Below are 57,671 nucleotides of genomic sequence, written 5' to 3'. Positions count from 1 at the left end.
CGCCTTGTTTTAATTCTATAAAAAAGAGTTTATTGCCCAGCGAATTCACTTTTGCCTTGAGCGAATTTTCCGTTTTCGAAATTTCACTTAAAACCAATTGAGGATCGTATAGGGATATAATTTTAGCTTTAGAAGTTTTTAATTCTACTATTTCATTGACAGCATAATTTTCTTTTGACGGACTATTTTCTACCGAATCTCCTTTCCATTTAATGGTAATATCATAAAGGTTATTGTACGGAACTTCGATGCTTATTTTTGGATTTCCGATATTTTCCGGAACTGGTTTCCACAAAACTGATTTTCCGTTGACGATAATGCTTTCTACTGCTTCGTAAGACGAATTTAAAACCAGATTCAAATTCATTTTGGTCGAAAACTGATTCTTGATTTGATACTTTTCTTCTTTATTTTCTCTTTTAAAATCAATCGAAATATCCGGAATTGTTAAAGAAGCCTGATTCCATTTTTCAGGAAATCCGGGTTTGATGGTTAAAACTTCGGCCAAAGCATCGGGCTGAATTCCAAAAAGTCCTTCGACCAAAGTTCGCGAAGCCATACCAATCGGGTCAGCAAAATCGCGGTACAATTCGCCACGCATGGCATCCTGATACAAAAGCTGCTCGAAACCTCCTGGCGAAGCGCCTAAATACATACTTTCTACCAAAGCGCTTTCCCACATTGTAAAGGCTTTTTCTGATTGTCCGCCTTGCCAGAAAGCTAGTGAAGTATGCAATTGTTCGGCTAAAGCCACATTATTTGTCGACCATGTATAAGGCTGCCAATTAGTTGTACTAATCACATAAAGATCCTTTTTGTCTAATCCTTCTGCCGAAATTGGAATATGCGGAATCTGATTAGTAACATAATCCAGCATTTGATAACTCTCAAAAGGATTCGATAATTCTGAATCTATCGTGTGATAAATGCTCCATATTCCGGGTGTATCGTGCAATAATCGGTTTCCTAAAGCGTCTTTGTACTCGGCGAAAATCCCTTTATTTGGTACCCAAAGCTGGCTGTTTGTGGCTTTTAGAATTTTAGCAGCTTCCTTGGTAAACGGATTTTCATCTTGCTGAATTTTCTTTGCAATTTGAGCAACAGTTTTATTCGCATAATAATTATAGGCCGAAGAATGAATGACTCCACCTCCGCTATATTGCAAGGCATCACTGGCCCAAATTGACGCATAAGCATCGTACAATCCGTCTCCGTCGGGATCGAAATTTCTTTTTTCCCAATTTAAATGTCGCTGAATTGTTGGCCACATTTCTTTTATGAATGTTGTATCCCCCGTCCATTTAAAGTGTCGTAACATCTGATCTATAAAAACCAAATTCATATCATAATGATGCGCCACGTTATTCTTGTTTGGGCTTCGGCTAATATAGCCGCTGCTGAACATCGATGTTCCTATTTCTTCTTTCTGGCGCGCTAAATTTCTTTCTTCATCAAATACAATGGGGCCACTTTCAGGACTTGTTACCTGCGAATTGCTGTAACTGGTAAAATGCGTTTTTGCCCGATCGTGCCAACCCAAAGGATCTGCTGTATAAGCGCCGCGCCAGGCATTTAGATACATTCTCCACGCAATCGCGCCATGAAGATAAGCGGGACTTTCCCAGATTCCGTCAGCTGCTATCGAAAGTGCAGATCCCAATGTATTAATGTACGGATCGGGACTTGAAACCTTTACTCTATTGGCTAAGAGTTGCGTTTGCTGCACTGACTTTTCATACAATTGAGTGATGCTTTTTTGATTGTAATTTGTTTTTGAATCTTCTGCCAAAAACAACCAATAATCTCCTTTTTCTGATATCGTTTTTATTTTTCCTGTAAGGAGACTCAGCGATTCAGGATTTGAAGTATAAAGTTCTAATGGCTTATTTTGCGTTTTGGCATTGGCCAAACGGGTTACTGATTCCGGGAAAAATCCGGTTAGGTTTTTATTATTTCCTGTCTTTTGTTTGTTGCTTTCAGAGCCATATTCTAATAGAAATGATTGTTTTTTGATCGTGTATTTATTATTGATACAATAATCCGGCTGAAGGTAAAAAACCGATTCAGGATCAGCGCCGATATCGCCATCACGGCTAAACTTTTTTCCGGTTGCTCCGCCAAAAGCCCAAATTAAACTGGTGTTTTTTGATACGTTTTTACCGTACACTTTTACAATAAAACCTTCGCTTTCTTTTAAGGCTACAACATCTACAAATAATTTCCCGTTTCCTAAAATGGGATCTTCAATCGTATAATGCATCGTACCTAAAACGTAACGCGTATCAATTTTTGCTGTTTCGGTAATCCATTTGCTTTCATTTCCGTTTACAAGACCTAATTTAAAATTTCCTCCCATGCCCGGCATATACATTGCAAATTCAGGCAAATCGCCACTTTCTACTCGAAAGCCTGTATTAGAACCATATAATGCTCTGTTGAATTTTCTGGTTCCATTTTTTAAAACAAAACTATTTCCTTCCGGCGCGTAATGTATCTTGCGGGGAGTTTTATTTTCTTGTCCAAAAACGACGATAGAACACATTAAAAATAAAGCTGTCAGGGTTTGAATAGATTGTTTTTTAATTCTCATAGTGTTGTAAAAAATGAATTATCCTTAGATTCGGATGATATTAATTGCGTAATGCGGATGCAATTTCTTTGTTTTTTAGTGGTATAGTATCCTGTACCTACCTGATTTTTGCAATATAATAATTTATAATCCTATTGTATTTTAACATCATAGTACAGGATACTTTATAAAAACAGAACTGCTAGTTTTGAAATAACATCAAATTAACTATGTTACAATTTAACTATATGAAATCAATTAAATTACTTTCTTTTTTATCCCTGGCTTTTCTATTTTTCAATTTCACTTTAAAACAAGAAAATAAACCCACGCTTTTTATGGTAGGCGATTCGACTGTAAAAAATGGTAAAGGCGATGGTTCCGGCGGACTTTGGGGCTGGGGAGATTATATTGGACAGTTTTTAGATACAACAAAAATAAATATCGAAAATCACGCTTTAGGCGGTACAAGCAGCAGAACTTTTCAGGATAAAGGCTTGTGGATTGCTGTTTTAAATAAACTTAAAAAGGGAGATTATGTCCTGATTCAGTTTGGGCACAATGATGATGGCCCTTTAAATGATAGTCTTCGCGCACGCGGAACGATCAAAGGAATTGGAAACGAAACACAGGAAATTGATAATATACTGACTAAAAAACATGAAATCATTCACAGTTACGGCTGGTATATTCAGAAGGTAATTCGTGAAGCAAAATCAAAAGGAGCGATTCCTATTGTTTGTTCTCCCATTCCAAGAAACGACTGGAAAGAAGGAAAAGTGCCCCGCAATAACCAGTCGTATGGTTTATGGGCCAAACAAGTTGCCGATAAGGAGAAAGTGACTTTTATCGATTTGAATGATAAAATGGCCCTTGAAATGGAAAAACTGGGCGAGCAAAAGGTAACGGGAACTTACTTTTATAAAAAAGATCATACGCATACCTCGGCCAAGGGCGCTGTACTTTCTGCTTCTGTAATTATTAATCAATTAAAAGAAAGCAAAAATTCTTTAAAAAATTACATTTTAAAAGATCCCAAAATTGTGATTCCTGCCAAAAAGAAGGTTTATTTAATTGGCGATTCAACCATGGCCAACAATAACAGTGATCCAAATGCTGTAGGTTGGGGAGTCCCGTTTCCTGCGTATTGCGATACTACCAGAATTGAAGTCATTAATAAAGCCAGAGGCGGCAGAAGTACCAGAACTTTTGATCATGAAGGTCTTTGGGAGGAAGTTAAAAACAAGTTGCAACCGGGAGATTTTATACTAATTCAATTCGGGCATAACGATGCCGGAGCTATTGATAAAGAAAAATTTAGAGGCTCTCTCAAAGGAAGCGGCGATGAAACACAGGAAGTTATTCTTACAGATGGCTCTAAAGAAATCGTGCACACTTTTGGGTGGTACATGACTAAATTTATTCGCGAGGCTAAAGAAAAAGGCGCTATACCCATTGTTTTGAGCCAAACGCCACGAAATGAATGGCCAAATGATAAAGTAGAACGACGAAGCGATACATACGGAAAATGGTCTAAAGAGGCCGCCGATAAAGAAAAAGTGTTCTATATTGATTTAAATGAAGTTGTAGCCCTTAAATACGAGGCTTTGGGTAAGGAAAAGGTAAAAGCATTTTTCCCTAAAGATCACACGCATACTGGCGCAGAAGGTGCCAATTTTAATGCCTTATCAGTGGCGGAAAGCATTAAAAAATTAAAAGAATGCGGTCTTAAGGATTATATTGAGGTAAAATTATGAATTGTGAATCGTGAGATCTTCAAAATCTTTTTTTGTTGTAAACGATATTGCTTTAAATAAAAAAACCTCGTTTAATTGCTTAAACGAGGTTTTATTTTGAATAAAAATATTATTTTTTTGATTCTTCGATAGAAACTTTTCTAAACTCTTTTAAAAGTTTTTCAATTTCTAAAGTAGCTTTACGAGCTCTTGGTCCAGCAGCTTTAACACCTTTTTCTGTTAAAGATTCAGCTTCTGCTCTAAATGTGTCAATTTCGGCGTTGATTTTTACTAATAGATCTTTCATGCTTATAATTATTAAATTAAGCAGCAAAAATAAAAGTTTGATTGATAGTTACAACATATTTCACGTTAAAATTATCAGTGTTTTTCAGTCTTGGATTTAACATTAAATTTACCTCGCTTTTTTTCGTGAACCCCAGAAGAACCAAACAACTACTAATCAATCACTTATTTCTTCAACTATAAAAACAGCTGCTTATACAAGGTGCAAAAAACAGCTAAAAATAATTTGTCTTTTTTTGACTAAATCACAAAAAACGGTCTTAAATTTTAACTTTTCGCCGCTTATAAACCTGAGATTAACCGGGAATTTGAGGAAAAATTACTCAACCAACTGCTTATTCACGTAAACATCTGTAAAATTTACACCATTTATTATGCTTTTATCAATGCTTGTTTTTGTCGCCTGAATGTTTAAATTTTCAAATGAAAAATTAGATAAACGAACATTTGGATCATTTTCTACTCCATAAAAAGTATCACATTTTAAGTCTATATTTTTTAAAGTAATATGATCTCCATACGACAAGGGAACATCAGGACGTCCTTTTAAATCAAAAAATTGTTTCCAGGCAAAAACCGCCAGACACGTTTTGGCTTCTCCTTTAATATCTTCTACACGTATATATTCATATCGTTGTGGTGTATCAGGTCTCATTTTTAGCCATAATAATCGCGAAGCTCCATCAATTTTGCAATTGCGCATAATTACATTTCTATTGTGTATCGATTCGCTTCCGTTTGTTAGCGCCGAATGACAGAACCCAAAAGTGCAATCCTCTATAATAATATTGGCATTAGGACCGTTGTTTTTATCCTGATCTGCATACGGTCCTTTTCCACCTTTTAAAGCAATTGCATCATCATTAACCGAAAGGTAACAGCCTTTTACTAAAAAATTCGTGCAAATATCAATGTCGATTGCATCTGTACTTGGCGCTTTTGAAGTAAGATGAGGAGAAAAAATATACAGATCCAGCAATTTTACATTATTACATTTATAAAAATGGTTCGTCCAGAAACCTGAATTAATCAGTTTTACATCCTGAAGTTGCACATTATTTGATCCCCAAATAAAAACCAATCGAGGCCTTGATACTTCGAGATTTGTACATTTTGGATTTTCCTTGCGTCGCTCCCAGAAAGCATCCCAATACTTTTTCCCGTTTCCGTTAATGGTTCCTTTTCCTGAAATCGAAAAATTATCTACTCCGTACGCATTGACCAAAGCCGGAAAATAATCCAGATTTTGTCCTTCCATTCTGGATGGCATAATCGGGAAATCTGCAATATTATCAGATCCTTTCAGAACTCCGCCCTCTGAAAGGTATAAAGTCGTTTTGGGTTTAAAAAACAAAGCCCCGCTTAAAAAAACACCTTTGGGAATTATAATAACCCCTCCACCATTTGCTGCGGCTTTATCAATCACTTTCTGAATGGCGATGGTCTGAATTTTGGTACTATCCTTTGCTACTCCAAAATCTGTGATGGTGTATTTTTTGCCCAGATCTTTCAACTGAATCTTAGAATAATCCTTAAACCAGTTGGTAATTTCACTTCCGTCAGGAAATTTATCATTTGCATAATGCTGCGAAAAGGAAGTCTGCGAAAATCCAATGATACAGATTAAAATTCTAAAAATATTTTTCATTTTGGTTTTGTGTTAGTGTTAGTTATTTTTTTCAGGAGCTAGTCTCGTTTTCATAATAATCTTTTTGTGCAATCTTGTCAATCCTGACAAAGGAAGGACCACACTTGAAACGCCATAAAGAAAATCGTCAATCTTTGTCGAGTTTCAAGTGCGATCTCTCGTTTCTCAAGATGAAAAACTTTGCAGTTTACGCACCTTACTTCATCTCAACCTTAATCTTGGCTGAAAGCTGTTTCGCTAAAGTTGTTACGTAATTTGTAAAATAGGCTGAGTCTTTAAAATTCTTGTCTGCGCTTAATTCCCATCCGGCAATTGGGTAATAACTCACTTGCTGATTGTTTTTTGCAGAAATTTTTATCAAATATGAATCTGTTAATTTTCCTGTTTTAGGCGCTTCGATATATCCCTTATAAACATTTTTTGGTACAATCACAGCCGTTCCCAAAATCCATTGGCGTTCGTAGGTTAGTTTATCGTGTTGTATGAAACACACAAAATCTCCCGCATCAATAACTTGTAGCTGATTTTGGTTGTTTAGGTTCGAAAATGCTACAACCAGTGTTTCGTTTCCTTTTAAACCATTTACCCAAATCGTGTTTTTATAGCCATACATTCCTGGCCAAATTGAGCTCGTTTCCTGCGCCTGATATTTATTTCCTGATGCTTCCCAATTTTGATACGTATAACTTAAAACCGAATTTACAGGTCCTTCACTCACAATTTTGAATGTTGTTTTTTCAATATTATTTATCGTATCGCTGCCAATAATCCCAAGTCGGTTAATTTTATTATCGATCAATAAAGCAAAACCGCCAAGTCCGGCAGAATTCCCAACAGGAAAAATATCCCTTCCCCAATCATGCATCACATGGTAATTATCCTCAACGGCTCCTTTGCTATTAATACCCACATCTTCTGGTGTTATCGCAGGGATTCTTTTCCCGAAAACATCTTTTGAATTTCTTCCGTCCAGATAATGTCTAAAACCTACTTTGTCATTCTCCCAGCTTGGTCCGTCGGTTTGGTATTTTTGATAACCTAATTTTTTATGTACCTCATTGGCCATTAAAACTTCTTCTGTCGCCGGATGAACGGGCAGGTTTTTAGCTTCTCGTTTTCCGAATCTCGCGCTTGTTTTTAACGGAAATTTAGGATCCGTTTCAGACCATCTTAAGGTTGCTGTTTTTATTTCTTTAGCAGTAAAATCAGTTACCAGAAAAAGTTCGTCCCATTTTCCGTCTCCATCCAAATCATTTAGCTGCGCAGGAATTGTGTCGTTTTTATAAATTAAAACAGGATAAGTTCCTGTTTGATTATTTAAGGATAATTGATTTCTTTTTATCGAAATGGCTTTTTGGGGTACTTCTATATTTGTGGTGTTTTTTAAAACAATGGTACTTCCTGCCGATTTTTTCTGAGCATTACAACTCGCAAAAATTAATACTGACAATGCAATAGGCGCGTAATATTTTATAATATTTTTCATTCTTTTTTATTTTTATTTGAGGAACAATTTAGTCAATTAATCCAGATGAAAAACCTCTTTTAACACAATTGTTTTGGGCGAATTATCCGCATTGGTCTCCATTATATCTCCCATATAACTCCACCATTTTTTCACAATGGGATGATTCGGTAAAAAATTAGTATCAAAATCTTTACTCAGTTTTTGAACCGCAAAAAGAGTCAAAGTTTTTTCATCCAAAAAAATACTATAATCCTGTATTCCGCTTTCTGAAAGTAAGGTTTGCAATTCCGGCCAGATTGTATCGTGACGTAATTTATATTCGGCTTCAAAACCTGGTTTTAATTGCATTGTAAAAGCATTTCTTACTGTTGTATTATTTTCCATTTTTTCTAATGTTTTATGTTAGGCGTAATTTTTTAAACAAATAGATGCATCGGTTTTACATTATCTCCAAAGGTCTTTCAATTGTTTCAATTCATATAGCTTTACTACTTTGTTCCTCGGCACCTTTCAAACTATTTTAAAAATAAATGCTGAAGCAGTTTCGTATTTTCCTCCTTGCGAAGCGGTAAATAAATAAGTTGGTTTTCCGTTTTGAAACAATAACTGCGGACGCTCTACCCTACCGTAACGATTCAAATGTTTAGGTGCTTCAGGCTGGTTGATGTATTTATTTAAAGGCTGATAGGCAATTTGAGGATCACTCCAATGTTTCCCGTCATCAGAATCCATGTACAATCCGTAATCTATACCAAAAACGCCCATATCTCTGGCCAGCATTTTGAATTTCTTGTTTTCATACCATACAAAAGCGTCTTCGCATTGTTTATTATCTCCCAATTTAGAAAAATCAATTACCGGATTATCTTCGTATTTTATATAAGGGCCTTGAAGCGATTTGGCAATTGCCAGTCCGTATTTTCTATTTCCCTTAACGGGGAATTTTGGATGCTCGTAATTCTCTGTATCTAATGATTTATAATACAACCAATATTCACCATTTGGATGTTTGAGAAACGAAGGATTGGTTGTTAGAAGATCATCCCAGGCGCCTTCTTTTCCCGGAAGCAATAAGGGTTCATCCGGTCTTTTCCAGGGTCCGTAAAGAGAATCCGAAGTGGCCAAACCAATTCGTTTTGTATTCATTTTTCCGTTAGCATTTCCCATAAAAAACAGGGCATATTTTCCGTCTACAAAATGAATGCTGGGATTATGACAGGTTGTGGCGTCCCAAAATCCTGCTCCTCTCGGGGCTAAAATTGTGCTTACATATTCATACGGACCTTCCGGACTGTTGGCCACAGCATGCGCAATTTCAGAACTATTGATCCATCCGCTCATGCCTTTTGCTTTGGGCCATCGGGAGAAAAACACATGAATTTTCCCGTCCGGACCTTCAATCGGACTGTTGCACCAAACGTAATAATCTTCAAATTCTAAAGCGCGCCCAACTGGTCGAAGTCTTTTCTCGAAATCTGAAAGCTTAGGATCGTCTAATACATTTATGGCTTTCGCCGAAAATGGAAGACAAAGCGCCATAACAGCAAGAGAATTTCCGATTATAAATTGTCTTCTATTCATTTTAGTTTTTATTCAATTAAGATTTATTTTCAACATAGCTGCGTATTTTTTTTTTGCCACAGATTATAAAGAATAAAATTAATCTCGCAAAGTCGCTAAGAAGCAAATTTTAAATACATTATTGTCATTTCTACGCAGGAGAAATCTCCGAGAGAAGCTCGACAAACAAAATCGCCAATCTTTGAAGAATTACTTGTGTGATCTCTCGTTGCTCGAGATGACAAAATTGAGGCTAAAAAAATCACAACGCTTCAACTTACTTTTTATCTGTTTTAATTTCCCAATCATCTGTTCTAAAAGGTGAAGCGGGTAAATTTTCATTATTAAATAAATTAGGCTCCGGAATGGCTTTCCAGGCAAAACGAACGGCTATCGGATTTTTTACCTTTGAAGAAGAAATTACCACCGTTTTCCCTTCAATTTTGGCATCGGCAGGATAAAAAACCTGATCTTCTCCTGCTATTTCAAATTCTTTTAGACTTTCTCCATTTTTCTTTAATCCCGATTCGGCGTAATCAAAAAACAATTGTGCTTTTTGTTTTTTAATTTTCATTTCTTTAAAAATAGGTCCTGAATACACCAGTTTATTTTCTCCATAGCTTTTAGCGCGCGCAATCAAAGCCAGTCTGTAGCCTACTGTCTGCTTGTCTATTGGGTGAATATTATTGGCGTCTCCAACATCTGTCGTTACGGCCATTGCGCTATTTGGGATTGTTTTTAAAGACATTAATTGCGCTTCACGTATTTCAGGAGTTTGTCCTTTGTGAGGCGTAATTTGCACATAATAAAACGGAAAATCGCCTTGTTTCCATTCTTCTCTCCAGCTTTTTACCATTGCCGGAAATAATGATCGGTACAAATAGGCTTTTCCTGAATTGCTTTCGCCCTGATACCAAATCGCTCCTTTTATGGTATAATTTACTAGAGGATGAAGCATTGCATTGTATAAAACATACGAGGTTTTGTTGGCTTCTTTTTTAGGCTTTTTCAATTGCCCTTTCTCGGCATTTGCTGCAGCTGCAATTCGTTCGTTGGTAAGATTTAAATAGTACGTTTCCAGTTTTTCCTGATATAATTTTTCATTTTTGGCATCTTCCTGCAAAATGGGTAAAAAGACAACATCTTGTTCTAAAACACTTTGAGCAGTCCACGCTTCTGCTTTTGTTCCTCCCCATGAAGTCGAAATTAATCCAATGGGAACATTTAGTTTTTGATATAAATCCCTTCCAAAGAAATACGCCACAGCAGAAAAGTTCTGAATACTTTCCGGGGTACAAACCTTCCAGCTTCCTGTAACATCTTCAAGTGGAGTTTGCGAAGCATTTACAGCCACGGTGAATAATCTAATATTGGGAAATGAGGCATTTTTGACTTCTTCCTCGTAATTTTTAACTCCGGTTTTCCATGTTTTATCTTCTCTCCCCACAGGAAAAAACATATTCGACTGACCTGAACAAAGCCAGACTTCGCCAATTAAGACATTTTTTAATACAATTGTGTTGGATGCATTAAGGGTAATATCATACGTTTTTTCGCTCCCCAAAGGTGTTGTAACTGCTGTTTTCCAATTTCCATTGGCATCAGCAATAACTTCTGCCGGAAGACTGTTCCATCCTAAATGAATGGTTATTTTTTCGTTTGGCGCTGCCCATCCCCACAAATTAACTTTTGCATTTTGCTGTAAAACCATATTATCGGCTACTAACGAAGGCAATTTTACCTGCGCCGAAATGGAGTATTTTACACTAAAAACCAGTAGAAATAAAAGAAATCTTTTTAAGTACATCATCTGAATATTTTTTAATACTAAAACTTTAAATTTAAAACAGTTAAACGGTAAAGGTATCCTGTGCTTTCCTGTTTATTTTCAATTTTAAAACTAAAAAAAAGCTGCCTGAAAAGACAGCTTTTTTTCAAAAAACAAAAATAAAAAAGACTCCAATTATTAATCGTAACCCGGATTTTGATCGTAAAGTCCAGGAACGGCTAAGATTTCTGATAACGGAATTGGATATAACAACGAATTGTTTTCGATTGTTCTAATTTTCCCCTCGGTATCTTCTGCTGCTTTCCAGGCGTTCATAGTTGTTACTGCTTTTCCTGATCTGATCAGGTCAAACCATCTTGTTCCTTCAGAGAAAAATTCTTTTCTTCTTTCCGTAAACAAATCATCCAAAGTAATATTAGAAGCATTTGCCGGAACTCCTGCTCTTGTTCTAACTTTATTTACAATATCATCAACTTCTGCCTGCGAACCTCCACCACCGTGAAGTGTACACTCGGCCATAAGCATTAATACATCTGTGTAACGCGTTACCATAAAATCTACACCCCAGTCTTCACGACCGTTTCCGTATCTGGTAGCATCAATGTATTTTTTGAAAACAGGTAATGTATAACTTCCTTTATAAGTTCCTGTTGCTACTGTATAACTGGTTGCTATACCGTAAATTTTTCTTTTGTCTGTTTCTGCAAATAAATTCAAAAATCCTGTAGAAATTGGTTTTGCTTCAAGAGCTCCCTGTGCTGATAAATTTACTGAGGCAAAATAAGGTTCGTACCCTAACTCTACCATAAAATTACCCCCAACGGCAAGTGGTAAACTTTGAGTGTAGGGAATGGTCAATACGTTTTCTTTATTGGTAATTCCTTCTACTTTAAAAATAGGCTCGTAATCTGCTGCAAAAGCATATAAGCCACTTAATTTAATATCATTTAATTGCTGATAAGCTTTATCCCATTCATTTAATCCAAGTGTAGCACCATCAATATTATAGGTTGGGCTTGAACGCGTCATGTATACAAGACCTAATAATGCCTTTGCGCCGTATTTGGTAACTCTTCCGTAATTGGCCGCGTCGTATGAAGGAGCAAGATCCGGAATCGCTTGTTCAAGATCTGAAATAATTAATTTATAAACATCTACAACCGGAGTTCTTGGAATTTTTGCAGCTTCGGTCGCGGTCATTGTTTTTTCCATTAATGGAACTCTACCAAACCATCTTAATAAATCAAAATAGCAGAATGCTCTAAGAAAACGCGCTTCAGCAATCATTGAAGCTTTATCCGCAGGATTCGTAAAGATCTGATCTCCTTTTTCGGCGATTTTCTCTAATAACTGATTGGCTTTATTAATAGCATTATAATTACTCAGATAGGCTTCTTTCACGTAAGTGTTAGAACTTATCGAGGTATAAAAACTATTAATTCCTTCCCAATCTCTTGAAGCTTGTGTTGTTGCCAGCAAATTATCTGATCTTACTTCACTTAAATTTAAAACCCTGTTGGCATAACCGTATGTTCCCATTCCGTGAAAAGCAACAGAATACGTGGCATTTCTGGCCTGAACAAAATCACCCGACGTAGCATAGAAATTCTCGATTGTTCCCTGAGATAAAGGCAACTGATTCAATTCATCCGTGCAGGATGTCATTGCCAATACTACTGTTAGTAAATAAATATATTTTTTCATTTTATTTTAATTAAAATTAATGTTAAGTCCTATCACTAAAGATTTTGCCAAAGGAGCTCCTCCATAATCTACCGGTACAGAAAAATCGCTGTTTGAACTCGCTGAAGTATTTACCGCTTCCGGGTTAAAACCTACTTTATATTTGTTCCAGTAGAACCAGTTTTCTCCTGTTACATAAAGTCTCATATTATCGATTCTGCTTAAACCTTTAATGGCTTGTCTTAGGTTATAACCAATTGTGATGTTTCTAACACTCACATAATCTGACTTGTACAACCAATCTGAATTGGCCTGATATCCAAAAGAAGTTCTCCAGTTTCCTCTCACAGATGGATCTACATTAAGTGAATTCTCAACAGAACCCATTCCGGTACGGTCAATAGCTCTTCCGGTTAATCCGTAAACTGTTCCTCCGTTTTGTCCCTGAACTAAGATGTTTACGTCGATATCTTTATACTTGAAGGTATTGGTGATTCCCCAGGTATATTTTGGAGTTGGATTTCCTAAATCCACACGGTCATCTGAATTGATTTTTTTATCTCCGTTCTGATCAATATAGCGAGGATCTCCCAATACTAATTTGTTCCCTCCAATTGTAGTTCCCCCTGCATCGATATCAGCCTGAGTTACGACTCCGTTTTGCTGTAATCCAAATATGGTATACATTGGTTTTCCTACTTCTAATTTTACAAACGGAATTCCTCCGTCATACGCATTACTAATTTCAATTTTCGACTGACCCGGACCCAGAGCCAAAACTTTATTTTCATTGTGACTTAAGTTTGCCGATGTTCTCCACTCAAAATTAGGCGTCTTCACATTTAGAGAACTCAATTCAAATTCCCAACCTTGATTTTGTACTTCACCAACATTGGTAAGATAACTTGTAAATCCGGTTGCTCCAACGATAGGCACTCTTAATAACAATTCGCTGTTATTTTTTCTGTATACTTCAAATGTTCCTGAAAGTCTGTTTTTTAAGATTCCAAAATCTAACCCAAAATCAATACTTCTTGATTCTTCCCAATGCAATGAAGGGTTTGCAATTGATGATGCTCCCTGCCCTATGGCTGCTGCTCCGCCAATAGAATAATTGTAAGTGGCCAATGTTGCGTACGAAGCATAACTTCCAATATTGTTACTTCCGTTAAGTCCACCGCTTGCTCTTAGTTTTAAGTCGCTAAGCCAGTCTACTTTTTGTAAAAATTGTTCTTGTTTTACCCTCCATGCTAGTGATAGTGAAGGGAAAACGCCCCATTGTCTGTCTGATCCAAATTTTGAAGAACCATCTCGTCTCACACTGGCAGACAAAATGTATTTTTCTTTGTAATTGTACTGCAACCTTGCAAAATAAGACAGTAACGTACTTTTTTCAGCATTTGTAGATCCCAAAGATCCTGTTGGCAATGTTTCAACTGTTGAACTATTGTATAATGCTCCCGAAGATAAGTTTGACCTCATGATTTCGTATGAGCTGAAAGACTGTCCTAACAATATATTGAAATTATGATCGCCAAATGATTTGTCCCAGTTTAAGGTATTTTCATTGACTAAATTTTGTCTTCTGTAGGTATTATAAGCCCCTCTAATACTTGCCTGAACATCATTTGGCGTATAACTTTCTGTAGTATTATCTGAGTTATCAAAGTTTAATGTCGTTTTCCAGGTAAGTCCTTTTACAAACTGATAACTGGCATAAGTAGAAATCAAAGTTCTGTACATGGAGTTTTTTCCTGTTCTCGCCAATGCATTTAGCATATTGGTTGTACTGCTTCCCCAGGCGTATCTTGTTGTGTATTTTTCTCCTGCCGCATTAGAAGCGCTTTCAAAAACCGGTGTTGCTGTAAGGGCTTTAAATAACGTATTGTCTTTTCCTTCTACACCCGGATCGTTTCTGATCGAGTAGGATGGCGCAATGTTTATTCCGGTTTTAAAGTTTTCTGATAATTTAAAATCAACATTGGCTCTTGCCGAAAATAAAGTATAATCCGTTCCAATGATGTATCCTGTATTTTTTTGATAATTGGCAGATACGTAATAATTCACCACATCTGTAGCTCCCGAAGCCGATAATTGATAGTTGTTGAATTCTCCTGTACGGAAAACTTTATCCTGCCAGTCGATATAATCAAGTCCCGGATGTCCCGGAATGTCCCATCTTTCATCATACAAATAAGTATAATATCTTGTATTTGCTGTGTTAAGAGGTGCAGTTGGATTTTTAGCATTGTAAGCCGCAATTCTCTCTGCGTTGTTCTGACTTGCCGAAGCTCCTGCAATTCCTGATCCTACCCATTGCGAATCAATCATGGTTTTTGCCCTGTCGATCCATCCCTGTGCAGATAACATATCTACTCTGTTGGCTTCTTTATTTACACCGCCATACATATTAAACGTAAATTTTGTTTTCCCTTTTTTTCCTTTTTTAGTGGTAATTAAAACAACTCCATTTGAAGCTCTTGATCCGTAAATAGAAGCTGCTGCTGCATCTTTTAATACTTCAATCGATTCTACATCATTGGGGTTCATATTATCTAAAGGGCTTCCGCTTGAAAATCCACCATTACTGTTAGATCCTTCTGTATAAATAGGAAATCCGTCCACCACGTACAAAGGTTCGTTTCCTGCCGTAATTGATCCTGATCCCCTGATTTCGATACTAAATGGCTGACCTGGTAAACCCGTGGTTTGCTTGACACGAACACCGGCTACCTGCCCTATTAATCCCTGATCGATTCTTGAAATTGGTCGCTCTGTAAAATTTTCTGTTTTAATACCTGAAATGGCGCCCGTAGTTAATTTTTTCTTTTGGGTTCCGTACCCTATCACTACTACTTCATTTAAGTTTGAACTCTCTGCATCTAAAGAAACATTGTAAGTAGTTGAAGCTCCTATTTTTATTTCTTTTTTCAAAAATCCCACGAAAGAAAAAACCAGGGTTTCTCCTTCAGATACCTTTATGCTGAATTTTCCATCAAAGTCAGTACTAGCTCCTCTATTGGTTCCCTTCACAATTACATTGGCTCCCGGAATAGAGAGTTTCGACGGATCAGTAACTGTTCCTGTAACCGTTTTTTCTTGCCCATAAACCGATCCGTGCAACAAAGCAAAGAAGGCCATAATCAGCAAAAGATTAAGCTTGTTTTTCATAAAAGTTAAATTTTGGTTAGTTTAATAGTTTTTTCAAATTTATCCAGAACTTGTATTGGTGGCATCCTGTAGTATCCTGTTAGATTTCAGCGTCTTATAGGTTTTTTATATTTATTTTAAGACAAAAATCCCACAACTGACTGATTTACAATCTCTAAATAAATTGAAAGAATAATAAATATCATATCAAAAATTTAAATAAAATATTTTTTATCATTTGATATTTATTTTTATAAAAAAAGAAGAATTATAAAATAAGTAGGTACATTCATTAAGTATTTCATTTTTGGATATAATTGCCAAAAACAGGATGCTACAGGATAGCCTTTTGATACGATACTAATACTTTTACTTTTATTACTACTATAAAATTGTCCTGGCATAATTTTTTAATAATGTGAAGTGATTAATTTAGTAACCACTAAAACTTTTGAGTAAAATAATGAAAATAACCAAATCAAACCTCTTTATTACATTATTCTTTTCCTGCGCTCTCAGTACTTTCGCACAGGAAACCTCCGGTTCTCCCTGGCCAAAATCGACCAACATTAATCAGCCCTGGACGCGTTGGTGGTGGATGGGAAGTGCTGTCGATAAACCCAACCTGAAAAAGAGCCTTACCGACTTTTACAAAGCCGGAATTGGCGGTGTGGAGATCACTCCTATATATGGTGTAAAAGGAGAAGAAAACAATTTTATCGATTATCTCTCTCCAAAATGGATGGAAATGCTGGATTATACTATTCATATTGCTGATAGTCTGCACATGCAGGTCGATATGGTATTAGGAACAGGCTGGCCTTACGGAGGTTCTCATGTCACTTTGCCTCATGCCGCTTCAAAACTAATTGTAGAGAAATATCCTGTAAAGAAGAATGAGACTTTCAATAAAAATATTACGCTTAGCAACAGCAAAGAAAAAGTACCTGCTGACCTTTTGTATGTTGTAGCTTACGCAAGCGATGGCACTTATATCAACTTAACAGATCAGTTAAAGAAGAATAAAGTGAATGCCAAAGACAAAGGAATTGAGGGCAATCACGTTGCTTTGCCCGATATATCAGAACCCAATAAACTGAACTGGAAAGCGGGTAAAAAAGATTATACCATTTATGCCGTTTTTAGCGGAAAAACTGGACAGGAAGTAAAAAGGGCTGCACCGGGCGGAAAAGGATATACTTTAGATCATTATTCCAAGGAAGCTCTTAATGCTTATGTGGTTCCTTTTAATACCGCTTTTAAAGGCCGAGAAGGAAAAATCAGGGCAATTTTCAATGATAGTTTTGAAGTTTACGGAACTGATTTTACCCCGAATTTTTTCGAAGAATTTAAAGCCTTACGTGGTTATGACCTTAAAAAAGAACTGCCTCTTTTACTGAATGAAACTGATAATGAAATTAGTAACAGAATCAGAAGCGATTACAGGCAAACGATTGGCGATTTATTGCTAAATAAATTCGATCTGTCATGGACTGCCTGGGCGCATTCTAAAAACTTTAAAACCAAACTTCAGGCGCATGGTTCTCCTGGCAATCTCATCGATTTATATGCCTCGGCAGATATTCCCGAGTGCGAAACTTTTGGATCAATGCCTTTTGATATTCCGGGTTTCAGACGTGAAAAAGAAGATATCCGCGAAGGCGATGCTGATCCGGTAATGCTGAAATTCTCCTCATCGGCTGCTCATATATCGGGCAAAAATCTGGTTTCATCAGAGACTTTTACGTGGCTCAGAGAACATTTTAAAACGGCATTATCGCAATGCAAACCTGAGGTCGAAGATTTAATGCTCAACGGGGTTAATCATGTTTTCCTGCACGGATCTACTTATTCGCCAGAAAGAGCAGCATGGCCGGGATGGCAATTTTATGCTTCTGTAAATTTTAATGCCAATAATGCTATTTGGGAAGACGCTCCGGCTTTATTCTCTTACATTTCCAATTGCCAGTCTTTATTGCAACAAGGAAAACCGGATAATGAAATCCTGCTTTACTGGCCAATTTTTGATACATGGGACAAATATCAAAAGGGCAATTTGTTCTTTCAGTTCAAAATACATTCTTTATCAGAATGGTTATACGACACCTCTTTTTATGACACCACAAGAAGTTTAATAAAAAAAGGATATGGTGTAGACTTTATCTCTGACAACTTTATAGCCGATGCAAAAGTGGTGAATGGGAAAATAATGCTACCGGGCGGCAGCTTTAAATCGCTGATTATTCCGTCTTGCAAAAAAATGCCCCTTACTACTTTGCAAAAACTAATTGAACTTAAAAAAGCAGGAGGATCGATTATTTTTGAAGGATTACCGGAATCGGTTCCCGGATTTAATGATTATAAAAAACAGGAAGAAAAACTTCAAAATTTTTTAGCCACAAACAAAGACCTGATACAGCCTGCTTCGGATGTCTTTAAAGCTTTAGAAAATGCACACTTGTATCCTGAAACGCTTGTTGATACCGGTTTAAAATATACCCGAAGAGCTATCGATGGCGAAAAAATATATTATTTGGTCAACCATACTCCAAAAACGATAGATACTTTTATTCCGCTTCAGATTGGGAATAAAGAAGTGGTGATTTTCGATCCGTTAACCAGAGATTATGGCAATGCAGTTGTTACTAAAAATGCCACTACAACATTGGTTAAAATTAAAATAGCACCGGGACAATCTTATTTTCTAAAAACAGAAAATACAGCTTCGCAAAAAAAATGGAATTATTATGAGCCTTCTGCTGATGCCATTGCTTTGAAAGGAAACTGGAAAATAACTTTTGACAAAGGCGGTCCTGAGTTGCCTGCAAGCGCAACGGTATCGCATCTTGAATCCTGGACAAAATTAAGTCCCCAAGCCGGGGCATTTTCCGGAAGCGCAACTTACAGCTTAGAATTTGACAAACCAAATACTAAAGCAGATCAATGGAGTCTGAATTTAGGAGATGTTCGCGAAAGTGCCAAAGTCTGGCTTAATGATGAATTTATTGGTACAGCCTGGTCAGTTCCTTATCAATTGAATGTTACAAAACTTAAATCAGGGAAAAACAAACTCAAAATTCAGGTTACGAATCTCTCTGCCAACAGGATCAGGGATAAAGAACTAAAGGGCGAAGAATGGAAGATTTTTTACGAAATCAATATGGTCGATAAAGATTATAAAAAATTCGATGCCAAAAAATGGGAACCTATGCCATCGGGATTATTAGGTCCGGTTACGATTACCCCACTCAAAGAACAGAACTAATTATTAAAATAACGAATATTAAAAATGAAAAAATTACTTTTATTTTTCGCTATATGCTTTTCATATACTCATTCAGCCCACGCTCAACAGCCCTTTGATAAAAAATTGGTACTCAAACAAATGATGCTTGCCAATGATTATTTTATGCAAAAATGGCCGGAAACAGGAAAAACAATCATTACCAATAAAGAACGTCCCAGTAATATCTGGACGCGCGGGGTGTATTATGAAGGATTGATGGCCTTGCATGAAATTTATCCTAAAGAAGCTTATTATGATTATGCCTACGCCTGGTCTGAATTTCATAAATGGGGATTTAATGGCGGAAATACTACCCGAAATGCCGATAATTATTGTGCGGCCCAAACCTATATCGATTTGTATAATCTGGAGCCGGATCCTAAAAAACTAAAGAACACAAAAGCCAATATTAATATGCTTTTAAACACTCCTCAACTAGACGACTGGTCGTGGATTGATGCCATACAAATGGGAATGCCGGTTTTTGCCAAGCTGGGAGTTTTAGAAAAAGACAATCGTTATTTCGAAAAGATGTATCAGATGTATATGTACTCAAGGGATAAACACGGCGATCACGGGCTTTATAATCCTAAAGATGGTTTGTGGTGGCGTGATGCTGATTTTGATCCTCCCTACAAAGAACCGAATGGCGAAGATTGTTACTGGAGCCGTGGAAACGGCTGGGTAATTGGCGCGTTGGCAAAAGTTCTGACGATTATCCCTGAAAATGCACCACACAGGGCACAATATGTAAAAGATCTAAAAGCGATGGCTGCTGCTTTGGTTCCGATTCAGAGAGCGGATGGTTTCTGGAATGTAAGTCTGCATGACCCTACTAATTTTGGAGAAAAAGAAACTTCAGGTACGGCATTATTTGTTTATGGAATGGCTTACGGAATCAACAGTGGAATTTTGAAAAAAGAAATTTACCTGCCCGTTATTCAAAAAGCATGGAATGCTATGACAACCGAGAGTTTACATACGAATGGTTTTTTAGGCTATTTACAATCCACAGGAAAAGAACCTAAAGACGGTCAGCCTTTATCTTATGATAAAATTCCGGATTTTGAAGATTACGGATTAGGGTGTTTTTTACTTGCCGGTTCTGAAATTTATAAAATGAAATAATGCCCCTGGCACTGAAAGTAAAAAACAGCAAAGAGAATATCTATAGTTAAAAGCCTGCTCCATTTTTTTTTAAAAGGGCAGGCTTTTTTTGGTTTAACGTTTTTTTTTATTTCAATTAGTTAGTCGATCTGCTATTCCCAGCAGATAAATACAGCTGGGTTTATTTTTCTTAAAAGAAGCTTCGTATCTGATATACCCATATTGACTCAGTTCCCGAATATGTCTGTGATAAGTAGTGCGCGCTGATATTTTGGCCAGTGGCATGATCTGATAGCTATAGGCTTTTATGGGATTTACAAACCCGCAAATGCTGTAATAGCGCAACAGGGCTGCAAATAAACCAAGGTGAATACTCCCTATGCGCAAATCTTTTTCTGTGGCGGCAAAAAATACGCTCAGTGAATCTTCAATACTGTTCGCCTTAAAGGGAATTAGATCGTTTTTGTCGTCTCTTACTCCCTTCTGCTGGTACCTGATCTTCATTGCTCTGAGGGCGCTGGCTTTTTTTTATGCTCCCCTACCTGCTCATACACCACTTCAATTTGCCCTATGTCCTTGTAATGGCGGTTATCGAGTTTTTTTAGATCTTGATCGTAAATCCCAATGGTTTTAAATTGAGGATTGGCCTCTATAAAAAGCTTGGTTTCCTGAGTCCCATTTAAAAATGTAACCTGGTGTAAATTCCCTTTTCTAAGGGAGCGCAAAAGATCCTCTTTAAAGACATCATTGGTAAGCTCCTTAATAGGATATTTGCCAAGGGTAACCTCAAGGTCATAGCCATAATTTTGATGGTATTGCTTGAATTTAAAATTGTCATTTTCATCTGATTTAAAATCAATCTGAACCCAGGCGTTATAGCTATGTCCCTCTTTACTGGCCAACTCTTTGTTAACAGATCTCCCCATCATAAGGTTATAAGATTCTTTCATGGTAATATTGCCTGTCTTTCCCATATAAAAGGTTTGCTCCAGGACATCCGATATATTCTCTTTTTGAAGCTCCACCCTATAGGAGTTAAAAAAATAAAGATCCCCTTCCTTGGCCTTATTGAAATTCAGTGTGGCCCTGGCTACCCGATCCTCGTAATAAGTCTCATGGTACAAGGTAAAAGAAGGTTCTTGCTGATGGAGTTTCTGTTTTAACTCCATTTGCAATGCTTCACCAAATCCGGTGTATTTGAGCTGATCGCTCAAGTACTCAAAATTTTTCTCATTCATGATTTTTAAGTTTAAAAATTAGTGTTTCCTTACAAGGCGCTTAGTATTTCCAGATCCATTAGCTGATGATCTTTAATATCAAGTCCCAGTTGTCTCTGGCCGTTTTTCTCCAATAGTTCTATGGTAAGATATTTTCTCTCACCAATGGTAAACTTGGGCAATGCGCAAACCAGTGAAAGCTCAGAGCGCTCAGGGATTTTGATCAGCTCCGAGGTCATCAAAATGGGACTTATTTCAATTTCCTGGGATGCCGTTCGGGTAGATTTTCGCTGGTCACGGATAAAAAAACGCAGCTGGTCAATATCAAAATTAATTTTGGATTTGTTGCCCAATAAAAGCCGTAGGTAAATAACATCCTGATAAATGAATATCCCTGTAAGGCGAAGTCCGATATTAAACCTATTGTGACTCATTCCATTTAGCTTTTTCTTTTTTATCAGGGCCAGCTGGGCATACTGCAATATTTTTTTTTTGTTTTCATTATCAAGGGTAAAAACAATATCTGCGTTTAAGGCCGATGCGCTGTCTGCCAAAAAATTCATATCAGGACACTGCTCATCGTAATTCAAAACAAAGCCATAGAGTTTTCCCTCTGTGGTTACAACTGTTAGATTGGTCTGTGAGAAATTCTCTTTACCGGCTTTCACCAAAAGGATATTCTCCACCCCTTTTGCCTTTTGTATTAAAACCTCCGAACTTCCCTTATCTATGCTTTTAATGGGATAGGGGAAAACCAAACTGGTAGTTTTTAACTGGGCTATTTGCAGGTTTATAAATTCAGCCTGACTGCTGGATCTCTGTCCAAAGACTGCCATTGAGATCAAAGCCATAAAGGGCAAAAACCATAAATTTCTATTTTTCATCTCTTTTGATTTAATGTTCAATGGGAATTATTTTGCTTTTTGTCATATAAAAGAACCCGGTAGCCTGCCTTTACCATAACTTTAATAAGTTTTACTTTTTTGCTCATCAGGCTCTTGGCTGCTTCAATACCCATACCGGCCGCCTGCGCTCCCCAGGACTCACTAAGAGATGCTACCCCCAGTGTCTGGATAGAGCGATCTGCAGAGGCTTTGGCCACATCGCGGTTAATGGCCCCGGGTATATAAATCCCCTCAATCCCGTCCAGGTCATACACGGCGAGTTCAACGGGAAAAATGGAATTGCCATGCTTTATATTGGTAATCTTAATCTCTAATCGCTCTGCTTTTAAAAGTGCCGTTCCAAACAAAAAACTGTTTCTGGGAATCTCTACGCCTTGAATAAAAACCTCACTACAAAGACGTAGTTTCACTAACGAGCCGTTTACAATATTCTGGGTGAGATGTATCACCGCCTCAATGGCATTTTGCCCCTGATGTATTGTATCTATCTCCTGAAGGAAATAAAATGAATTGGATTCTACGGCAGTCTGCTCATTACGCCCATCATCGAGTGAAGTTAGATTGTGGCCATTTTTACGTACCACCCTGAGTGATTTTTCTTTTTTATTCTCAGCTGCCTTTTTTAACTTTTCCTCAATGCGAGCCGGATGTTGAATATCCAGAATGTTTTCAAGCATTCCCCCTAACTGCCTGAGCTCAGGATCCTCCCCCTGGGGCTGGCCCATAACCGAGATGAGTTGCTCAAGTTTTTTCATATCTTCAGATTCAGCCGAGACGCCATAATGTTCAAACTCCCGCATGTCATGGTCTTGATTGGCGCGCACATTGGGACTTTCAATGGCTTTTTGAAGTGCCTGGAGTTTTTGATATACCTTCCGCGCATTCTGATCCTGATATGAAGTGATGTTAAGTCCCATATTACCTTTTGTAACACTTCTCATGGCTGACTCTTCTAACCATCCAGCGATAGAATCATTTTTAAAAAAGTTATTGGAGTAGTTGGGATCTTTTTTAATTTGCTCGCTTCTTTTTAGCGAATCCATAGTAGCTTTCTGGTAATAGCTTAATTTGTCCAAGGGTATCTCTTCTTTGAACTCTGGGCCAGGAAGGATAGTATTAAATTTTCTTTTCTCTACTATCTCACCACTTAAAGCTTCCACTTTTCCCCCTCCCATGCTCCAGAATAAGAGCGTTATAAATGGCAGGGCCAATAAAGGAAGTACCAGCAGCATTTTTCGTTTTTTTAATTCTTTAATTGAAATTGTCTTTTTCTCCATGGCATTACTCTTTTACATTGGACTTATAATAATTTTCAATAAAAAACAGGCTGTCCAGAAATCCCGGGCGCCCAAGGATAATACTATCATATGTTTTTTTACCTTCCGCGCTTCCTTTTAGACTATCCAAATACTGCCGCGCGCCAGTGATGCTTTTATATTCCCTGGGTGAGATAAAAAAAGATTTACTTGCTCTTTTTATCCTCCTCTCATGGAGGTGTACCTGCACAGAGATGCGCTCCATCGACACAACAGGAGAAGTCCCCGATACGAGACCCCTGTAGAGAATCGACAAACTAATAGCGCTGCTAAAGCCTGTAAATACAAGCAAAAATGCAATGAGCTTTTCTCTGGATAACCCTGAGGTAATACGGTTCATTTCTCTGGCCCACCATTGCTTTACAAGCTCATAATACCTGTTAGTTCCTTTGGTGTTGATTCGTTTTTTAAACCAAGGTTTCATCACTTTTTATTTTCGAGTTTCAATACTGAGATCTTTATTCTCCACTGTAGTGAGGTGCTCTATTAAAAAGCCATGCGGATTATTATCACTCCTGGATACATTTCTTAAATTTCCCTCTGTGGTAAGACTCCGGTTTACAACACTGGTGGATCGGATGATTTTCTGTCTTGCATAACATTTAAAGAAGTAAGGATACTGTTTTAAATCAATCTGAATACTATCAATTGTAACGTTCTGGCTGATATTGCCCGAGATAATTCCCGAGTAGTAAGCGTTCTCTCTCAGGTCATCATAAATCCGCTTGGCGCTCTTATCGGCCAGATAAAGCGCCTTTGTAATATTTGTTTTGATGACCTTATCATCGGGATCAAGTGTAAAGAAATAATTATGAAAGGTCTTCACGTGATCTCGCGCCTCCACCACAACATTATCTTTTCTCTCCGAGGCGTAAGCTTCCAGGGCTTTACCATTGGCCAGTATATACACCTTGTCCTGCAATAGACTTACAGTGGCAAAACTTTTATGCAGAGTATAGCAACAAATCACAATACACCCTACAATGATCAGCATGGTAAAGCTGCGTACATAACCAAAGGCGGTATCAATATTTTTCATTTTGGTAAACATCTTTTAAATTGTTTTTATGATTTGGAATTTCCTTTTAATCTCTGGGACATATAATTTCCTTTTTCCTGAAAATAGGGAGAACTCCCCGATGAGGATGACATGTTCTGAGACATTCTGCCCGGGGCATCTCCCATAGCATCCATCACCATTGCATTTCCTTGTATGGTTCTGCTATCTGCTCTGCTGGCAGTGCTGTAAAACAGATTGGTTGCTCTTTGAGACAGGGCATCACCCCCTGCGGCGTGCACAATGTAATTGGCCACTGAGGGTACAGTGAAATACCCAATAATGCCGATGATCATAAAAATAAGGTAAGCCATATCGGTCCTGCTAAAAAAAGTATCCCCGCCTTGATTGACCTGGTTGATATCGAGCTTTAACATCTGCTCCTGTATCTTGCCGATAATACTTCCAAAAATATTGGCCACGGGAAGCCAGAGATAAATATTGATATAACGCGCCAACCAGATGGTCAGGGTATGCTGAAAGCCATCAAAAACAGCAATTCCAAACACCAAGGGTCCCAGTATGGATAATACCACAAGCTGGAAGGTGCGAAGGGTATCAATGCAGAGTGCTGCCGCTTCAAAGAGCACCAGCAGGACCTCGCTCATCCATTCCTTTACGGAATTTCTAAAATTATACGAGGCTTTTTCCATGGCAAATTTTACATCATTTCCAATACCAGCAATCACTCCTTCATCAGCTGGATCGGCTCCATGGTTGGTATACCTGTACCACTGCTCGCGATTACCCGCTCCTGTCTCCCCGACATACATCTTCCAGGGATCTGTCTGCTTGATGGCTTTTTCTTTCTCTTTTAAAAGAACTACAATGGCTTTATTGGATCCCTCTACCATTGCAGCGGTGGCGGCGACCGTAGGCTTCATCACCCCATTGATTAGACTAAGCACTGAAGGAAAAATCATGATACAAAAACCTATGACAAAGGGCCGGAAAAGCGGATAAAAATCTATGGGTTCGGCATTGGCTATATGTTTCCACACCCTGGTGGCGATATACCAAATGGCGGCAAAACCAGCAATCCCCTGTCCTGTTGCGATAAGATTGGCACAAAGGGGCATCAGCTCATCGTAGAGCTGCTCTAGTATCAGGTGCAAGCCTTTTGAATTCCCCCCTACCTGCTGCCCTTGCAGGGCAAAGGGTACCACAAATGCGGTCAGTATAAAATAAACCCTTTTACTTAATTTAAATATTTGCATCACTTTTTAGTTTTTAAGTCCGTGAATTCCAAGGATGGCGCCTATATCACTTGATTCCCTGGCTCTTTGCAGGGCCAACACATTGGAAGAAGCGTTAAAATTTCTAACAAAAAAAAGCTTATCCTCCATCTGGGCGTAGATCTTATCAATGGCCTGCAGCCTCTCATCATCAGACATCCTAAGGGTGTTGGCACTGAGAATCATTAGGAGCTCATCGAGATTCCTAAGGCTCTGACCCAGCAAATTATCATACACTTTTTCAAAGTAGTTCATTTCTTGGGATGTAAAACTTCCACTTTTGCTGTAACGAGTAAAAGCTGCTTTGCTTTCCTTTACCAGCAGGACTTGGAATGTGATAATATCCTCTACCTTTTTGTAATTTCTCACCAGAGGACTCACCTGAAAAAGCGCATCTAAAAATGTCTTGTGCAAGGTGAAATTTCCCTGAGAGAGGTCCCTTACCGCATTGTATCCCCCGGATAAAATATCATAACCCTTTTTCATATCTTTGAGAATCCCTTTAAACTGGCTGAGCTTTTCAATATTTAAAACAAGCTGCTGGATCTCCTGAGATTGGGCCTGGACTTTTACAGGCAATAGAATTCCTATTGCCAGAGCCATTAGTAGAATTAGTTTTCTCATCCTATCATTTTTATAATCCGTTTAAAGTGCGGCTCCAAAAAATAGTATTCTTCTGTTTGGATTTCCATAAAGCAAGCATCTTAGCCTGGTGGCTAAAGGTTAAAGAGAACTCATAATCAGATATCATTGTTTTGTACAGAGCATCAATGCGCTCCAGACGCTCATCATCTTTCATCTCAAGATTGCCATTGCCGGTAAGTAGTAAAAGTTCATCCAAAGTGCTGTTGCAATTCTCAAACAAACGCTCAAAGGCTCTCTCTATATAATCAATTTCATCCCCATGAAAAACATCATTCTGCCGCAAGCCCCTGAGCGTATTATTGGAAATTTTGATGATCCTTACCTGTAATACTACAATCTCTGTGACCTTGGAATATTTTTTTATCCTGGGATTTACTTTCTTTAGCGAGGCCAAATAATCACCATGCAGACTCAACTCTCCTTTTTTAAGATCCCCTATAAAATTCAGCCCCTTTCTGGCAACATTATATCCTTTTTTCGCATAATCCATATACACCTGAAGAGCTGCGATCTGTAATAGCAATTCCTTGCGCCATTTGGCCTGTGCCTGCAGATTTTGAACAGAGACTCCCATCACCAGGAGTAATACAACTAACTTTTTCATGATTTTGCTCCATTATGGAATTAGGTAAAACTCCTTGACTTTATTTACATCATTACTTATTTTGGCCCTTTGAAGGCGCAGCAGCATATTTTGCTTATTAAATAGCATCAGGCTCTCATAATTATCATCAATTCGATCAGCAGCATTATTGATAATCTCAAGCCTTTTAAGATCGCTCATCTGGGTGGTAAAAGAATCCAGTACCAAAAAAATCTGATCGATGTTCTGAACACTTTGCCCAAGAATGCCTGAGTATACCTCCTGCATGTAATCAAGCTCCTGGTCGCTGAAAAGATTATCCTGCCTTATCAGGTTCCAGGTTCTTTCATACTCAGAGATAAGTCTGGTTTGTTTGGTGGTAACTTCTTTGATACGCTTGTAATAGGTAATGGCTGATTTTACCCTTGTAAGCTCTTCATAATAGTCCTTATAGAGATCGCGCTGTTTTTGGCTCCACTCTGAGATCTGCTCTAGTTTTAATTTAGATAGGACATTCTCAATTTGTTTTTGCGCGTTCTGAAGCCAGATGGTTTTGTTTTGCAGTCGCTGTATTCTCAGATCAATGGCTTTGATCACTTTTTTGGTAACGGCTTTTACTATTTCCAAAATAGGAAGCGCCACGGTCTTACTTGAGGCTTGCGCCGGGCTGCTTACTAAAAATAGACACAGCAGCCCCATAATTATTTTTGAGCTTGTTTTCATTTTTTCTTTATTTGATTTGGTTTCTCATCTCCTGGGCCAGCGCGGCAATGCCTCTTTTAATATCACCCCCGAATTTTCTGGCATACTGCTGCACCTTTACTTTTTCAGGCTCCTCGGTGGTATAGGCCAAATACTCTTCGAGCGATACTTCAGTTCGAAATACCTTAGAGATTATGCCCCCTAATGATATGAACACCTCCTTATACTTTTTATCTGGATCATTACTCTTGTTCACTGAGAGCACCAGTGCTTTTGCTTTGTCAGTGAGTCCCAAAAGGTCCTGAATCTGCTCAAATTTATTTTGATACTTGCTCTGATCCAGCAGTATAATACAATCACTGCTGTTGATAATGGCCTGCTTGACTATGGGAGAAGAGATAATATCTTCCACTTCCTGGGTCACCACAATGGCCTCGCCAAAGAATTTTCGAACTGTTTTAAAAAGATACCGTATATATTCTGCCATACCCTCGCGGGCAATGGCTTTCCATGCCTCTTCAATTAAAATCATCTTACGGACACCTTTTAGCTTTCTCATCTTACTGATAAATACCTCCATGATAATAATGGTCACCACTGGAAAAAGAATCGGATGGTCCTTGATATTGTCCAGTTCAAAGACAATGAGTCTTTCTTTTAAAAGGTCCAGATTCTCTGTGGCATTTAATAGATAATCAAACTCGCCTGCTTTGTAATAGGGACGCAGCACATAGAGAAAATTATTAACATCAAAATCCTTTTCCTTTACCTTGTCACTTTCTAAAATTGGTACAAAGTCCTCTTTCAGGAATTCATAGAAACTGTTGAAACACGGAAATATCTCAGCGTTTTTCTCCAATTTCTCATAGTAGAGCTGCAAGGAATTAGAAAGGGCTACATACTCACTCCTGTTGAAAGTCTCATCATCTTTTTTCCACAGCGCCAAAAGCAGGGTTTTAATACTCTCCTTTTTCTCAGTATCCAGATTATCCCCTTGACCTATATAAAAAGGATTAAACCGGATAGGGTTATGCTCATCATAGGTAAAATAATATCCACCCACCATATCACATAGTCCCTTATAGCTATGTCCGACATCCACCAGAACAATATGGGCTCCTTGCTCGTAATAACTACGGACCATATGATTGGTAAAAAACGACTTACCGCTTCCCGAAGGACCTAATATAAACTTATTGCGGTTGGTGCAGATACCCATTTTCATGGGCTCATCACTAATATCTACATGTACGGGTTTTCCCGTCTGGCGGTCTCCCAGACGTATCCCTACAGGACTCAGCGAGGAGCGGTATGAGGTTTCCATACTCAGAAAACAAACAGCCTGCTCAGTGAAGGTATCAAAGGTATCATTCATTGGAAAATCTGCTGCGTTTCCAGGTATTCCTGCCCAATAGATCTGGGGAGCTCCAACAGTTTCCTGCTTGGCCGCCGCATCCATCTGGGTCAAGGCTGATATTACTTTGTTTTTGATCTCCTTGAGCTCTTCCTTATCCGTGGACCAGGCTAGTATATTGAAATGCGCCTTTACCGGGAGTCTTTGCTGGGCAATGGCCTCGTTTAAAAAATCATTGGTAGCATCCCGCGCTATCATGTTCTCTCGGCTATAGGCTGATAAGGATTGCAGGCGCAATCTTTTGCTCTCGAGTTTCTGAATGGTTTTCTGGGCGTCTTCTATAAAAATGTACTGGTTATAGATGTGGTTACACGATAAGAGTTGTCCCAGAGTTGAGGCAAACCCCACACTAAATTTTGTTTTATCGCTGCAATAGCGATCAAAGTTGATTCTCGAACCGCACAAGGCTGGCAAATCAGCGGCATCTCCCAGGGTAAAGAGCTGGCAATGTTTATCCCCTACCTCAAGACCTTTATCAAATTTCAGATCCTTATAGACAAAGGAATCCGGGCTCTGGGATAAAACACAATATTGCTCAATGAGTCCCACTTTCCTGCTCTGGCTCCTAAGGGCATTATTATCCAGGCGAGTCAATTTTACAAACCCGCTGTCTTCCATAATGCGTTTGAACTGGCCTGCGCTATCCATAAAATCCTCAAGCAATTGAAAGTTTAGGGTTTCCTGGGGTACTATGGAATATCTGATAAGACTCGAGAACAAGGAAGTAGAAGTTTTTCTGCCTATTGTTTTTTTGGTGAGCATGATATAACACGAGTGATCCAAAAAAGGTCTTCCGTTAAAGAATCGCTCGCTGCTTCTGGTTAAAAAGCTGCTGTCCTCTTTTGTAAAATCTGCCTTGTAGGTACTCTCTAAAAACCAGTCCTGCTTGTGAAAAACACAAAACTTTGGCAGCACTTTCAAAGCTTTTATCCACGATTGGTGAAAGGCTTCATATTCCTGGTCCGAGAGGGTAAAAATCTCTGGGAGTTCCACCTTAAATACAATAGTTATATCCCCTTGTTTTGATAATATACAATCATGCTCCACGTCCATAATGGGCAGCATATCCTCCATCCTTCTCTCCATTGTTTCCCATTTTTTAACACTAACGTTCTATAGCTATCTTTTTATAAAAACTCCCCTGCTTTGCAACTTTATAACTTTTGGAATTCGTTTTCTCGCCAGGGCCTTCATCATGCCGTATTGACCAAAGCGATTGCTCATGCGGTAGATCTGAAAGACAAGAAATCCCCCAGAACTTCCAATAAAAGCAACACAGATAATAGAAGGAACTCCAATAATATAAAGTACTGCAAAAAGAATCATCAGTCCTACCAGCCCAGCCCCCAGATACCAGATGTATTGCGCTTTTAACCCCTTGAATTCAAGAGACTGATTAATGCCTTTATTGACTTGATATACACTATTCATCTGTTTTGTTCCACTCAATTCAACCTAAACCCCGAAAAAGGACTTAATAACCGTAGCTACTACCACCAAAAACACGCAGCTTCCAAACCAGGCCGCTGCTACTTTTCCCGTATCGGGATCCCCGGCGTTCCATTTCTGATAAACCTTCACAGCCCCGATAAGTCCCAGGATGGCTCCCACTGCGTACATGAGTTCTGTTCCGGCGTCAAAATAGCTTCTGACTTTTTGGTTGGCTTCATTTATTCCAGCCACACCGTCCTGAGCCCTGACAGTGAAATGAAAAACAAACAACATTACAAAAAGGCAAATTGCCATTACTTTTTTTCTTTCAATTCTTTTTAATTTCCACTTGTACTTTTTCATCACGCATCATTTAAGTTCTAGATAATCACCTATTAAAAGCGGAGGAATACCGCCATTGCATAACTCTATTTCCTGTCACATTACGCCATACCGCACCAGAGAGAACAGGGAATATTCCTCCACTGTATCTTATTTAAGTACTCTCTTCCCAAAGGACATCCACCTGAGAAGGAGTTAAAAGTAGCCCTGGGTAGCTTTTACAGTTCTTGACTATTATAGCATTGATATTCTCTCTAAGGGTGGAGATCCTGACAAAGGGATATTCACTTAGCAGTAATTTTAGATAATTTTGGAATTCTTCCAGTGAGAGATTTCTCTCAACGCTCTCCTTAATGGCTCCTTTAATCCGATCTGACAATTCCTCTGCGTCAGCCAAAGTGTCAAAAGATTCTTTGTAAGAAGACAATTCCCTGTTTTCATCGACGCTGCCTTTTTGAAGATGGGCAGCTAATTTTTCTTCCGGGTTATTTCTAAAACTTAAAGAATATAGGTTTTTCTCTCCATTTAAAATTGCTCTCAGATCAGGATAATAACATCTGAATCCTACAATCAAATACCAGATCAGCAAGAGTATAGTAACGGCAATTATATAATTGCCCCATGAGATATTGGTAAACATAGCTTTTTCATTTAATCGTTCAACATCTTCTTTCTCTTTATGTAAATCATATAAAAGATATATGATTTACTCTATAGATCAAAGGAACAAATACAATTCAAATGCTACAAGTACAACTTTATCTTGTACCTTTTTTGTACCTTATATTCAATACGAAGATTTGTATTTATTGAAATAGCTAAGCTTACCCAATACCCGTGGAATTGTGTTTCAATATTCAAAAAAGAAAGGCTTTTTTTTATCTCATATCTATAATGGGACGCAAGCTGCCCAACATGGAAGCATCATACTTTAGGTAGGTAACATCACCTTGTGATAATTTCTCATATTCCACCTGAAACCCTTTCACGCTGGTATAACCACTTGATTGCAGGTAATCAATAAATTCAGATGCCGATGATAAGTCCGTAAAATACAATTTTACATGCTGTCCATAATAATTTAGGTATAGAGAGTCTGTAAGGTTTACAGGATCAGTAATGATTGAATACAATTTAGGAAGAAGTTCGTGTTGCCCCACAAGTTTAACGGGTAACTCGGTGATTCCCCTATCATTTAACTGATAATAGTTAATTTTATCATCAAACTCTCCTGGGGTATTCTCACCAGATCCAATATCGCGATAAAGGTAGGTGTAGCTCAGCTTGCCTTTAACATCTCCTTTAAAAATATTGGGAAGGGTCATATAAACTTTATTAATTAATATCTTGGAAGGGTCTGTAGCAAATACATTGTCTTTGAACAATCCTTTGAATTTTAAAACAGGTACAGTATAATTGTTGACAGTTTTAAATATAATTTCCATATTGATATTATCATCAAGATCCTTATTGGGAACGCCGTTCTGCATTAAGGAGATTTCTTTTCTATTGAGTGATCCCTTTGAGATAATAACAGTATTGCTAAGAGCCATAGCCTCAGCAGTTGTACGGCTGTTAGAGTAACTTGCCCCAAGAGTTGAGGTATTAGAGCTTGTAGTACCATTAACATCTGTAGTGGTTCCACTATTACCCGTTGCAACACTAGTGGTATTAACAGCTCCTGTACCTAGTATGTTAACCCCTGCATTTAAAGTAAATCCAGTAGTTCTATTTAATGAAACAGTACCGTAGTCAATAGTATAAAATTTGGTGGAGAGCTGTCCAAAACCGCTGAATTCCACCAGGGTATTATCATCGAGTGTAAGCCACATAACCAGTTTGGCAATACGCCCATGAGCTATCTGCTTATTATTCACTACAATCTCAACTTTCTTTGAAAATTCAATTCGTTTAAAATCTACAGGTATCTCCGTACTTGGCGATGATTCTAACAATGTTGGAATTGCCTTAAGCAATTCAGGTAATTCTTTAGATTTAGAATTAACTGCCTCTATAAAAGCCTTTTGTCCCTTATCACTAAGGGTAAATATGTTGCGTTTTGTTACCTCTGCAAGAGTTCCGTTATACAAACTGGCATCAGGAACATTATTTAATGTGACCTCTACAAACTTATTTTGAAGGTTATTAGTAATTATATTTTCAGAGAGTATTTTCCTCTGATAACGGGCTAATTTTGTTTGAGCTGTTCCCAGGACAGGAATAAGCAATAAGAGTAAAAATATCTTTTTCATAATTTATATTATTTGATACGAATTAATTTTCCTTTCCCTACAGCGCCTGTTATTGCATTTCGTATATTTACTTCTCCCAAGTCACTCAGTACAGGGCATAATCCTATGGTTTTGATATCGGTATACCTAATAGGGTTTTCAGAGGGCGGCTGGGTAAAATTTCTTGACAATATCCTCCAGGCCCCTGCCTGCTCATGGATAACCACTACATAAACAGACTCAAGATCAAGTATCTCTAAATCAAAGTCCGCAGCACTAAAAGCCTTCAGTTTTGCTATATCACTAATAGGATCTAATGGGGAATTCAGAAAATACTTTCTGCGTTTCTCTTTGTAACTGTTAGAATTAAAATGAGATCTGGTCCAACTACCATCCTCAGCCAGATAACCTTTGTTTTTACTGGTGTCAATATGGGAATTATCGAGTTTTCTTTTCAGATATCTCACGTAATGGTGATCAAAAATTCGCATAAACTCTCCAAAGTAGATATCCGCAACACGGGTATCCCCCACTATTACTAACATGTTCTCATCGTTGGATCTTTGAGAAGGCTTACTAAAGTTAGCCGAGCCGGTAACCACAATTGGATTATCACCCAAAGGGTCCACAAGCATAAACTTATTGTGAATGTAATCATTGCTATTAAGGGGATTATCGCTGAGCTCACTCAAGAAATTGGGCCAATTATTTTCTGTGAAACTGCTCCCCGATGCAAATATAACATCATGGTCGTTTCCTATAATTTCATTTTTACCCAGATCATCATCTTTGACAAGGTAACGAAGCAAGTCACTTTCTTTTTGTATAACCCTTTGGAAGGTCTCATCAAGATTAAAGGCAATAGTAAAGCAAATGATCTGCCTGGCGCTATCCATCAGACTTGCATACCAATCCAGAGTGGTATTTTCATCTTTCTCATCCCTTGGGCTGAAAATCGGGATAATAGTTCCTTTCTTTAATGGAAGCTTGGGAAGTGTAAAGATATTTTTATGCTTCTGGCGTAAATCTTTAATGCTTATGTTTTTACTTAAAGCCCCCCAGTAATCTTCATAAGCTTCTGCTACAGCCTTATCACGCACAATATGCCCCACATTGGAATGTCCAAATATACCCCCGGGGGATATATTTACAGAACCGGTCCAAACAGCAATGGGCTTTTTATTATGCAAAAGAACTATAAACTTATTGTGCCGTATACCCTCGGTAACAGTTCTAGGAAAAGCATTTTGACTGTTTTGTAAACCGGCAAGTTTTAAATTTTCATAGTTTTCTTCCTTATAAGAACTCTCGGCATCATAGACAATTTTAACATCAGCCCCTGCCGCAGCGGCAGCCGCCAGAGCTTTAGCAACAGGCTGATAATGGAATTCATAAAAAGCGGCATACAAACCAAAATTTTCATTTTTAGCCTCCGCAATAAAATCAATAAGAGCCTCAAATAAACCACGCGAGAGCCATTTCATTTCTTTAGAATAAGGCTCCTTTGGATTGGGCTTTTGATTGCCAAACTCTCTAGCATACGCCTGGGAGCCAATTACGCCTCTGTTGAAATAAATATCATGACTGGTATTTGCTGTTAATTTATTCTCTTCCCCTGTTACCTTCTCCGTTATTACACTAATCTCCAAAGCATTGCCCTTATCTAAAGTAAGCAGTTTTGGTTTCCCGTAACAAGGCACAATACGATAAATGTAGTGATGGCCTTCTTTTGCTGTATAGTCTGACCACTGAAAGGATTGATAGGGATGCTCGGCGGTTGAAACCGGAGTGCCTACAGGCAGCCCTTTATCTTTATGCTCAAATCGCTTGAGACCTTTCATCCAGTATTTCTCCAGAACTTCATCATTTTTTAATTCCGACCTCTCAATGGCAAACCCTAAGAGATTACTTTTATCAAATGAATCAGGATCAATAAAATCCCATGCTAGTATTACTACATAGGTCCCTGCTATAGCACGACCTTTTAGTATTTCATTATTAACAATTTTTGTTCTCATATTAATTTCTTTGTTTTTGGCAACACTAAAATTAACACAATTAAACTTCTAAATCGCTAAGTATAAATACCTGTATTTAACTAACAAACAGAAACTTAACAATTTAAAAACAAAACAATATTAAGGAACAGCTATAACTGTTATAGAGATTGAGAAAGCCGAAAAAAGAAATGAGTTTAAGAATATAAAAAGGCAAGGATAAAACTTAGCTATAGATGCGAGGGGACCTTTATAAAAATAAAAAATCTGCATCCAAAAGGAAGCAGATTTATATAATTTAAAGAAATTAATCTTAGTTATTGGTCACTAAAAGCTTAACTTCAATATTAGATCTTGTCGCATTTGAATAAGGACAAATCTGATGCGCTTTTTGCGTTAATTCCTGAGCTTCTTCAATAGATACTCCAGGAATATTCACATCCAATTCTACAGCCAGACCAAAACCACCGTCTTGATTTTGCCCGATACTTACCTTTGCAGCTACCGAAGTTTCACCTGTTTGAGTTTTTGATAAACCAATAACGCGATTCAGTGCACTATCAAAGCATGCTGAATATCCTGCCGCGAAGAGCATTTCGGGATTGGTAAAGTCATCACTGGCTCCTCCTAAAGCTTTGGGCATTCTTACCTCAAGGTTCAAAATTCCGTTTTCACTTTTTACCTGTCCGTTTCTTCCCCCTTTTGCAGTAACGCTGGTTGTATATAATGTTTTCATTTTATTTTTGAATTTTATTTAAAATTTTCTGAACAGTTCCTTTGAGTTCCAATAGATCTTCTGTTGTTAGATTGAGCCTCTCCTGCATTTTTGCAGGAATTTCACACGCTTTTTGCTGTAAATTTCTGCCATTATCAGCTAAAAAAACTTCAACAACTCTTTCGTCTTCTTTTTTTCTTTTTCTAATGACAAAACCCTTAATTTCAAGTTTTTTTAAAAGCGGTGTTAAGGTTCCACTATCCAGATACAGTTTTTCGCCTATCTGATTAACAGTCAAGCCATCCTGCTCCCAAAGCACCATCATCACAAGATACTGCGAGTAGGTAATTTGAAGCTCATCGAGAAATGGCCGGTACAAACCAATAATTTCTTTTGCGATAACATAAAGCGGAAAACAAAGTTGGTTTTCCAATTTGGGAGCGTGGTAATTTTCCATAATTAATGACAAAAAGCAGAATTAAAATATTATTTCCTGATAATAAATTCCTCCATTGGAATTCTAACTTTCTTCATTTGGGAAAGCCAGTCGTTTTCAGTATCTCTGTAACCCAGATATAAAAGGGTAACACTTTTTAGACCTAACTCCTTAAGATCCAAAATCTCATCAACCACCTGGTTGCTAAAACCTTCAGCCGGAGTAGAATCAATTTTCAGCTCGGCTGCCTGAGCCATTGCCAAACCTAATGCAATATAGGTTTGTCTTGCTGTGTGGGCAAAATGCTCTTCAGGAGTTTGCGCTGCGTAGATTTGCTTGATTTGATCAGTATAACTGCTGAAACGACCTCTTGGTAATTCTCTTACATCAGTGTGATGATCATAGACTTTATCGATTTTCTCATTAGAATAACTCTCCCATGCGGCAAAAACCAACACATGAGAACAATCTCTCATAACTTCTGGATTTAATGCGCCTTTTACCATTTTCTCTTTCAATTGCTGATCTTCTACAACAATCACGCGAAAAGGCTGTAAACCAGATGAAGTTGGAGCCAGTCTTGCAGCTTCTAAAATTTTATTTAAATCTTCTTCTGCCACTTCTTTTGTTGAGTCATATGCTTTTACGGCATGTCTCCAGTTTAAATCTTCTATTAACGACATTCTTTATTATTTTATTAAATTAAACATCTGATTCTTAAAATTATTTGAATCAAAATAATAATGCAAAGATACAGAATAATTAAATTGTATACAATTTAATTTTACAACATATATTTTGAGTAAAATCTAGACTATTTGTTTCCATTCCCAATTGTTGCTAAATAGCGGTTAAGAAAAATTACTTTAACTAAATCACCCTTTTACAAACTTTCTAAATTTTATTTTTTAATGCCTGCTTCAATACAGTTTTACTATAATTAATATTTAGGTAATAAAACTTTGTCAATTACATGAATTATTCCATTTGAGCATTGCACATCTGTAGCGACAATAGTATTTACTCTGCCAATGGCATCGGTGATTTTTGCATCATCCGTCAGGCCAATTGTAAAGTTTTGTCCTGCAAAAGTACTTACATCCTGACCATTTGTTCGAGCTAATTACTGCACATTTGCACTGGCTACATGATACTTTAAGTTGTTTCAAGAACATTTCATGGAATGTCAGGAAGTTCTGGAAATCCAGTTTCGGCTAAAGGATGCATTTGTAGAAGCAAAAAAAGGTATAAGAACCCGAAGAGTTCAATGTGGCAGTGTGACCTGCTTTTTCCAAAGCAGCAACCAAAAAGCTAAGATTAGAATTTGCTTTGGTAATTGATACGATTATTTGAGGTTGCTCTCTCCATTGTTAATTATTACACAATTCCCCTTTTTATGGCAGCTTGAGTTGGAATCAATCAGATTTCCGCTTGATTCAGTCCCTATTTTGATTTTTAATTTTTATTAAAAATAGTATTTTAGCATAAATTAAGGCAGTTCCAAACTGCTCAGAGCAGAACAATTTAACCCTGCATTTTTTAAGTATTTATAAATATGGAAAAAACATCTTTAAACAGAGAATCTTATAACAAGATTATACCTTTGTGGGCCTCCGTCAGAAATACTGCTCAGGTGAACAGCCTCATTATTGATTTGACGCAAAAGATTAAGCCAAAAGGGAAAATTCTTGATATAGGCTGTGGTACAGGCAGGCCATTAGCAGAATATTTTGCTGATAAAAATTTATCAGTTACTGGAATAGATCTCTCTGAAAATATGATCACAGCAGCACAATCTAATGGAATCAGAAATTCACGTTTTTTTGTTTGTGATTTTTTTGATTTTTCAAGTGAAGAAAAATTTGATGCGGTAATTGCATGGGACTCTCTGTTCCATTTTCCAAAAGAGAGACAGAAAGACATTTATCTTAAAGTTTCAAGTTTACTGTCCCTTGGAGGATATTTTCTTTTCACACATGGAAAAGAAGAAGATGAACATACAGACCAGATGTTTGGTGAATCATTCTATTACAGCTGTTTATCAAAAATAGACGTTCTGAAATTAATGGAAAATTCAGGCTTTGTAATTAAATATTCAATTGAGAATTTTTCAGAACATAATGATACCAGGGACTGGGTGGTACTGGCAAAAAAAGAGTTCGGGCTTTAGTGGGAAAGTTTTTTTGCGCAATTAAAATTATAATACAGTACTTGGTTTTAATTTAAAATAAGTAATTACTTTGTACCTGTAAGAGCACCACACCTCTACTCCATTCATTTTCAGCCGTTTCAACTCTATAAAAACGCTCTTTCTTCCAGATTTTTAATTTGGTTAATTAGCTTATATGATGATACCATGTAATTTGTGCAAGTGACACTTGCACAATTGAAAAATCAGGGTAAGCCTGAGAAAAAGGGCTCATGTATTTTAGATTTCGAACAGAATAACTTCTACTTTGAGGAAAATTACGAGCCAAGTCAGTAGCAAAAGATAAATAATTTTACTTCCCCAGCTATTCTGTAATTGTTTCTCTAGGATAGCATTTCCTATTTCCCAATAAAATGTAAGCATTTCAGCATTGACTCTAAAAGCAGTTTGAGTTTGGTCATGTTTTATTTTATTTAAAATAAATTTTAACCAATTTATGTAATCACTGCTTTGTATAATTTCATCACTCATACAAAACGAATAGTTAGGTTACTGGCATATATAACTAAATTTTTTATTGTTTTTTTTTTAGTAAAGCTCTCTATGACAAGCCTTTTAACAAGTTACCTTGTTTTAGCTCCCTCTTTAGACATCTCAACTCTTCTAAAAGGCTGGGTGTTTATATTTCCCGTTTTCTAGCCTTGTAAAGGCTTTGCCCTTTACGATTCCAATATCTTTAAGCGTATTGATCGTCACACGATACCTGCCAATCCATGGCTGAGCCTAATAGCATTACAGACATAAAAGGTTGTATGGGATATAAAGGATTTAGATCTCACTTTACAATAGCGACACTCTCTTTTTTTTCCTTTTTTGCTATAGAAAGTTAAGACTGTCCGTTTTTAGTATTTTTAAATAATTTATCCCCTTAAAAAACTATTTCATCTACAGCAGCAGATTGAAAAAAAATTAGAATTCTTCTATATGCTTTATGATACGCTTGAGTGTTTTAATGGCAATTTCCTTATCTCTATCCTCAGGGGTATAGGATTTGCTTCTCATAGAATTATAGGATAAATCTTTTTTCTGTGAAGAAGAAAGATAAGGTACAATGGTTTTGAAAACGCAGTTCAGGGATCTGGCCTTTAATATTCTTGCCTCATCCCCTGCTCTTAATATGAGTCCCATCTGATCTATAGACAGGGCGCACTCTACCTTATTATCTGACCGTACATTTTGGTCCGGCTCACTGATGCGCTGGGTCTCTGGCAATATTTGGATTTTTCGCTCCAAGTAGGCAATTTCGTGCCTGAACCAGTTCTCCAGAACGTATCTTATGTTTTCCCTGGCGGGATCAAAACTTATTTTTTCATTGAATAATAATTGGCTAAACTCTTTATGATAAAGCACTAATTCGTTTATTTTACCCTCTAAAGACTCCTGTAAACTAAGATGGTTTTCAATTCGATCAGTAAAGTCCATAATGTAGGGAGGATAATTAAAGTTCATCTCAATGAGTAGCTGATCCATTGCTGAATAAAAGCCCGAGGAGTCAGATATATCTACAAGGGCATCTAAATATTTTAAAAGCTCTTTTTGATAGAATATTTCCCGATAAGTAATCTTGCGCTCCGGTTTATCTGCAATTGAATTATTAATAGCGTTAAACACAATTTCAATTAGAGTACCAGCTGTAGTAATTTGCATTTTTTTATCTTTAAGCGCTTGGAGTCTCAGTAAAATTTCTTCTCTGGAAACTATAAGGTAGCGCAAAGGAACCCTCTCGTCAAGACTTAGGTAATGCGCATAACGGCACTGGATAAAAGATAACAATTCATACAAAGTATCAATTACCACATCTACAATAGCTGCCATAACTCCGGTAAGAGCCAGATGATTTTTTTGATATTCGATTACCTTATCGAGCAAATAAACAAAAGAAGCGTGGTACTTTTGAACCAACAGACGGATTTGCCTTTTCTGGTGTAAAGCAAATACTTCATTTTTGAGTTGAATTTGAATCTTATGCGATTCTTTTGAAAGATTATGAGTTATTAAAGCTAAATCTTTCTCTGAGAGATCACCGATATTTGTTTTCTTTGGATCTAAGGTTTGCAATATCAATGAGTCTATCCATTCTAAGGGATATATAGTAATCATGATAGTATGGTTTAATGGACATAATGCAATAAAGTCTAAAGGTTTTTAATTCTTCCCACTGCGGCTCTACGATACTGGGAGGGCGACATAGCGGTATATCTTTTAAAAAAGTTACTTAATTTGGAAAGATTGCTGAACTCAAAATCCTGGGCGATGAGTGTAATTGATGATGGTGAGTTTTCCAGTACATTTTTAATCTCGTTAATAATCGCCTGATCAATAAGATTTTTTGCAGTTTTCCCTGTTACCTTTCTCACTACATTATTAAGATAACCCCTCGTTACAAATAAAGCCCCAGCATAAAACTTCACACGATGCTGTTTTTTGCAATGAATGGTCAGTATGGTAAGAAATTGAACCGTAAGGTTCTCGGGCCTGCTTATCTTAATTGGATTTCCTGTTGAATACCTGTTAAAAATAAATTTTAGCTCGTGTAAAAACAAGTTAAAACCAATACGCTGTAACTCTAAATTCTCAACACTTAGCTGGGTATCTTTATTTACAAAATAAATCAGTTTATAAATCAGCGAGAGTACCTGAAAATCTTTGTCTTCAAGGGTTATTTTGGACGAATATTCTCCTAGTAAAAAAGCAAAGGAGTCCACTAGTTCTTTCTTCAGGCAATTTTCAAATGCAAAATCAGATGTAAAGCAAATTAAATACAATTGTAGTTTTCCCTTTACTTCAAGGATCCTGCAATAGGAATTTTTAGGCAAGACCATCAGATCACTTGCTCTAAGTTCACTGGTAAACTCTTTTATCCTGATTTTAAACTCTCCTGATTTTATTAAAATAACAGCATAATTGCGAACTAAAAAGGATTCATCCGAACTAGTTTTAACTACATATTTCTTGATGACGTATATATCCAAACCCTCTTTGGGAAAGTCCTTTAATTCTGTATTGATGAGATCCTTGATCATGTGATGATAATTTCATGAAAGAATAAAAAAGATAAAAGATGTATTCCATGATTCTACATTTTACCCTCAAAGAACTTTTCCATAAAATAATTTTAGAGTATTTGTGATGATTCTCTGTTTGTTTTATGGGTATTAACTTCGAAATAAAATTTAGTTAAGCATACTAAGCATCGCTATTACGCAGATAACAGCAACTTGATTTGTCTCAAAAAAGGGTTTACTGTTTTTGTTTGCTCCTGATTTATCCCAGTCACGATCCTTGCGCTCAGCTGCCGAATAAAGTGAATACCTTGAAATCGATGTTACCGTTAATATCGTTTCTTTGTCATCCTCGCTAAAGGAGCTGTCCGAGGTAACTGTATCCTCATAGTTCACTATGTAGCTGTAAGTAATGGAGAATTCTAATTCTCGCTTCTCAATTAAAGACTGTAAAAAGTTAATCAGACTTATTTTTGAAGCGGTGCTAAGTGCACTATTTTGCACAATTAAAATCATGCTCTGATCAGGATCAGCCATGATGGACTCCACAATTTCATCTGTAAAGGGTATTATACTTTTATTGGTACTTGTCCCTTTTAACTGCAATGACAAAAACCTAATTTGCTGGGTCATCTCCTCTATAGAGTTGGGATACTCATTTTTCTGCCAGTAGAGTGTTAGCTCATCATAATAGCTTTCCCCTTTGAAGTCAAAAGGATTTGCGGTATTCTCCGGATTTGGTAAATTTTCCTTTGATTTAATTATTGTACTTATCTTGTTTTCAGATGCATTAAAATCTGAATCAGTGGAACAGGAAATTAAAAGACATAATAAAGCGCTGCATAATGATACAATTTTCATAATATAGGATTATTTGATGTGAATGAGAATTGCTTCTCAGTTCATTTCATCCGGATTAGCGGAACTTATATCGGGCACGATGCCAGATCTTTTCGCTATTGAATTCATGACAAAGCTATCTTGTGGAAAAATTCCCCGCAAGACAACTAGTGTGGATTTATTGAATATTCACTATGGATTTATTATAAATCCATATTCCTTTTTTAAAACACAAACAACTAAAATTCAATTGTTTACACTAAATTTGAAACAGATTAAGATAAAATTTAGTGCAATGGCTGTTTGGAAGTGATACTCATTTGATTTACAGCCCAATATAGCCCCAAACTATCCTATTATGAATCAAAATCAAACACTTGCAATCTTCCTATTGCTTTGTCACTTAATCTTAGCTCAACAAAAAGAGCATCAAATACCAGACTCTTTACAAAATAAGAGTTATGATTATCTCGATGATAAAGCCTACACATTAAAAAAAGACACATCAAAAGCTATTGTGTATTTAAACGCCTATTTAGCTAAGGCAAAAAAAGAACAGAACTGGAAAGAAATCGTCAATGGTTATCGCAATTTATCCAACCAGACTTCTGATAAACTTACTCTTATATATGCCGATAGCGCGATATATGCTGCAAAAAAAACAAACAATAACACTGTAATCGGGTCTGCTTATTTATCCAAAGGCATCTCTTATTATGCGCTAAAGCAGCATAACTATGCCTTGGATAATTATATTATTGCAAACAGTTATTTAGCTAATTCATCCGACAAATACCTTATCCATAAATTAAAATACCATATCGCACTGGTCAAATACTACCTAGGCTATTATGATGAGTCCATTTCATTACTAAAACAGTGTATTTCTTATTTCAAGAATGATAATCCCCAGCCCTATTTGAATTCAATGCATTTCTTAGGAGTTTGTTATAACAGGATAGGAGAATATGGCCTCTGCGATGAAACCAATATATTGGGACTGGCAGAATGTAAAAAACTAAAAATTACTGAAATGGAGGTTTATTTTATTCATTCCCAAGGAATCAATGATTACTTTAAGTTAAACTACACCTCGTCTATTAAAAATATTGAATCTTCCATTGAGGGATTAAAAGAAAAAAATGACTTCGGAAATGAATCCGTTGGTTATTTCTACATTGGTAAAAGTTATTGGAAAATGGAAAAGTACGAAAAGGCGCTACCCTATTTTAAGAAAGTAGATCAGCTCTTTATCTCCAAAGGTTATCTGCGTCCTGATATACGGGAAGTGTATGAGCTACTAATCGATTATTATAAGACTAAAGACAATCCTAAACTGCAATTGTATTACGTAGATCAATTGCTCAAAGCCGATAGAATGCTCAATGAAACCTTTCATTATTTAGTTGGAAAAATAAACAAGGAATACAATACACAGGAATTGCTCATTGAAAAAGAAAATTTAAAAAAGGAGCTATTTATAAAAAATCATAAATATTCAGTTTTGATTGGTTTTACTTCCCTGCTTTTTTCCGGATTTCTTTTTGTCAACTATCGAAACTTTAGAAATAAAAAGTTTTACAAGAAACGATTCGAAGAGCTGATCTTGGAGATTAATAATTCGAAAAACAAAATAAGGACTAAAGAAAAAATTCAGAAACCGGCAATGCCTAGTATTAATAATGACACAGGTGAAATTATATTAAAACTTTTAGAGAAATTTGAAAATGAAAAAAAATATCTAGAAAGAGATTGGAAACTCTCTGGTCTGGCTACTTTTTTTAATCACAATCCAACTTATCTTTCTGCTATAATTCATCAGTATAAAGAAAAAAGTTTCAACCGATATATAAATGATCTCAAAATAGAGTATATAATATCTCTACTCTCCAGTAATAAAGTAATTCGTAACTATACCAACAAAGCACTGGCAGAGGAAGCTGGTTTTAGTAGTACTGAACGATTTGCTAAAGCTTTTAAAATAAAAACCGGAATGCCTACTGCTTATTTTATTGAGCAAATTAAAAAAGAAAATACTAATGCAAATTTATAGTTATTAGGATAAAATGATAGTTTATCATAATTTAAAAAAAGCAATAAAGCTTTAAAATATTCAGTATTTTTCACGGTTTGAATCCCGCTGGGGTCACTTACATCAGAGAAGCAGTATTTTATAATGCAACAGGTTATAAAAAAGAAGAATCTGAACTTACTAATAATTATTTTGGATATGGTACAGCTTTAAGATATAAGTTTACTGAAAACAGCGGCATCAAATTTTCTTTTGAACATATCTATAGAATTCCAGAAGTTGAAGAATTATTGGGAGACGGTATAAATATCCTTGCAAATCCTAAATTAAAGCCGGAAAGCAGTGATAATTTCAATCTTGGTGCTTATTATAAATTCATGCTTCAGGATTATCATTCCGTTTCTGTTGAGGCAGGCGGTTTTATGAGAAAAGCCGAAGATTTTATTCTTTTACTTCCTGGAGGTATTTTTTCTACCTACAGCAATGTTGGTAAAGTAGACATCACAGGCATTGACACCGATATTAAATACCACTATAAAGCATTTAATGCCTCTCTTAATGCAAGCTATACCAATTCAATAAATAAAGACAAAGCTTCTTCTGCTTATTTAGACAGGCTGCCAAATCAGCCTTGGCTTTTTGCAAATGGCAGTGTTGGATATGGAAAAGAAAACTGGTTAGGAAAAGATACTAAAATTCAGTTCGACTGGTATTCACAATACATTCATTGGTTCTATCTAACGTGGCCGAGCAAAGCGTTTGAAGCTGGTAAAAGCAGAATTCCAACTCAGTTTATTCAAAATGCAAGCATCAGTTATTCTTTAAAAAACGGAACTTATAATATCGCACTAGACTGTACAAATATTTTTGATACTGAAGCATTTGATAATTACAAACTTCAAAAAGCCGGCAGAGCTTTTTATATAAAACTTAGATATTTTATTAAATAATAAATCACTTAAAAATTAACTTAAATACACAATAATGAATACTAAATTAAAATTCTTGGGTCTCTTATCTATAGCAATTATGGGACTTGCTTCTTGCAGCAATGACGACAAAAAAGAAAATGATGAAACTACAACTGGAGAAGAATTTGTTTTTGCTGGAGGCGTAAATAATCCATCAGCTAATTATATGCTGACATCTGGAACATTGACCAGCGGATTTACATCTGCAAATGGTAATGGTGCAGAACTAACAGGAAACGGCAGATTATTTAAAAATGGGTTTTACTACAATTTAGCTAACGGAAAACTTTCTAAATATAAATTTGAGAAAAACCTGCTTAGTTTATCAAAAGAAATTACATTGGCGGGTAATGCTTTATGGTCTTATTGGTTAAATGATACTACTCTTATTGTATGGAACGGAACTACTTCTGCTCCAAGCGCAGATCTTACTTACAATATTGTCAATACAGATGATTTATCTGTAACAAAATCTGGAACTTTGACCGTTACAGGTTTACAGGCTACAGATAAGGCAATTTATCTTTCGGGCTGTACTATAAATAATGGCAAATTATATTTACCCTATGTTGTATATCATTCAGGATGGACAAGTACTTCTGTGGCTTATCTAGCATCTGTAGATTATCCTTCAATGAGTAATTTAAAAATTGACACTGATACACGTTCTGGTGCATTAGGTACATTTTCTACTTTGATGGGAGGTACAATAAAATACAATAATGATCTTTATATTATTACTGACTGCGGTGACCGCTGGGGCTCTGTTAAGGATAAACCAAGTGCTATTTTTAAAGTAAGCAATGGATCAACAGAAATTAATGCTGATTATTTTTTTGATTTAACTGCTATCAGTGATGGAAATAAAGAATTCTACGGTCTTTACGATTTAGGAAACGGAAAAGGAATAACGCGTCTTGGAAAAAAAGATGTTCTTTTGACTTTTGCAGACTATAACGGATCTGATGTGTTTGAATATTATGTTGTTGATGTAGTAGCTAAAACTAAAACAAAATTGAATCTGCCATTAAGTCAATACGTAAGCTCTTCTCCTGTTTTGGTTGAAAATGGTAAAGCTTATATTTTAGTGTCAACTAAGGCAAATAGTAGCTTTGTTTATACTTATGATATAAATTCTGGCAGCTTGACAAAGGGCGTTGAAGTAAGAGGTTTAGATTATGTAAACTGGATTTCAAGATTAAATAAATAAACAATTTATACTAATTGATTTGAAAAAGGTCGGGGGCTTGAATTTCCACCGGCCTTTTTTCAATAAAAAAACTTTGTAAATGATTACAATCATAAGAGAAGTTATACAAGAATATCAAGCAGTTAACTTTTAATATGCTTATATTTTCTAGCTACATAACTAAATGAGAAAAATTCTAAATAAAATACATTTATGGTTCGGACTTGTGACCGGACTTGTTGTATTTATAAGTATGCTGGATGCCAGTATTTTTGTTTGGGAAGAAGAATTATCTGCCTGGTATCATAAGGATAAAATTTTTGTACCTCAAGTTAAAAATACTATTTTGCCGCTTGACAGCCTATATAAGAGTATAAGGATAAAACATCCATTGGCAGATTATGCTATAATTGACCATGATCCAAAAAAAAGCTACGTTTTTACCAGTTATGAGGAAAATACAGTATCGCATTGGACAGCGGCTTCAGATTGCAAAAGTTACAGCAATATTTATATTAATCAATATACAGGCAAAGAATTAGGAGAGGTCAATTTAAGATACGATTGGATATTTGATCTAAGAGTACTGCATGAAAATTTGCTACTTACTTATGATGGACTTGCATCATAATTTTGTAATTTATTAGATTTAATTATAATATTTACATTTCTCTTTTTTCTGCAGTCCTGCGTTATGGTTTTTACAATCTCATGTGCTAATAAATAGTGATTAAAGTAAAAAACCTTATTCAAAAATTAGAATAAGGTTTTTCTGTTTATTTTTTTATACTGTTTTTATTTTTACGCCCCCACCAAATTAAAAATCCGGTAATAGGTAAACTGGCACATACCAGACTGGCAAAAAATGCCAATATTTTCCCTGGCAGGCCAAGGATGCTGCCTACATGTAAATCGTAATTTAGATCTCTAAATTTTTCTCCTGTATTCTTATCGTCATACGTTGTAGTTTTTAGAATCTTACCTGTATATCGATCAAACTCAATTGATACATCACCAAAACGTGTTTTATGCCCTGCAAAAGTAAAAATAGTCGCTAAAGAATCTCCTGCTGCAGGTACTGACATATAATAATATTTGGCCTTTGGATACAATTGATTAGTGATAGCATACACTTTATCAACAGGTGTATGACAAACATAGTGTGTCGTATCAGATTCTACAAATTCATTTTCAAACGTTTTTCCGCCATTAAGCACCCATTGTATTCCGTTATCATAACATTCAAATGCCCAAACTAGTCCGGTAAGCGCAAGGATTAAACCAAAAATCATCGTATAAAATCCAAATATATTATGCAAATCATAATTTTTACGTTTCCATTTAGTGGAATCTTTCCACCGAAACCAAAAACGTTGTTTCGCTGCACTTTTGTTTTTTGGCCACCAAAGAATCAAACCTGTAATTAGAGAAATAATGAATATAATAGTTGCTGTACCTACAATAGGATCACCTATGTCTCTTTTTAAACAAAGTGTTTGGTGCAGCATTCGTATAAAAACAAAAAATTCAGAATTATACTCTTCTGTTTTTTTTACAGTTCCTGTATAAGGATCTATATAAATGGATATACTCTGATAACGATTCCAATACCAAAGCGCATCCCTGTCCAGTTCTTCAGAAAAAGAAACAACTGCAGTACGTTCTTTATCATTAAACATTTGGCATCCCGAAAGTAATTGTTGAGGATTAGCTTTATTGACCTCTTTTGCAATTTCTATTAATTGGCTAACGGGTAATTTTTTATTCTTTACATTATCTACGTAATAATAATCATGAATTATTGGGCGTAATTCTTCTTCAAAAGAATACAAACAGCCCGTAATTCCAAGTATGATTACGATAATACCAGAACTTAAGCCCAGCCACAAATGTATTTTTTGAGCAATCTTTTTAAACGTCATTATAATTAGAATCTAAATGAAGTACTTAAAATGAATTGTCTTAGTGCTTGTGGATTAGCAACCGACCAGTATTTTTGATTCGTCATATTATTACAGGCAATCCCAAAACGCCATTTGTTCTGGTCATAAAATACCGTTCCGTTTAATAAAGTATAAGAAGGTATAATAACCGTATTCTCTATATTAAAATACGATTGATCTACAAAATTTCCACCAAAACCAACACCAAAATTTTCTATTTTTTTACCAGGCTGGAATTTATAACTTAACCAAAAATTGGCAACGTTCTCAGGGTTACTGGTTACATTACTTTCAATTCCTGATTCAGATTGTTTGTATTTATTTTGATTAAAAGCATAACCTGCAAGCAAATTAAAACCTGTAAATGGGTTTGCTACTAAACTTACATCAAATCCTTTACTCTTTTGTTTTCCATCCTGAAACGTATATTGATTACCATCCATTCGAACAGCATCTCTTATATCAATATTATAATAACTTAAAGTTGCAGAATATTTATTATCAAGGGTATTAATCTTTATACCGGTTTCCCACTGAGTACCGTATTCCGGTTTTAAAACAAAAGTAGAACCATCAGGTTGTGTAACTGGGCCTAAATTTGTAAAACCGCTCATATAATTTGCAAAAAGGGAAACCTGATCTTTGATAGGCTGATAAATTAATCCAAATTTAGGGGTAACGGCTGTCTGACTGTAACTATCATCTCCCCCCTCACTTGTTTTTCTCACATATCGGTCTAATCTCATACTAAGAAGTACCATTAGTCTGTCGGTTACATTCACAAGATCCGAAACATAGGTAGCATAACGATTTATTCTATAATTATATCCGTATGCCGTACCAATAGCTTTATCTGCTTGTGGTCTTGTGTATAAAAGTATTTGCTCTTTTATCGAAATTGTATCCCCAACTCCTCTGGCTGTATATCTATCCTGAGATTCTTCGGTGTAATCAAGTCCCCAGATAAAACGGTTTCTTATACTTCCTATCTTAAAATCTCCCTTTAAATTATGCTTAATATTAGTATTTATGGTTTTAAAAGGTCCAAAAACACGCATCCCTCGTTTAATACTGTCAGCACTAATAAATACACTCTCTGCCTGGTAACTTTTTTCTACATTTTCATTGTTTACAGATACATTGGTATAAGAAGACCATTCCTTCGAAATCTGATATTTTGCCTCAAAGTAAGTACGAAAAGTATTGGTTACCGCATTAAAATCATCTGCAAATAATGTTTGTTTATAGTTTAATGGAATCTGATTTACGTTCTTTAAGTTTAATACATCAAAGTCGAGAGAAGTTGGCCGTATTAAATCTTCACGGGTTACCTCCATGTCTAATGACAAAAACAATTTATCACTTGCCTGATAGGTGATACTTGGAGCAATAGCAAAAGTGTTTTTATGGCCTGTGTTCAGGAAACTTTCTTCTTTGTTTAATGCTGCGTTTATTCTAAACAATACTGTTTTCTCTGAATTAAGAGGCGTATTTATATCTGCAGTAATACGGTTCAATGACCAGGATCCAACCGAATATGATATTTCACTACTAGAGGTTTCGAAAGGTTTTTTAGTAACCAAATTTACAGCTCCTCCATACGAAGAAACGGTATTGCCAAACAACGTTGCAGATGGTCCCTTAAGAACTTCTATACGCTCAACATTTACAGGATCTACTGATGATCTGCCTCCTGCGTAATACTGTAAACCATTTCGTGCACCAACGTCTGCAGAAAATCCTCTTATCGTAATAGATGTTCCTCCGGCAGGCGTAATGCTACTTACAGCGCCCGGAATGTTTACCAGTGCACGAGTAATATCAACGTTTAATTGTTCTTTCATTAGCGAACTATTAACCACATTATAAACTTGTGGATTTTCCAGATTTTTTAATGGCAGTTTAGAAACATAATCACTTTTTCTTTCTGCAAACCTGTTTATTTTATTACCGTTAACTACTACTTCTTTGAGCGATTCGCTTGTTTCGCTTAGTGTAAAATTAATTTTAGTAGTGTTATTTGCTAAAATGGTTATCGTTTTCTTTTGTTTTTCTAAACCAAAAGAATTGGTTAAAATAATATAGTCGCCTTCTGGTGCAGCGAAACTAAAAAAACCATTTTCATCAGAAGTTGCACCGTAATTAGTGCCTTGCAAAATTACCGAGACAAAAGGTGCCGCATTACCTTCGGAAGTAGTCAATTTACCTGAAACTTTACCTTTTTCAGCCTGACTTTGCAGGTTTATGGTATTGTTACGAACACGGTAATAGACTTTATTTTCGCTGAAAATTTCATTAATTACTTCGCTTAAAGGCTTTTTATTAAAGCTTTTATTTATAATCCGGTCTGTTTTAAATACAGTTGGGGTATAAGAAAATATACATCCCGTTTGTTCTTCTATTTTTGTAAGGGCATTAGCAATAGTTTCATTTTTAAAACTCAAAGTAACTTCTTTGTCTAAAATTGCATTTTGGGCAGTTATATTCTGGGCATTAAAGCATAATATAAGGAACAAGGTGATCTTTAATACACGCGTATAGCATGTATTTATTACGTTATATTTCATATTTTTGTAGAAAATGTTTATTTAATATCTTTTGAATGACATTCTGCCAGTATGTAGTTTGGACGCCGCATACTGGCTTTTTTTTATATTTTTTTAAGTACTGTATTTATTTCATTATTCTTTTCTTTTGGATTAATAAATTGTAATATGGTTTCCTTTTATCTCGTATTTAAACTTCAATACAAAGCTTAAATCATCTATAAGATTATTGATACCGGGATTGTTAAAGGCTCCTTTGTATATTTGTTTTTTTAATGCGGCATTCTTAATCTCAATTTCGACACCATACATGCGCTCTATTTTATGCGAAATACTTAAAAACGATTCATTATTAAAATAGAGATAACTGTTCATCCAGCCTTTGTAATATTTAGTATTTACGCTAGTTTTTGTAAGGCCGTCATTATTTAATACTACTTGCTCATTAGGCAATACAATAATTGGTTTTGACAAACCTTTTAAATCTTTAAAACGGACTTTACCTTCGTCTAATGTTAATGTGTTATCTTCATCAGCATAAGCAGATAAATTGAATTTGGTTCCCAAAACCGTAGTTTCTGATTTTTGCGTTTGTATCATAAAAGGATGAAGACTGTCTTTGGCAACTTCAAAATAAGCTTCCCCTGTAAAGGAAACGATACGATTATTCGATGTAAATTTCTCCGGAATTTTTAGAATCGAATTGGCATTCAGATAAACAACAGTACCATCACTTAAGGTTATGTTTTTCATTTCGCCTGCCAATGTCTGACAAACAATAATTTTTTCAGGACTAGGTGCTGTATATTTAAAGATGGATAAACACATCAATAAAGCAATGCTTGCGGCAATAGCCCAAGTTGTTTTTTTCTGAAATATGCTTTTCTTTCTTTGAGGCTGAACTGCAATTACTGCTTCGATTTTGCCCCATAATTTTTCTTCCAAAAAGGCAGAAGCAGGTATTTCCTGTTCGTCTTCTGTTTGGTCATTTTCATTCAGCCATTGTTCAATAATATCCCTTTCCTGATTGGAACATTCATCATTGGCATATTTTTCTAATAATTCCGGGGTTACTTTCATTTCGCTTTATAGCTTGTTCAATACTATAGTCGAAAAAAAAAGAAGGCAGTCCTACTCTAAAAAGAAAATTTATAAAAATATTTTTAGGTGAACTATAATGCAATTTTTACTGCACGAAATTTGCAGGTATTTTTTCTCTTATAAAATTCAGTGCTTTCGTAAGATGATTTTTTACCGTTTTGGGTGAAATATTTAAATTCTCTGCTATTTCAGAGATACTCATTTGCTCTTCTCTGCTAAGACGATATACCTTTTGACACTGGCAGGGTAAATTTTTGATTGTAATTTCTAAATCCTGTTCAAGAAATTTATGTATCGATTCGTTATGTTCCAGACATTTCTCGTTAAACTCCGGATGCTCACATAAATCGCAGTCAACAAGAATTTTATGTTTAGCAGAAGCAAGTGATCTATAATAGTCTATGACTTTTAATTTTGCTGATTTTATCAAATAATGCTCTATAGAAGATGTAATTATCAATTCGTTTCTTCGATTCCATAATGAGATAAAAATGTCCTGCACCATTTCTTCGGATACTTCTCTATTGGCAGTTTTTCCATAACAAATAATGTATATTTTTTTCCAATAGTCTTTGTAGAGACTTTCGAAATCAAGGGTATCATTTAAATTATATGTTCTAATTTTATCTTTGATAATACGATTATTTATCAATTTGCATTCTTTATGTTTATCAATTATAAACTATCAAATACTTTTATTTCTGCAAATGTAAGTAATAAAATATTATTTAGATTGATTAAAAATTATATAATTATTTTCTAAATGAATTCTTTTTATTCCTAAGAATTTTTCTCTAAATCTCTTTTATTATCATAAGAATGTTTTTGATAAATGTTAATCGGCTTACTGCTCCTGATGGTAAATTTAGCCTTTTGAAGCAAAAAGGACCTGCTGACTTCGAAGCAGTTTCTGAAGCACTTGGAGGTAGTTTGATATTTGCTGGAAAATTAAGATAATGAATACAATACATTGATTTCTTACTATATAACTAGTGAACAATCAATTATAACTAAAAAAAAAGAATCTGTCCAAAAGACAGATTCTTTTTTTATATCACACGTATAGTGGTTCCGAAATTTTAGAAAAAATAATTTCGTATTCATTACAATTTTTTCAGGCTTTTTCAGACATAATTATTTTTTGCAGGGACTTGAAAAGCTTTCTGAAATTCGCACTCTTCTTTAAAAACTGCACTCTGTTGAATTTGGTCAATGCTTCGTCTAACATAAGTCCTGAATTTCGGCAATAAAGTACAACTGGAATTCCTTTTAGACGTTTAATATCCCGAAGTAATGTAAGAAATCCATTTCCATCAAGATATAACATATTATAATCCAAAAAAATTATATCTGGCAATAATTTTGAATCCTGAAGCTTTTTTAGAGCTTCAAGTGCGCTTCCTTCTACTGACGATCTTATTTTATGACTAATTGCATTCAGGACTAATACAAAAGTCTCTGCATCATCATTTATATCGTTGACTAGTAATATATTTTTGTATCTCATTCAAATATTTTTTTACCCAAAAAAACTCTCCTTTTAGGCCGTTATTGTCTTTAAATTCAATGCAATTTTATTTAAATGTTAATAATTCCAACCAAAACGTCCTTCTCTTATCTCCACTTTTGCGCGTTTATCATTTAGAGCGTCAAACCAAAAACTGCCTGCGATAATTGACTTTGAGATATCCAAATGTGTTATTTTCAATTCACCAGTCACTATCTCATTAGTATAAAATAACTGACTCTCTGCGGAACTATAAACTCCTAATGCTCCTGTTAGTTCAGGGGATATGGTAAATGTTTTATTCAATTTGTAAACCCCTCCTTCTTTTACTTCAACTTTTCTAAGCATCACTACGACCATTTCATTTTTTTCATTTCGATGATCTGCGAAATTCAAAACGAAATACTCTTCTCCCCCTTCAATCTGATAAAAACAATTTACAGAAGGGTTAATACCGCATTGAATATGTCCTTAATGTAGATCATTTGTAAATGCACACAGTTAGTTTTTCCTAATTTCACTTGCATTTTAAGACACTCGTAATAAACAAATTATTTCAACTATTTAAAATAATTATAAATAACAATCAAAAACCATATTATTTGTAAGAATTTATTATTAATTTTGATCATTGTTAAACACTCCTGATTTCATTATTCTATATTGTACTGTACGCATGGCCAACGTAATCCAACAATAGAAACAGAAGTCAGAGCAGGTTCACTATTTAAATATAATTATTAATCCTCTGGAAATTTATGAAAAAAACAATACGTAAATCCATTACTTTCCTTACACTGGGCACCGCAGTATTCTTTGCCTGCTGTCAGAATGATGAAATTGGAAAATTAGAACAGGATTCGGCCGTATCTGATGCAAGGGAATGGCTCGAGAGCAATCCCACTTCCCTAGAAGCCCTAAAATATGCAAAAACCATCAGCTGGGAAAATGCTATAATACTGAACAACAATGGAGAACAGGCAATCGAAGTGCCTCTGAAATTAGCGGAGGGAGCCACTGCCAATGTTGTGCAAGACGAAGATTTCAAAACCTACATGCGTCTACTGCTTATCAAAAATGCTGACAGTAGCTATAAGGTTTTCGATATCGTCTACACCACAAAAGACAATGCTTTCAATAATGAGGACAAAACCTTTAATATTCTTACTTTAGGTTCAAAATTTTCGGGATATATCACAATCCAAAAAAATGACAACAGCATTGCGTACTCGGCTGAATTTGATAACGGCGAATTCTCAGGCCTTCACAATTACAGTGTCGAACCAAGCACTACCAACAGACTGGTTTGCACCTATTATGTGACGGTTGGCCCTTACACAACCTGCAGCAATTGGGTATGGTATCCTGACTATACCTCGCTACCAGGAGGGAATCTTCCTCCAGGATACATGCCGGGAATAACTGGCCCGCTTTGGCCCAACGGCTATCCCTATCCCCCTATTGATCCCTGTGCAGCAGCAGTGAAAGCGAGCGGTGTGGCTGCAAATGCAGGATTTGCCAGCGCGAGAGATGCTATTGCAGCTGCAGGTGCTGCTGACGGAAACGAACACAGCATCACTTTGGGAACACCGGGTGCATCCGGTACTTACACCAATTCCGCTATCAGAACTAACGGAAATCCAAACGGCGTCTCGGTAAACGAAAGTCTTGCAGGCGCTTTTGCCGCAATCCACAACCATCCCAACAACACTGCATTGTCCTCAGGCGATATTTATGCCGCTGTGACCCTTAACACAAAAAATACTGCCTTCTCCACTTCATTCATAATTACTGGAGGGGAAACCTATGCTATAGTCGTTAACAATCTGGCACAAGCACAGGCTTTTGTAAAGCAGTTCCCGCCAGATTTATCGCCGAATTATCCGCCTGAATTTCCGGATGCTATATTTAACCCGATTTTTAATATAACTTCAGAAATTGGGAATTCTATTGATTCCAAGACAGCGGCCATCGGGTCGGTTCTGGATCAGAATAATGCAGGAATCACGCTAATGAAACTGGGGCCTGACGGCAAATTCACCAGAATAAAAATACAGAAAAACCCAAATGGAACCTATTCCTATGTCCCATGCTAATAAAATAAAAAATATGAAAAACACAATCAGAATTATATCCCTTTTCGTGATCTTATTGAGCACAGGCTGCAAAGCGCAACAAATGGTACAAACTCCTTCCGATGCCTATAAATTAAAGACAAACGAGCAGCAGTTCATCAACAGGCCATTAAAAGACCTGCTTAAGGAAATAAAGCCGGAAATAAAACTGGTGACAGGAAATGTGGATTATCCATCTTTTTTCTCCTTCCGCTTCATAAGCAGGGAAGAATTGAGGAAAAAGACCGAAAGTGAAAATACCTTGGGATTATACGTTTACGTCAAGGAAACTTTGGACTGGGACTTCGATAAAAGACCTCAAGGAAAAGAATTTGAATGGTCTAAGGAAGACCTTGAAAAATATGGAAATCTTACCGTTACCCGAATTAAGGTAATCGGCAAGCCCTAATACAAATTTTTTCAATAAAACCTCAATCCATTGCATGGATTGAGGTTTTAAGTATTATGCAATTTGCTTTTATCACCACTGCAACTAAAATATTGGCAGGTGTTTTTTTAATTCATAGATAAATACGACATGAAAAGAGACCACATTAAATTTTCTGAAGTGTATTTTTGAAAATACGACCTATCTAAAAAAAACCTTGGATATGTCAGGAAAGATGGAGCTTTGGAAAAACTTACCTTCCATTCCATTTTTGTCGGCATGCTTATTTTTTGCCATCGAATTTAATTCATATGCAATTAAATAAGATCTTCGATTAAATCATTCTCCTACTAAAAAGAAATGCATCAGACAGATCATTATCAATTGGGATGTGAGATATCACCAAAATTAATTTAATCTATAAAAATTATGATAAATGACAGATGATAAATCTATGTGAGATAATTTAGAACTGGTATTTTAAAAAAAAATTAAAATTTTATTACAATATAGCTAAAAAGAAATCATAAATAATATTTTACTTTAATTCCAAAGACAATTCATTTATAAATGCCAAATACAAGTCTAAGAAATTCGTAAAATCATCTGTTGGTATATCAGGATCTATTTCGCCAGTAACTGTTTGGGCGACTCCTACCATAACTAAATCTTGCATTGATTTTGCTTTTTCTATCAATACCTTATATTCATTTTTGTTAAAATCGTATTTAAATACGTGACGATATCTTATAGGGAAAGTTTGTAAGAAAATGTGAATTTCATAAAAAAAACGTGCGCTAAGTTCAACTTCTTTTTTATTTTCCAACCTTAATTGTTCGGTGTTGGTATTTACGTCTAAATTTGCTAAATCAACAACTTTTAGATGCAATTCAGGTAAATATAGAGTTACTCTATCATAGCAATCTAACCGTCTCACCAATAAATTTAAATCCTTATTGTCTTCTAAAGATTGATCACTAACTAATTTTGTTAAATAAGCTAATATAATTAAACTTGAAAGAGTTAAAATTGTATTAATCGTTCCTCCCATGTAATCTCCAAATGTGCCCCAAACGGCCATATCATTTGAAATAGTGTGATTCCAAAAATGATATAAAAAAACTATAATTGGGGCTAAAACTAATGAAATTGAAAAAGCAGATACAAACACAAATGTTTTATTTTTTTCAAAGAAGGATTTTGACATATTAAATTAAATTGTTTGGAATGCAATTATTTTGACTTCATATGGAAATGCAAATTTAGAAATATTGTTTGAGTTATCAAGCCAAGATTTTTTA

51 protein-coding genes (1 of these 51 running past the window's edge) are annotated in these 57,671 nt (G+C 36.1%); 11 read left to right on the top strand and 40 right to left on the bottom strand.

Annotated features, from left to right (window positions below; translation table 11 throughout):
- Positions 1-2,590, bottom strand: the 5' portion of a protein-coding gene (locus FLACOL7796_RS07745; protein WP_173970239.1) for a DUF4450 domain-containing protein. It extends 824 nt beyond the left edge of the window; only the first 2,590 of its 3,414 coding nucleotides appear in the window; the start codon lies at positions 2,588-2,590; its stop codon lies beyond the left edge, outside the window.
- A 227-nt stretch (positions 2,591-2,817) separates the two neighbouring features.
- Between FLACOL7796_RS07745 and FLACOL7796_RS07740 the strand changes: the two genes are divergently transcribed.
- Positions 2,818-4,326 carry a rhamnogalacturonan acetylesterase gene (locus FLACOL7796_RS07740; protein ID WP_173970238.1) on the top strand — a complete coding sequence of 503 codons (1,509 nt, stop codon included), beginning with the start codon at positions 2,818-2,820 and terminating at the stop codon, positions 4,324-4,326.
- Positions 4,327-4,435: 109 nt separating this feature from the next.
- Here the strand turns inward: FLACOL7796_RS07740 and FLACOL7796_RS07735 are convergent, their stop codons facing one another.
- The 8 genes from FLACOL7796_RS07735 to FLACOL7796_RS07700 form a co-directional block, all read right to left on the bottom strand.
- Positions 4,436-4,612 (bottom strand): histone H1, encoded by a 177-nt coding sequence (locus tag FLACOL7796_RS07735; RefSeq protein WP_055095391.1) that lies wholly within the window; start codon positions 4,610-4,612, stop codon positions 4,436-4,438.
- Between the two features lie 318 nt (positions 4,613-4,930).
- Complete coding sequence (locus tag FLACOL7796_RS07730) at positions 4,931-6,259, bottom strand: rhamnogalacturonidase (protein WP_173970237.1); 1,329 nt, start codon at positions 6,257-6,259, stop codon at positions 4,931-4,933.
- Positions 6,260-6,455: 196 nt separating this feature from the next.
- A complete protein-coding gene (locus FLACOL7796_RS07725; protein WP_173970236.1) occupies positions 6,456-7,745 on the bottom strand; it encodes a DUF4861 domain-containing protein in 1,290 nt (429 codons plus the stop codon).
- A 36-nt stretch (positions 7,746-7,781) separates the two neighbouring features.
- Positions 7,782-8,111, bottom strand: coding sequence for an L-rhamnose mutarotase (rhaM, locus tag FLACOL7796_RS07720; RefSeq protein ID WP_173970235.1), 330 nt, complete (start codon positions 8,109-8,111; stop codon positions 7,782-7,784).
- A gap of 126 nt (positions 8,112-8,237) precedes the next feature.
- On the bottom strand, positions 8,238-9,308 hold the full coding sequence (locus FLACOL7796_RS07715; RefSeq protein ID WP_173970234.1) for a glycoside hydrolase family protein: 1,071 nt from the start codon (positions 9,306-9,308) through the stop codon (positions 8,238-8,240).
- Between the two features lie 256 nt (positions 9,309-9,564).
- Positions 9,565-11,097 (bottom strand): sialate O-acetylesterase, encoded by a 1,533-nt coding sequence (locus FLACOL7796_RS07710; protein WP_173970233.1) that lies wholly within the window; start codon positions 11,095-11,097, stop codon positions 9,565-9,567.
- 156 nt (positions 11,098-11,253) lie between these two features.
- A complete protein-coding gene (locus FLACOL7796_RS07705; protein ID WP_173970232.1) occupies positions 11,254-12,780 on the bottom strand; it encodes a RagB/SusD family nutrient uptake outer membrane protein in 1,527 nt (508 codons plus the stop codon).
- 6 nt (positions 12,781-12,786) lie between these two features.
- On the bottom strand, positions 12,787-15,930 hold the full coding sequence (locus FLACOL7796_RS07700) for a SusC/RagA family TonB-linked outer membrane protein (RefSeq protein WP_173970231.1): 3,144 nt from the start codon (positions 15,928-15,930) through the stop codon (positions 12,787-12,789).
- 442 nt (positions 15,931-16,372) lie between these two features.
- Here FLACOL7796_RS07700 and FLACOL7796_RS07695 point away from each other — a divergent pair, with 442 nt between their 5' ends.
- Together FLACOL7796_RS07695 and FLACOL7796_RS07690 are read left to right on the top strand one after the other, a co-directional pair.
- Positions 16,373-19,174: a glycosyl hydrolase gene (locus FLACOL7796_RS07695; protein WP_173970230.1), complete on the top strand. Its 2,802-nt coding sequence runs from the start codon at positions 16,373-16,375 to the stop codon at positions 19,172-19,174.
- A gap of 24 nt (positions 19,175-19,198) precedes the next feature.
- Positions 19,199-20,323 (top strand): glycoside hydrolase family 88/105 protein, encoded by a 1,125-nt coding sequence (locus tag FLACOL7796_RS07690; RefSeq protein ID WP_173970229.1) that lies wholly within the window; start codon positions 19,199-19,201, stop codon positions 20,321-20,323.
- Between the two features lie 479 nt (positions 20,324-20,802).
- On the opposite strand, the gene FLACOL7796_RS07685 is transcribed toward FLACOL7796_RS07690, so the two are convergent.
- From FLACOL7796_RS07685 to FLACOL7796_RS07595, 19 genes are all read right to left on the bottom strand, one after another.
- Positions 20,803-21,540 (bottom strand): hypothetical protein, encoded by a 738-nt coding sequence (locus FLACOL7796_RS07685; protein WP_232067321.1) that lies wholly within the window; start codon positions 21,538-21,540, stop codon positions 20,803-20,805.
- Positions 21,541-21,569: 29 nt separating this feature from the next.
- Positions 21,570-22,403: a conjugative transposon protein TraN gene (gene traN, locus FLACOL7796_RS07680; protein WP_173970228.1), complete on the bottom strand. Its 834-nt coding sequence runs from the start codon at positions 22,401-22,403 to the stop codon at positions 21,570-21,572.
- A gap of 17 nt (positions 22,404-22,420) precedes the next feature.
- Positions 22,421-23,701 (bottom strand): conjugative transposon protein TraM, encoded by a 1,281-nt coding sequence (gene traM, locus FLACOL7796_RS07675; RefSeq protein ID WP_173970227.1) that lies wholly within the window; start codon positions 23,699-23,701, stop codon positions 22,421-22,423.
- A gap of 4 nt (positions 23,702-23,705) precedes the next feature.
- Positions 23,706-24,164, bottom strand: a complete 459-nt coding sequence (locus FLACOL7796_RS07670; RefSeq protein WP_173970226.1) for a hypothetical protein — start codon at positions 24,162-24,164, stop codon at positions 23,706-23,708.
- A gap of 6 nt (positions 24,165-24,170) precedes the next feature.
- On the bottom strand, positions 24,171-24,779 hold the full coding sequence (traK, locus tag FLACOL7796_RS07665) for a conjugative transposon protein TraK (protein ID WP_232067320.1): 609 nt from the start codon (positions 24,777-24,779) through the stop codon (positions 24,171-24,173).
- 26 nt (positions 24,780-24,805) lie between these two features.
- Complete coding sequence (gene traJ, locus FLACOL7796_RS07660; protein WP_394367906.1) at positions 24,806-26,008, bottom strand: conjugative transposon protein TraJ; 1,203 nt, start codon at positions 26,006-26,008, stop codon at positions 24,806-24,808.
- A gap of 12 nt (positions 26,009-26,020) precedes the next feature.
- Entirely contained in the window at positions 26,021-26,656 is a 636-nt protein-coding gene (locus FLACOL7796_RS07655) for a TerB family tellurite resistance protein (RefSeq protein ID WP_173970223.1), read from the bottom strand.
- 10 nt (positions 26,657-26,666) lie between these two features.
- The gene (locus FLACOL7796_RS07650) at positions 26,667-27,281 is read right to left on the bottom strand and encodes a hypothetical protein (RefSeq protein ID WP_173970222.1); all 615 of its coding nucleotides are present in this window, start codon (positions 27,279-27,281) and stop codon (positions 26,667-26,669) included.
- 12 nt (positions 27,282-27,293) lie between these two features.
- The gene (locus FLACOL7796_RS07645) at positions 27,294-27,983 is read right to left on the bottom strand and encodes a conjugal transfer protein TraI (protein WP_173970221.1); all 690 of its coding nucleotides are present in this window, start codon (positions 27,981-27,983) and stop codon (positions 27,294-27,296) included.
- Between the two features lie 7 nt (positions 27,984-27,990).
- On the bottom strand, positions 27,991-30,462 hold the full coding sequence (locus tag FLACOL7796_RS07640) for a TraG family conjugative transposon ATPase (RefSeq protein WP_173970220.1): 2,472 nt from the start codon (positions 30,460-30,462) through the stop codon (positions 27,991-27,993).
- Positions 30,463-30,495: 33 nt separating this feature from the next.
- The gene (locus FLACOL7796_RS07635) at positions 30,496-30,807 is read right to left on the bottom strand and encodes a DUF4133 domain-containing protein (protein ID WP_173970219.1); all 312 of its coding nucleotides are present in this window, start codon (positions 30,805-30,807) and stop codon (positions 30,496-30,498) included.
- A 24-nt stretch (positions 30,808-30,831) separates the two neighbouring features.
- Entirely contained in the window at positions 30,832-31,122 is a 291-nt protein-coding gene (locus FLACOL7796_RS07630; protein ID WP_232067326.1) for a DUF4134 domain-containing protein, read from the bottom strand.
- Positions 31,123-31,303: 181 nt separating this feature from the next.
- The gene (locus FLACOL7796_RS07625) at positions 31,304-31,789 is read right to left on the bottom strand and encodes a hypothetical protein (protein WP_173970217.1); all 486 of its coding nucleotides are present in this window, start codon (positions 31,787-31,789) and stop codon (positions 31,304-31,306) included.
- A gap of 238 nt (positions 31,790-32,027) precedes the next feature.
- Positions 32,028-33,401, bottom strand: a complete 1,374-nt coding sequence (locus FLACOL7796_RS07620) for a serpin family protein (RefSeq protein WP_173970216.1) — start codon at positions 33,399-33,401, stop codon at positions 32,028-32,030.
- 8 nt (positions 33,402-33,409) lie between these two features.
- Entirely contained in the window at positions 33,410-35,398 is a 1,989-nt protein-coding gene (locus FLACOL7796_RS07615) for a phospholipase D-like domain-containing protein (protein ID WP_173970215.1), read from the bottom strand.
- 292 nt (positions 35,399-35,690) lie between these two features.
- On the bottom strand, positions 35,691-36,113 hold the full coding sequence (locus tag FLACOL7796_RS07610) for an organic hydroperoxide resistance protein (RefSeq protein ID WP_173970214.1): 423 nt from the start codon (positions 36,111-36,113) through the stop codon (positions 35,691-35,693).
- A gap of 1 nt (position 36,114) precedes the next feature.
- Positions 36,115-36,549: a MarR family winged helix-turn-helix transcriptional regulator gene (locus FLACOL7796_RS07605; RefSeq protein WP_173970213.1), complete on the bottom strand. Its 435-nt coding sequence runs from the start codon at positions 36,547-36,549 to the stop codon at positions 36,115-36,117.
- A 29-nt stretch (positions 36,550-36,578) separates the two neighbouring features.
- Entirely contained in the window at positions 36,579-37,211 is a 633-nt protein-coding gene (locus FLACOL7796_RS07600; protein ID WP_173970212.1) for an NAD(P)H-dependent oxidoreductase, read from the bottom strand.
- A 257-nt stretch (positions 37,212-37,468) separates the two neighbouring features.
- Positions 37,469-37,591 carry a fasciclin domain-containing protein gene (locus FLACOL7796_RS07595; RefSeq protein WP_394367905.1) on the bottom strand — a complete coding sequence of 41 codons (123 nt, stop codon included), beginning with the start codon at positions 37,589-37,591 and terminating at the stop codon, positions 37,469-37,471.
- 492 nt (positions 37,592-38,083) lie between these two features.
- Between FLACOL7796_RS07595 and FLACOL7796_RS07590 the strand changes: the two genes are divergently transcribed.
- On the top strand, positions 38,084-38,698 hold the full coding sequence (locus tag FLACOL7796_RS07590) for a class I SAM-dependent DNA methyltransferase (protein WP_173970211.1): 615 nt from the start codon (positions 38,084-38,086) through the stop codon (positions 38,696-38,698).
- Positions 38,699-38,864: 166 nt separating this feature from the next.
- Here FLACOL7796_RS07590 and FLACOL7796_RS24885 read toward each other — a convergent pair whose 3' ends face one another.
- From FLACOL7796_RS24885 to FLACOL7796_RS07565, 5 genes are all read right to left on the bottom strand, one after another.
- Entirely contained in the window at positions 38,865-39,005 is a 141-nt protein-coding gene (locus FLACOL7796_RS24885) for a DUF1016 N-terminal domain-containing protein (protein ID WP_173970210.1), read from the bottom strand.
- Positions 38,957-39,208, bottom strand: a complete 252-nt coding sequence (locus FLACOL7796_RS07580; RefSeq protein WP_173970209.1) for a DUF1016 N-terminal domain-containing protein — start codon at positions 39,206-39,208, stop codon at positions 38,957-38,959. Before FLACOL7796_RS07580 ends, FLACOL7796_RS24885 begins: the two co-directional genes overlap by 49 nt.
- Positions 39,209-39,646: 438 nt before the next feature.
- The gene (locus FLACOL7796_RS07575; RefSeq protein WP_173970208.1) at positions 39,647-40,837 is read right to left on the bottom strand and encodes a hypothetical protein; all 1,191 of its coding nucleotides are present in this window, start codon (positions 40,835-40,837) and stop codon (positions 39,647-39,649) included.
- Positions 40,838-40,872: 35 nt separating this feature from the next.
- Complete coding sequence (locus FLACOL7796_RS07570; protein ID WP_173970207.1) at positions 40,873-41,760, bottom strand: helix-turn-helix domain-containing protein; 888 nt, start codon at positions 41,758-41,760, stop codon at positions 40,873-40,875.
- A gap of 150 nt (positions 41,761-41,910) precedes the next feature.
- A complete protein-coding gene (locus tag FLACOL7796_RS07565; protein WP_173970206.1) occupies positions 41,911-42,600 on the bottom strand; it encodes a hypothetical protein in 690 nt (229 codons plus the stop codon).
- A gap of 337 nt (positions 42,601-42,937) precedes the next feature.
- On the opposite strand from FLACOL7796_RS07565, the gene FLACOL7796_RS07560 reads away from it, so the two are divergent.
- The 4 genes from FLACOL7796_RS07560 to FLACOL7796_RS07545 all read left to right on the top strand — a co-directional run bounded on the left by FLACOL7796_RS07560 (position 42,938) and on the right by FLACOL7796_RS07545 (position 47,402).
- Complete coding sequence (locus FLACOL7796_RS07560) at positions 42,938-44,632, top strand: helix-turn-helix domain-containing protein (protein WP_173970205.1); 1,695 nt, start codon at positions 42,938-42,940, stop codon at positions 44,630-44,632.
- Between the two features lie 77 nt (positions 44,633-44,709).
- Positions 44,710-45,561, top strand: coding sequence for a TonB-dependent receptor domain-containing protein (locus FLACOL7796_RS07555; protein WP_173970204.1), 852 nt, complete (start codon positions 44,710-44,712; stop codon positions 45,559-45,561).
- Between the two features lie 34 nt (positions 45,562-45,595).
- Positions 45,596-46,792 carry a hypothetical protein gene (locus FLACOL7796_RS07550; protein ID WP_173970203.1) on the top strand — a complete coding sequence of 399 codons (1,197 nt, stop codon included), beginning with the start codon at positions 45,596-45,598 and terminating at the stop codon, positions 46,790-46,792.
- Positions 46,793-46,955: 163 nt separating this feature from the next.
- On the top strand, positions 46,956-47,402 hold the full coding sequence (locus tag FLACOL7796_RS07545) for a PepSY domain-containing protein (RefSeq protein ID WP_173970202.1): 447 nt from the start codon (positions 46,956-46,958) through the stop codon (positions 47,400-47,402).
- Positions 47,403-47,547: 145 nt separating this feature from the next.
- Here FLACOL7796_RS07545 and FLACOL7796_RS07540 read toward each other — a convergent pair whose 3' ends face one another.
- The 4 genes from FLACOL7796_RS07540 to FLACOL7796_RS07525 form a co-directional block, all read right to left on the bottom strand.
- Entirely contained in the window at positions 47,548-48,693 is a 1,146-nt protein-coding gene (locus FLACOL7796_RS07540) for a PepSY-associated TM helix domain-containing protein (protein WP_173970201.1), read from the bottom strand.
- A 5-nt stretch (positions 48,694-48,698) separates the two neighbouring features.
- A complete protein-coding gene (locus tag FLACOL7796_RS07535) occupies positions 48,699-51,281 on the bottom strand; it encodes a TonB-dependent receptor (RefSeq protein WP_173970200.1) in 2,583 nt (860 codons plus the stop codon).
- Positions 51,282-51,413: 132 nt separating this feature from the next.
- Positions 51,414-52,340: a FecR family protein gene (locus FLACOL7796_RS07530; RefSeq protein ID WP_173970199.1), complete on the bottom strand. Its 927-nt coding sequence runs from the start codon at positions 52,338-52,340 to the stop codon at positions 51,414-51,416.
- A gap of 106 nt (positions 52,341-52,446) precedes the next feature.
- A complete protein-coding gene (locus FLACOL7796_RS07525) occupies positions 52,447-53,013 on the bottom strand; it encodes an RNA polymerase sigma-70 factor (protein WP_232067319.1) in 567 nt (188 codons plus the stop codon).
- Positions 53,014-53,186: 173 nt separating this feature from the next.
- On the opposite strand from FLACOL7796_RS07525, the gene FLACOL7796_RS24790 reads away from it, so the two are divergent.
- Positions 53,187-53,318, top strand: coding sequence for a hypothetical protein (locus tag FLACOL7796_RS24790; protein WP_262889156.1), 132 nt, complete (start codon positions 53,187-53,189; stop codon positions 53,316-53,318).
- 157 nt (positions 53,319-53,475) lie between these two features.
- On the opposite strand, the gene FLACOL7796_RS07520 is transcribed toward FLACOL7796_RS24790, so the two are convergent.
- On the bottom strand, positions 53,476-53,868 hold the full coding sequence (locus FLACOL7796_RS07520; RefSeq protein WP_173970198.1) for a response regulator: 393 nt from the start codon (positions 53,866-53,868) through the stop codon (positions 53,476-53,478).
- A 78-nt stretch (positions 53,869-53,946) separates the two neighbouring features.
- Positions 53,947-54,264: a hypothetical protein gene (locus FLACOL7796_RS07515; protein WP_173970197.1), complete on the bottom strand. Its 318-nt coding sequence runs from the start codon at positions 54,262-54,264 to the stop codon at positions 53,947-53,949.
- Positions 54,265-54,626: 362 nt separating this feature from the next.
- Between FLACOL7796_RS07515 and FLACOL7796_RS07510 the strand changes: the two genes are divergently transcribed.
- Both FLACOL7796_RS07510 and FLACOL7796_RS07505 read left to right on the top strand, forming a co-directional pair.
- A complete protein-coding gene (locus FLACOL7796_RS07510; RefSeq protein ID WP_173970196.1) occupies positions 54,627-55,964 on the top strand; it encodes a hypothetical protein in 1,338 nt (445 codons plus the stop codon).
- A 13-nt stretch (positions 55,965-55,977) separates the two neighbouring features.
- Positions 55,978-56,391: a hypothetical protein gene (locus FLACOL7796_RS07505; RefSeq protein ID WP_173970195.1), complete on the top strand. Its 414-nt coding sequence runs from the start codon at positions 55,978-55,980 to the stop codon at positions 56,389-56,391.
- A 517-nt stretch (positions 56,392-56,908) separates the two neighbouring features.
- On the opposite strand, the gene FLACOL7796_RS07500 is transcribed toward FLACOL7796_RS07505, so the two are convergent.
- Entirely contained in the window at positions 56,909-57,577 is a 669-nt protein-coding gene (locus FLACOL7796_RS07500; protein ID WP_173970194.1) for a hypothetical protein, read from the bottom strand.
- Positions 57,578-57,671 lie beyond the last annotated feature (94 nt).

This window comes from Flavobacterium bizetiae (assembly GCF_902804475.1).
GTDB lineage: Bacteria > Bacteroidota > Bacteroidia > Flavobacteriales > Flavobacteriaceae > Flavobacterium > Flavobacterium bizetiae.
Note: the sequence above shows the minus strand (reverse complement) of the source record. Positions and strands in the feature narration are given on the sequence as shown.

Excerpts from the sequence above, each read along its gene's own strand:
- FLACOL7796_RS07740 (WP_173970238.1), top strand. The coding sequence starts at position 2,818 with ATGAAATCAATTAAATTACTTTCTTTTTTATCCCTGGCTTTTCTATTT.
- FLACOL7796_RS07735 (WP_055095391.1), bottom strand. The coding sequence starts at position 4,612 with ATGAAAGATCTATTAGTAAAAATCAACGCCGAAATTGACACATTTAGA.
- FLACOL7796_RS07730 (WP_173970237.1), bottom strand. The coding sequence starts at position 6,259 with ATGAAAAATATTTTTAGAATTTTAATCTGTATCATTGGATTTTCGCAG.
- FLACOL7796_RS07725 (WP_173970236.1), bottom strand. The coding sequence starts at position 7,745 with ATGAAAAATATTATAAAATATTACGCGCCTATTGCATTGTCAGTATTA.
- rhaM (WP_173970235.1), bottom strand. The coding sequence starts at position 8,111 with ATGGAAAATAATACAACAGTAAGAAATGCTTTTACAATGCAATTAAAA.
- FLACOL7796_RS07715 (WP_173970234.1), bottom strand. The coding sequence starts at position 9,308 with ATGAATAGAAGACAATTTATAATCGGAAATTCTCTTGCTGTTATGGCG.
- FLACOL7796_RS07710 (WP_173970233.1), bottom strand. The coding sequence starts at position 11,097 with ATGATGTACTTAAAAAGATTTCTTTTATTTCTACTGGTTTTTAGTGTA.
- FLACOL7796_RS07705 (WP_173970232.1), bottom strand. The coding sequence starts at position 12,780 with ATGAAAAAATATATTTATTTACTAACAGTAGTATTGGCAATGACATCC.
- FLACOL7796_RS07700 (WP_173970231.1), bottom strand. The coding sequence starts at position 15,930 with ATGAAAAACAAGCTTAATCTTTTGCTGATTATGGCCTTCTTTGCTTTG.
- FLACOL7796_RS07695 (WP_173970230.1), top strand. The coding sequence starts at position 16,373 with ATGAAAATAACCAAATCAAACCTCTTTATTACATTATTCTTTTCCTGC.
- FLACOL7796_RS07690 (WP_173970229.1), top strand. The coding sequence starts at position 19,199 with ATGAAAAAATTACTTTTATTTTTCGCTATATGCTTTTCATATACTCAT.
- FLACOL7796_RS07685 (WP_232067321.1), bottom strand. The coding sequence starts at position 21,540 with ATGAATGAGAAAAATTTTGAGTACTTGAGCGATCAGCTCAAATACACC.
- traN (WP_173970228.1), bottom strand. The coding sequence starts at position 22,403 with ATGAAAAATAGAAATTTATGGTTTTTGCCCTTTATGGCTTTGATCTCA.
- traM (WP_173970227.1), bottom strand. The coding sequence starts at position 23,701 with ATGGAGAAAAAGACAATTTCAATTAAAGAATTAAAAAAACGAAAAATG.
- FLACOL7796_RS07670 (WP_173970226.1), bottom strand. The coding sequence starts at position 24,164 with ATGAAACCTTGGTTTAAAAAACGAATCAACACCAAAGGAACTAACAGG.
- traK (WP_232067320.1), bottom strand. The coding sequence starts at position 24,779 with ATGAAAAATATTGATACCGCCTTTGGTTATGTACGCAGCTTTACCATG.
- FLACOL7796_RS07655 (WP_173970223.1), bottom strand. The coding sequence starts at position 26,656 with ATGAGAAAACTAATTCTACTAATGGCTCTGGCAATAGGAATTCTATTG.
- FLACOL7796_RS07650 (WP_173970222.1), bottom strand. The coding sequence starts at position 27,281 with ATGAAAAAGTTAGTTGTATTACTCCTGGTGATGGGAGTCTCTGTTCAA.
- FLACOL7796_RS07645 (WP_173970221.1), bottom strand. The coding sequence starts at position 27,983 with ATGAAAACAAGCTCAAAAATAATTATGGGGCTGCTGTGTCTATTTTTA.
- FLACOL7796_RS07640 (WP_173970220.1), bottom strand. The coding sequence starts at position 30,462 with ATGGAGAGAAGGATGGAGGATATGCTGCCCATTATGGACGTGGAGCAT.
- FLACOL7796_RS07635 (WP_173970219.1), bottom strand. The coding sequence starts at position 30,807 with ATGAATAGTGTATATCAAGTCAATAAAGGCATTAATCAGTCTCTTGAA.
- FLACOL7796_RS07630 (WP_232067326.1), bottom strand. The coding sequence starts at position 31,122 with ATGGCAATTTGCCTTTTTGTAATGTTGTTTGTTTTTCATTTCACTGTC.
- FLACOL7796_RS07625 (WP_173970217.1), bottom strand. The coding sequence starts at position 31,789 with ATGTTTACCAATATCTCATGGGGCAATTATATAATTGCCGTTACTATA.
- FLACOL7796_RS07620 (WP_173970216.1), bottom strand. The coding sequence starts at position 33,401 with ATGAAAAAGATATTTTTACTCTTATTGCTTATTCCTGTCCTGGGAACA.
- FLACOL7796_RS07615 (WP_173970215.1), bottom strand. The coding sequence starts at position 35,398 with ATGAGAACAAAAATTGTTAATAATGAAATACTAAAAGGTCGTGCTATA.
- FLACOL7796_RS07610 (WP_173970214.1), bottom strand. The coding sequence starts at position 36,113 with ATGAAAACATTATATACAACCAGCGTTACTGCAAAAGGGGGAAGAAAC.
- FLACOL7796_RS07605 (WP_173970213.1), bottom strand. The coding sequence starts at position 36,549 with ATGGAAAATTACCACGCTCCCAAATTGGAAAACCAACTTTGTTTTCCG.
- FLACOL7796_RS07600 (WP_173970212.1), bottom strand. The coding sequence starts at position 37,211 with ATGTCGTTAATAGAAGATTTAAACTGGAGACATGCCGTAAAAGCATAT.
- FLACOL7796_RS07590 (WP_173970211.1), top strand. The coding sequence starts at position 38,084 with ATGGAAAAAACATCTTTAAACAGAGAATCTTATAACAAGATTATACCT.
- FLACOL7796_RS07580 (WP_173970209.1), bottom strand. The coding sequence starts at position 39,208 with ATGAGTGATGAAATTATACAAAGCAGTGATTACATAAATTGGTTAAAA.
- FLACOL7796_RS07575 (WP_173970208.1), bottom strand. The coding sequence starts at position 40,837 with ATGATTACTATATATCCCTTAGAATGGATAGACTCATTGATATTGCAA.
- FLACOL7796_RS07570 (WP_173970207.1), bottom strand. The coding sequence starts at position 41,760 with ATGATCAAGGATCTCATCAATACAGAATTAAAGGACTTTCCCAAAGAG.
- FLACOL7796_RS07565 (WP_173970206.1), bottom strand. The coding sequence starts at position 42,600 with ATGAAAATTGTATCATTATGCAGCGCTTTATTATGTCTTTTAATTTCC.
- FLACOL7796_RS07560 (WP_173970205.1), top strand. The coding sequence starts at position 42,938 with ATGAATCAAAATCAAACACTTGCAATCTTCCTATTGCTTTGTCACTTA.
- FLACOL7796_RS07550 (WP_173970203.1), top strand. The coding sequence starts at position 45,596 with ATGAATACTAAATTAAAATTCTTGGGTCTCTTATCTATAGCAATTATG.
- FLACOL7796_RS07545 (WP_173970202.1), top strand. The coding sequence starts at position 46,956 with ATGAGAAAAATTCTAAATAAAATACATTTATGGTTCGGACTTGTGACC.
- FLACOL7796_RS07540 (WP_173970201.1), bottom strand. The coding sequence starts at position 48,693 with ATGACGTTTAAAAAGATTGCTCAAAAAATACATTTGTGGCTGGGCTTA.
- FLACOL7796_RS07535 (WP_173970200.1), bottom strand. The coding sequence starts at position 51,281 with ATGAAATATAACGTAATAAATACATGCTATACGCGTGTATTAAAGATC.
- FLACOL7796_RS07530 (WP_173970199.1), bottom strand. The coding sequence starts at position 52,340 with ATGAAAGTAACCCCGGAATTATTAGAAAAATATGCCAATGATGAATGT.
- FLACOL7796_RS07520 (WP_173970198.1), bottom strand. The coding sequence starts at position 53,868 with ATGAGATACAAAAATATATTACTAGTCAACGATATAAATGATGATGCA.
- FLACOL7796_RS07510 (WP_173970196.1), top strand. The coding sequence starts at position 54,627 with ATGAAAAAAACAATACGTAAATCCATTACTTTCCTTACACTGGGCACC.
- FLACOL7796_RS07505 (WP_173970195.1), top strand. The coding sequence starts at position 55,978 with ATGAAAAACACAATCAGAATTATATCCCTTTTCGTGATCTTATTGAGC.
- FLACOL7796_RS07500 (WP_173970194.1), bottom strand. The coding sequence starts at position 57,577 with ATGTCAAAATCCTTCTTTGAAAAAAATAAAACATTTGTGTTTGTATCT.